35 protein-coding genes, 2 pseudogenes and 1 riboswitch are annotated in these 43,849 nt (G+C 40.6%); of the genes and pseudogenes, 26 read left to right on the top strand and 11 right to left on the bottom strand.

Annotated elements, in window-relative coordinates; all coding sequences use genetic code 11:
* Positions 1-181 (bottom strand): annotated as a pseudogene (locus BMX21_RS17465) (IS21 family transposase); the annotation flags it as partial.
* A 474-nt stretch (positions 182-655) separates the two neighbouring features.
* On the opposite strand from BMX21_RS17465, the gene BMX21_RS19475 reads away from it, so the two are divergent.
* The 4 genes from BMX21_RS19475 (at position 656) to BMX21_RS17445 (ending at position 3,383) form a co-directional block, all read left to right on the top strand.
* Positions 656-1,192: a hypothetical protein gene (locus BMX21_RS19475; RefSeq protein ID WP_177174103.1), complete on the top strand. Its 537-nt coding sequence runs from the start codon at positions 656-658 to the stop codon at positions 1,190-1,192.
* Between the two features lie 142 nt (positions 1,193-1,334).
* Complete coding sequence (locus BMX21_RS17455; protein WP_092046344.1) at positions 1,335-1,859, top strand: GNAT family N-acetyltransferase; 525 nt, start codon at positions 1,335-1,337, stop codon at positions 1,857-1,859.
* A gap of 470 nt (positions 1,860-2,329) precedes the next feature.
* Complete coding sequence (locus BMX21_RS17450) at positions 2,330-2,812, top strand: RNA polymerase sigma factor (protein WP_092046341.1); 483 nt, start codon at positions 2,330-2,332, stop codon at positions 2,810-2,812.
* On the top strand, positions 2,802-3,383 hold the full coding sequence (locus BMX21_RS17445) for a DUF4179 domain-containing protein (RefSeq protein WP_092046338.1): 582 nt from the start codon (positions 2,802-2,804) through the stop codon (positions 3,381-3,383). The genes BMX21_RS17450 and BMX21_RS17445 overlap by 11 nt, the downstream gene beginning before the upstream one ends.
* Positions 3,384-3,547: 164 nt before the next feature.
* On the opposite strand, the gene BMX21_RS17440 is transcribed toward BMX21_RS17445, so the two are convergent.
* Complete coding sequence (locus BMX21_RS17440; protein WP_092046335.1) at positions 3,548-5,272, bottom strand: methyl-accepting chemotaxis protein; 1,725 nt, start codon at positions 5,270-5,272, stop codon at positions 3,548-3,550.
* A gap of 88 nt (positions 5,273-5,360) precedes the next feature.
* Positions 5,361-5,436, bottom strand: a riboswitch (cyclic di-GMP riboswitch).
* A 276-nt stretch (positions 5,437-5,712) separates the two neighbouring features.
* Between BMX21_RS17440 and nspC the strand changes: the two genes are divergently transcribed.
* Both nspC and BMX21_RS17430 read left to right on the top strand, forming a co-directional pair.
* Positions 5,713-6,936: a carboxynorspermidine decarboxylase gene (gene nspC, locus BMX21_RS17435; RefSeq protein WP_092046332.1), complete on the top strand. Its 1,224-nt coding sequence runs from the start codon at positions 5,713-5,715 to the stop codon at positions 6,934-6,936.
* A 102-nt stretch (positions 6,937-7,038) separates the two neighbouring features.
* Positions 7,039-7,899, top strand: a complete 861-nt coding sequence (locus BMX21_RS17430) for a DNA-3-methyladenine glycosylase family protein (RefSeq protein WP_092046329.1) — start codon at positions 7,039-7,041, stop codon at positions 7,897-7,899.
* Between the two features lie 190 nt (positions 7,900-8,089).
* Here BMX21_RS17430 and aguB read toward each other — a convergent pair whose 3' ends face one another.
* The 3 genes from aguB to BMX21_RS17415 form a co-directional block, all read right to left on the bottom strand.
* Positions 8,090-8,953: an N-carbamoylputrescine amidase gene (gene aguB / locus BMX21_RS17425; protein WP_092046326.1), complete on the bottom strand. Its 864-nt coding sequence runs from the start codon at positions 8,951-8,953 to the stop codon at positions 8,090-8,092.
* 66 nt (positions 8,954-9,019) lie between these two features.
* Positions 9,020-10,180 (bottom strand): agmatine deiminase, encoded by a 1,161-nt coding sequence (gene aguA, locus BMX21_RS17420; RefSeq protein ID WP_092046323.1) that lies wholly within the window; start codon positions 10,178-10,180, stop codon positions 9,020-9,022.
* Between the two features lie 173 nt (positions 10,181-10,353).
* Complete coding sequence (locus BMX21_RS17415; protein ID WP_092046320.1) at positions 10,354-11,676, bottom strand: InlB B-repeat-containing protein; 1,323 nt, start codon at positions 11,674-11,676, stop codon at positions 10,354-10,356.
* 236 nt (positions 11,677-11,912) lie between these two features.
* Between BMX21_RS17415 and BMX21_RS17410 the strand changes: the two genes are divergently transcribed.
* Together BMX21_RS17410 and rpe are read left to right on the top strand one after the other, a co-directional pair.
* Positions 11,913-12,599: a YkgJ family cysteine cluster protein gene (locus tag BMX21_RS17410; protein WP_177174102.1), complete on the top strand. Its 687-nt coding sequence runs from the start codon at positions 11,913-11,915 to the stop codon at positions 12,597-12,599.
* A gap of 66 nt (positions 12,600-12,665) precedes the next feature.
* The gene (rpe, locus tag BMX21_RS17405; RefSeq protein WP_022754799.1) at positions 12,666-13,319 is read left to right on the top strand and encodes a ribulose-phosphate 3-epimerase; all 654 of its coding nucleotides are present in this window, start codon (positions 12,666-12,668) and stop codon (positions 13,317-13,319) included.
* A gap of 86 nt (positions 13,320-13,405) precedes the next feature.
* On the opposite strand, the gene BMX21_RS17400 is transcribed toward rpe, so the two are convergent.
* Positions 13,406-14,188 (bottom strand): SDR family NAD(P)-dependent oxidoreductase, encoded by a 783-nt coding sequence (locus tag BMX21_RS17400; protein WP_092046355.1) that lies wholly within the window; start codon positions 14,186-14,188, stop codon positions 13,406-13,408.
* Between the two features lie 200 nt (positions 14,189-14,388).
* Here BMX21_RS17400 and BMX21_RS17395 point away from each other — a divergent pair, with 200 nt between their 5' ends.
* Together BMX21_RS17395 and BMX21_RS17390 are read left to right on the top strand one after the other, a co-directional pair.
* Entirely contained in the window at positions 14,389-15,177 is a 789-nt protein-coding gene (locus BMX21_RS17395) for a DUF7402 domain-containing protein (protein WP_092046316.1), read from the top strand.
* A 165-nt stretch (positions 15,178-15,342) separates the two neighbouring features.
* Positions 15,343-16,461, top strand: a complete 1,119-nt coding sequence (locus BMX21_RS17390; protein ID WP_092046313.1) for a DUF4317 family protein — start codon at positions 15,343-15,345, stop codon at positions 16,459-16,461.
* Between the two features lie 44 nt (positions 16,462-16,505).
* Here BMX21_RS17390 and BMX21_RS17385 read toward each other — a convergent pair whose 3' ends face one another.
* Positions 16,506-17,474, bottom strand: a complete 969-nt coding sequence (locus BMX21_RS17385) for an AraC family transcriptional regulator (protein WP_022754795.1) — start codon at positions 17,472-17,474, stop codon at positions 16,506-16,508.
* A gap of 429 nt (positions 17,475-17,903) precedes the next feature.
* On the opposite strand from BMX21_RS17385, the gene BMX21_RS17380 reads away from it, so the two are divergent.
* The 4 genes from BMX21_RS17380 (at position 17,904) to BMX21_RS17365 (ending at position 23,157) form a co-directional block, all read left to right on the top strand.
* The gene (locus BMX21_RS17380; protein ID WP_022754794.1) at positions 17,904-18,818 is read left to right on the top strand and encodes an ABC transporter permease subunit; all 915 of its coding nucleotides are present in this window, start codon (positions 17,904-17,906) and stop codon (positions 18,816-18,818) included.
* A gap of 175 nt (positions 18,819-18,993) precedes the next feature.
* Positions 18,994-19,920, top strand: a complete 927-nt coding sequence (locus BMX21_RS17375) for a carbohydrate ABC transporter permease (protein WP_027203610.1) — start codon at positions 18,994-18,996, stop codon at positions 19,918-19,920.
* A 152-nt stretch (positions 19,921-20,072) separates the two neighbouring features.
* Positions 20,073-21,818: a type 2 periplasmic-binding domain-containing protein gene (locus tag BMX21_RS17370; RefSeq protein ID WP_022754792.1), complete on the top strand. Its 1,746-nt coding sequence runs from the start codon at positions 20,073-20,075 to the stop codon at positions 21,816-21,818.
* Between the two features lie 238 nt (positions 21,819-22,056).
* On the top strand, positions 22,057-23,157 hold the full coding sequence (locus tag BMX21_RS17365) for an SGNH/GDSL hydrolase family protein (protein WP_143057286.1): 1,101 nt from the start codon (positions 22,057-22,059) through the stop codon (positions 23,155-23,157).
* A gap of 214 nt (positions 23,158-23,371) precedes the next feature.
* On the opposite strand, the gene BMX21_RS17360 is transcribed toward BMX21_RS17365, so the two are convergent.
* Both BMX21_RS17360 and BMX21_RS17355 read right to left on the bottom strand, forming a co-directional pair.
* Positions 23,372-25,015 carry a hypothetical protein gene (locus BMX21_RS17360; RefSeq protein ID WP_092046310.1) on the bottom strand — a complete coding sequence of 548 codons (1,644 nt, stop codon included), beginning with the start codon at positions 25,013-25,015 and terminating at the stop codon, positions 23,372-23,374.
* 599 nt (positions 25,016-25,614) lie between these two features.
* Positions 25,615-26,466: an AraC family transcriptional regulator gene (locus BMX21_RS17355; RefSeq protein ID WP_177174101.1), complete on the bottom strand. Its 852-nt coding sequence runs from the start codon at positions 26,464-26,466 to the stop codon at positions 25,615-25,617.
* A gap of 128 nt (positions 26,467-26,594) precedes the next feature.
* Here BMX21_RS17355 and BMX21_RS17350 point away from each other — a divergent pair, with 128 nt between their 5' ends.
* The 8 genes from BMX21_RS17350 to BMX21_RS17315 all read left to right on the top strand — a co-directional run bounded on the left by BMX21_RS17350 (position 26,595) and on the right by BMX21_RS17315 (position 36,584).
* Positions 26,595-27,944, top strand: a complete 1,350-nt coding sequence (locus BMX21_RS17350) for an ABC transporter substrate-binding protein (protein ID WP_092046305.1) — start codon at positions 26,595-26,597, stop codon at positions 27,942-27,944.
* Between the two features lie 315 nt (positions 27,945-28,259).
* Positions 28,260-29,150, top strand: a complete 891-nt coding sequence (locus BMX21_RS17345; protein ID WP_022754788.1) for a carbohydrate ABC transporter permease — start codon at positions 28,260-28,262, stop codon at positions 29,148-29,150.
* A 148-nt stretch (positions 29,151-29,298) separates the two neighbouring features.
* Positions 29,299-30,141 (top strand): carbohydrate ABC transporter permease, encoded by an 843-nt coding sequence (locus BMX21_RS17340; RefSeq protein ID WP_022757765.1) that lies wholly within the window; start codon positions 29,299-29,301, stop codon positions 30,139-30,141.
* Between the two features lie 98 nt (positions 30,142-30,239).
* Positions 30,240-32,546 (top strand): alpha-galactosidase, encoded by a 2,307-nt coding sequence (locus tag BMX21_RS17335; protein ID WP_092046302.1) that lies wholly within the window; start codon positions 30,240-30,242, stop codon positions 32,544-32,546.
* Between the two features lie 216 nt (positions 32,547-32,762).
* Complete coding sequence (locus BMX21_RS17330) at positions 32,763-33,260, top strand: pyridoxamine 5'-phosphate oxidase family protein (protein ID WP_022754785.1); 498 nt, start codon at positions 32,763-32,765, stop codon at positions 33,258-33,260.
* Between the two features lie 105 nt (positions 33,261-33,365).
* Entirely contained in the window at positions 33,366-34,562 is a 1,197-nt protein-coding gene (nagA, locus tag BMX21_RS17325) for an N-acetylglucosamine-6-phosphate deacetylase (RefSeq protein ID WP_092046300.1), read from the top strand.
* A 44-nt stretch (positions 34,563-34,606) separates the two neighbouring features.
* A complete protein-coding gene (locus tag BMX21_RS17320; protein ID WP_092046297.1) occupies positions 34,607-35,635 on the top strand; it encodes an SDR family oxidoreductase in 1,029 nt (342 codons plus the stop codon).
* Positions 35,636-35,951: 316 nt separating this feature from the next.
* A complete protein-coding gene (locus BMX21_RS17315) occupies positions 35,952-36,584 on the top strand; it encodes a TFIIB-type zinc ribbon-containing protein (RefSeq protein WP_092046294.1) in 633 nt (210 codons plus the stop codon).
* Positions 36,585-36,734: 150 nt separating this feature from the next.
* On the opposite strand, the gene BMX21_RS17310 is transcribed toward BMX21_RS17315, so the two are convergent.
* A complete protein-coding gene (locus BMX21_RS17310; RefSeq protein WP_027203602.1) occupies positions 36,735-37,952 on the bottom strand; it encodes an iron-containing alcohol dehydrogenase in 1,218 nt (405 codons plus the stop codon).
* Positions 37,953-38,175: 223 nt separating this feature from the next.
* Between BMX21_RS17310 and BMX21_RS17305 the strand changes: the two genes are divergently transcribed.
* From BMX21_RS17305 to BMX21_RS17290, 4 genes are all read left to right on the top strand, one after another.
* The gene (locus BMX21_RS17305; protein WP_092046291.1) at positions 38,176-39,075 is read left to right on the top strand and encodes a hypothetical protein; all 900 of its coding nucleotides are present in this window, start codon (positions 38,176-38,178) and stop codon (positions 39,073-39,075) included.
* Between the two features lie 433 nt (positions 39,076-39,508).
* Positions 39,509-40,669, top strand: coding sequence for a substrate-binding domain-containing protein (locus BMX21_RS17300; protein ID WP_092046288.1), 1,161 nt, complete (start codon positions 39,509-39,511; stop codon positions 40,667-40,669).
* Positions 40,670-40,809: 140 nt separating this feature from the next.
* Positions 40,810-42,354, top strand: coding sequence for a multiple monosaccharide ABC transporter ATP-binding protein (gene mmsA / locus BMX21_RS17295; protein ID WP_242952956.1), 1,545 nt, complete (start codon positions 40,810-40,812; stop codon positions 42,352-42,354).
* Positions 42,351-43,544 (top strand): ABC transporter permease subunit, encoded by a 1,194-nt coding sequence (locus tag BMX21_RS17290; protein ID WP_092046285.1) that lies wholly within the window; start codon positions 42,351-42,353, stop codon positions 43,542-43,544. Before mmsA ends, BMX21_RS17290 begins: the two co-directional genes overlap by 4 nt.
* Before the next feature lie 129 nt (positions 43,545-43,673).
* On the opposite strand, the pseudogene BMX21_RS20100 reads toward BMX21_RS17290, so the two are convergent.
* Positions 43,674-43,849: pseudogene (locus BMX21_RS20100) on the bottom strand (ISNCY family transposase); the annotation flags it as partial.

Here is a 43,849-nt window from a genome sequence, read left to right as displayed (position 1 = left end):
AAAGCTGCTTCTCCAGATCTGCATCAGTTGTGCCTTCAGGTAGTGGCCAGGAGATTCCTTTTTCTTCTGCGCTTTTTACAACCTTGGACACAGTGTTTCGCGAACATGGAACTGATAGAGCAATGTTCCGTTCGCTGAATCCCAGACTTTTAAGTCTTAGGATTTCTCGATATTTGGTCATAAACTTGACCCTCCTTAAAATGAATTTACGCAATAACGCGCATATATTCATTTTAGTTAGATCAAGATAGTGGCTCAATGACACCGGTAGAGCGGCTCACACCAAAACGGAATGGTGGCTCATTTTCACCGGACAGGCGGCTCAAATAGCCCCAGATTATTCATACCTTGCGCTGAAAAAACAAGAAGAAAATAATAACTGAGTATTAAATAATGTGAAAAGCGGAGTCTGTAATACAGGCTCCTTTTTTTTTACGATAAAGTGAGTAACACTAAATAGGTATAATTCAGTTATAACGATTCTCTCTATTTGAATACGGCGCTACTGCTGATATTATCATAATTGTAAAAGCGCTGATACAAAACCTCATGTCGCGAGCAAAGCGAGTGACTAATGGTTCGAATTGATGAAGCTTGCTACATCAATTCAGGAAACTACAAACATTACACAAAGCAAATAGATGAGGACAATAACATGAATAGAGACATTTTTATAAGAAACCTTACTAAAGAAAAAATAGAGATGAGTCCCAAGGGCAGAAAAGCTGGTGAGCTTTCACCTGAAGAATTTGAGAAGTGCTATGAGAACTTTTTTGATATGATCTTCGAGATCGCTGCTACTGATGTATCTGCAGTGGAAGGTTACGGAGAATTTGATGAGAATAACAAGGCTCCTTACAAAACACTGGAAGATTTTATCCGTGCAGATATGGTAGAAGAACCTGAAGATGTTCCTGATTATTCAGAATACTTCATGTCAGAACTTGTCAGGATTCCACTGCGGCTCATCAGTAAAAATAATGATGAGCCGGTGGATTCCGGTGCTGAGGATTTTTCGGATCTCCCACTGATAGTCATTTATGAGAATCATACATTTTCTGTGCCTTATCAGCAGGAATATTTGAAATTTCTAAAGCAAGAAAAAAGAAACTCCCATTACGCCTTTGTTTTTGCAAGAAATGAAGAGTACAGGTTCTTCTGGAATAATTTTGGGAAAAACTTCCAGAGATAGAACTGTTTAACTCAAAAGATAAGAAGTTACACATAAGTTGAAAAAATCTAAAAATGCTATGTTTTATTCAGGAGAGTTTTATTCAAAATGATTTTATTAAAATTGATTTGAATAAAAATAATTTGAATAAATTGGAGGATTTATGAGTAATATTTTATTAGAAACAGACAGATTAAAAATAACAGAGATGACAATGGACATGGCGATGGATGTCCACAAGAACTCTCTGGATGAGGATATCAGAAGATTCGTTCCGGATGAAGTTTTTGAAACACTGGAAGATGCGCAGGAAACCATAGAGTTTATAATGTCTCAGTATGGCTCTACTGAAGGACCACTTATCTACGCGCTCATCACCAAAGAAGATGACAAGAACATAGGTTATGTTCAGCTTGTTCCGATTGGTGATGGAAAGTGGGAGATCGGTTACCATGTAGCAAAGCAGTATACTAAAAATGGCTATGCTACCGAGGCGGTAAGTGCCTTCCTTCCTGTGATGGCAGAAAAAGTTGGCATTTCAGAAATTTATGGTATCCGTCTTCTTGAAAACAAAGCATCAGGCCGCGTATTGGAAAAGTGCGGATTTGAAACCTTTTTCACAGGAGAAGGTCCATATCACGATGGCGTATTTGAAATAAGTAAGAGTGTTTGGAAAAAAGTGAATTGACACTTTTTAGTATGTAATGTATATTGTTTTCATTACAAAAATTAAGGAAATATACGTATGAATTTATTATTACTGACAAACAGCTTAAGACGCAGAGCAAGGAGACATAAGTTCTTGTAACTATCGCATTTATCCGCATGGTTACAGGAACGTATGTCTTGTTGCCGTGCGGTGCTGTTAATAAGTAATATGAGCAGAACCGTAATTGATTTAGCAGATTGCTTTAAATCTATTGCGGTTCTTTTTTTATCAAAAAACCATAGGAAAGGAATTAGGGCATGAAGGAAAAAATCAGTGAAGCAGTAGTAGAGATACTGGGATTAAAAGATGGGGAGGATGCATTATCATCAAGTAGTATGCAAAATTAATCGTTCAAACTTGTAACCTTTTGGACTCCACAACTGTAATAATAATATAAGGCCTTATTTGAAGTACTTAAAACCTAAAAATACTCAGAAATGAGGGACAACATGAGACTACCTGTACAGGAACTAATGAATATGTACAAGAATAATGTCTATGCCGCGGCATTTAGTATATGCAAGAATGCCAGCGATGCAGAAGACGTTGTTCAGGATACATTTCTAAAGTACTACATGACACGCAAAAACTTTGACAGTGAGCAGCATATTCGCGCATGGCTACTCAGAGTGGCAATCAATAAAGCAAAAAATATTCAGGCATCCTTCTGGCACAGAAATGGAGTACGGTTAGAAGATTATATAGAAACTCTATCTTTTGAAACGCCGGAAAGTAGGGACCTATTCGAAGAAGTTATGAAGTTGCCCGAAAAATATCGCGTTGTAGTTCACCTTTTTTACTACGAAGACTACAGCGTCAAAGAGATAGCCAATATCTTAAAGATTTCAGAAAGCAATATAAAGGTAAGATTATCGCGCGGTCGTGCAATGCTTAAAGACGCACTTAAGGAGGAATGGGAAGATGAGCAATAGAGATAATTATAAAAAAGCTTTCTCTGCATTACAGACCTCCTGCGACTTTTCATTGGAGGATGAAAAAATGGCTATATTAAAGAGGAAAGCAGTAATAAAGAACGTAGTGGCAGCAGCTGCAATATGTCTTGCAGTTATTGCATTATCAGGAACAGCATATGCAGCTAATGTTGGAGGTATCCAGAGAATCATCCAGCTTTGGATCCATGGTGATCAGACAACAGCTACCATAGAATTTGACGGTGCTGGTAATTACACAATGGAATATACAGATGAAGATGGTAATATAAGAGAATCCGGAGGCGGAGGAATAGCGATAGAGCCTGATGGAACAGAAAGACCTCTTACAGAGGAAGAGTTACTGGCAGACCTTGTTAATGATGTTGACGTGGAATACTATGATGACGGTAGAGTTATCCTGTATTTCATGGATCAGGTAGTGGATATCACTGACAAATTTGAAGATGGTCGCTGTTATGTTTTTCTTGATGGAGAGGATGAAGATCTGTACGTAACAGTCAGGTATCAGAACGGCTGGGCCATAAGCTCTGATAAGTATCCGGAATACTGATCATGCACAGCCCAAAACAATTGTGACTATCAGTGCAAGCGTTAGAAGCTGCACAACAAAAGGCGAAATGAGAACATTAAACTCATTCCGCCTTTTGACATTTTATATGCGCCATATAATCGCGCGTTTATTTATATATGATAAGACTTCAGCAAACAATAGAATTATTCAGCTGCCAGCTGGAAGAAATTCATCTTCTGGTTAAGCGAATCTGCAAGATCCTTAAGATCTGATGCTGAGTTACTGATAAGTGCAAATGTAGCATTGAGTTCTTCCATAGAAGCATTGGTCTCTTCTGTAGAGGCTGCGTTCTGCTGAGATATAGCAGAAAGCTCTGCAATAAGGTCGATAAGCTGAGCCTTGGAAGAGTTGAGCATATTAACCTTATCAGATATTGTCTGGGTGTTCTGCTCTACGCTATTAACTCCAGTTACGACGCCGTCCATATCAGACTTTGTGCTTGTAAGCTGGGAGCTTTGCTCATTGAAAGCAGCATTTAGTTCTTCTATTATTTCCATACTCTTAGTAGAGTCTGTTACGAGATCTTCTACTATCTCATTGATAGTTGTAGCAGCTGTACTTGACTGCTGTGCAAGAAGACCTATCTCATTAGCAACTACGCCGAATCCCTTACCATAGTCACCGGCTCTTGCAGCTTCGATAGAAGCGTTAAGTGACAGAAGGTTGGTCTGGCTTGATATCTCAGTGATAGAGTGAGATGCATCAGCAATCTTCTTAACAGCGTTGTTGGTAGCTTTGATCTGAGCGTCGATATCCAGCATTGAAGCCATAACAGTCTTGTTCTGTTCCATAAGGCCGTCGAGAGCTTCGACAGTTCTCTTGGCAGCAGTGAGCATCTGGGTTGTAGCACTTGAAAGGTCTTCTACGCTTACTCCGATCTCATCAATGCTATCACCCATTTCGTTAGTATTAGAAGCAGAAGTCTCTACGCTTTCAGCCTGAGATACAGCACCTTTACTGATATCACCTACAGCTTCTGCAACCTGAGTTGATACATGTGAAGCTGTTTGAGCTGATGTAGAGAGGCTATCACCTGACTTTGTAACTTCACCTGAAAGTGCAAGTGTTGCAGAGATAACTTCGTTTAGCTTGTTCTTAAGACCGTCAGCACTTCTTACAATGTCACCAAACTCATCTTTACGACTAATATTCTTACTATCAAATGATGCAGAAAGGTCTCCATTGCCAAGCTTTTCAAGACCACTTACAACGTCTTTTACAATTTTCTTTGATACAAGAAGCATTGTTAAACCGATGATGAAGCTTATTAATAGTACAACTGCGCTCACAGCATTCATTTTCATTGCAGCAGAAGAAAGACTGGATTCCACATCTTCTGTAGATCTTCCTGCAAAAATCATTCCAACTACTGATCCGTCAGAGTTTCTGATAGGGAGATAATATGCATACCAGCTGTTGCCACCAATCTCAAGATCTGTAGAAAGGTATTCACTGCCACCGCTGATAACGGTACTGGTAACTGCTTCGGAGGCGGTTGTTCCTTCCATACGAAGGCCGGTATCTGCGTCAGTCAGAGTTGTTATCTTTCTAACATTTTGGAAGAATACTGTATAAGATATTCCGGTTTTTTCACTAAGTGAATCTAGCTGACTCTGAAATATGTCATGAATAGCTATGTCACCCTTCATAAGTTCATTATCACTGTTAAGTGACCAGTCGCCTGACCATTGACTTGCCATCTCGGATACTTGTAGTGCAGATATATGAAGTTCTTCGGCAAAAGAGTCATAGTAAGCTTTTTTGACCATAGACACGCCTACAGCCGTTACAATAATAGACATAGCTATAAGCATAAGAAGAGCAGTACCGCACAATTTTCCAATAAAAGAGAATTTAGATTTCTTCATTTGTAACCTCATTCATAAAAATAAGCACGAAGGACTCCATGTCTACGTGCTTAAATGTCTGAAAGTGATCACGATTTCAGATTCATATAAATGCAACTGGCTGACATTTCAAAGTCCCTGTAGTTTTGCGTCACAGACTTTCGTCTGCTTTGCCTTTGTTTTTGTTTTCGTTAACACACAAAACGAAATTATACATATTCGCTATTTCATTGACAATATAAATAATCGACAAAATAAGTAATAGTATTTGGTAAAACGTTTGGAAAAAATATATAATCGCATAGAAATCTTTTTTGTTGTAGATCAGCCCTATCAACGATTTTACCCACATGCCGACATGTTGTATTATAAATCGTAGGCATTGCAGTGTTTTTGTGCCTAAAAACCTTATATAAATTTTGTAGATATATGAAGACATTAGAAAGAAAACGAGGTTAGCCATGGAATTTAATAATGTACCAACACCATCTTATATAATTGATGAGAAGAAGTTGAAAGAAAACCTTGAGATATTAAAAGATGTAAGCAAAAGGGCTGGTTGTAAGATACTTCTTGCCCAGAAAGCATTCTCTGCATTCTGCGAATATCCCCTTATTGGGAAGTATCTTGCAGGAGCAACTGCAAGTGGCCTTTTTGAGGCAAAACTTGGTCAAGAAGAAATGGGACTTGAAAATCATGTCTTCTCTCCAGCATATAAGGAAGACGAGATAGAAGAGATTGCAAGAATATGCGATCACGTGATTTTCAACTCTTTTGCCCAGCTAAGTAAATATGGAAAGATCGTAGCTGATATTCATCAAGATCAGAATGATAAATCTGGAAGAATCGAAGGAGCAACTTATAGTAAAGAAAGCACTAATGAGACTTCGAATCTAGGAATCGGCCTTCGCATAAATCCGGAGTGTTCCACGCAGGAAGATGCTATTTACGATCCCTGCGCACCCGGATCAAGACTGGGGATAACCTTATCTTCATTTGAAAAAGGCTTATCAGAATATGGCGATGCATTTAACTATGTTGATGGTCTCCACTTCCATACCCTTTGTGAACAAAATAGTGATGATCTTGAAAAAACTTTAAAAGCTGTGGAAGAAAAGTTTGGTAAATATCTATCACTGCCCCAGATCAAATGGCTCAATATGGGCGGTGGTCACCATATCACCCGTGCAGACTATGATAGAGAAAAGCTTATCAGTTGTATCAAAAATATAAAAGAAAAATACAATGTAGAAGTATATCTCGAACCCGGCGAAGCCATCGCCCTGAATGCCGGATATCTTGTAACACAGGTTCTTGATATTGTAGACAACGATCTTAAGATACTGGTACTTGATGCATCAGCAGCATGTCATATGCCTGATGTTTTGGAGATGCCATATCGTCCGCCGCTTAGAGATTCAGGGGAGGCTTCTGAAAAGAAGTACACCTACAGGCTCTCTTCCTGCACCTGCCTTGCAGGGGATATTATAGGCGATTATTCTTTTGACAAGGAGATACAGATAGGAGACAGGCTGGTATTTGAAGATATGGCTATATACTCCATGGTCAAGAATAACACCTTCAATGGAATGTGCCTTCCATCAATATATGCCATGGATGAAACAGGTGACGTAAGACTTATTAAGAAGTTCGGATACGAAGATTTTAAGATGAGATTGTCCTGATAACATAATAACTTACTATATGTTTGAGGATTGCTGGAGTTTTGTATAAATGTATCAATCTTCAAACACATATTTTAAAACTTATAATACTTGGAGTTTGCTATGAAGAAATTAGAGCTTAAACAGTTCGACCTTGAGCAGATTGCAGACAGCGGTCAGTGCTTTAGATGGACCAGAATTTTGGAAGATAAGGCAGGTAGTGCCACATCTGATATAGAATCCGGAAAGATTAAATATAGGATAATAGCATTTGGCAAGATCCTAAATATAGAGCAGGATATGACATCTGGCATCGTTACCATGGATTGCAGTGATACAGACTTTGATAATATCTGGAAAGATTATTTTGACCTTGATACAGATTACGGCAAGATAATAGATTGTATTCCGGAGGATGACAGTTATTTAAAACGTGCTGCCAGTGCCTGCGATGGAATCCGTATTATAAGACAGGATCCCTGGGAGACTCTTATTACCTTTATTATCTCTCAGAGGAAAAATATACCTGCCATAAAAGCATCTGTAGAGAAAATCTGTAAGGCAGCAGGAAGTGTAATAGGAGAAGCTGATGGAGAGAAGCTATATGCTTTCCCTACACCGGAGCAGCTTTCATCTTTATCTATGGATGACTTAAATGCCTGCAGCCTTGGCTACCGCGCCCAGTATATATATAAAGCAGCTCGCGCCGCTGTTGACGGAGCAGTTGATCTTGATAAGTGGAAGAGCCTTGGCGATGAAGAGCTTTTTGACAAACTGTGCTCATTGTATGGAGTCGGCAAGAAGGTTGCAAACTGCACCATGCTCTTTGGCTTCTACAGACTTGATTCATTCCCAATTGATGTGTGGATGAACAAGATACAGGATAAATATTATCCGGAAGGCTTCCCTATAGAAGCATACCGCCCTTACGGAGGAGTCATGCAGCAGTATATGTTTGCATACGAAAGAAGCATTGATTCCTGAATCAAAATGTAATTGCAGGATTTATGGAGAATAATAATGATCACTCGTTATAAATATTACGAGTGATCATTATACATTTTATTCATATGTACTTGCGACAACTTCAAATCGTGGAAGCAGTAAGGAAACATAACACTATAAATCGCCAACTGTGTGCGCCTTGCGGCGCAAGTTTTAAAAAAATAGCCTTCTACTTGTAGCATTCAGGTCGTCTATCCCTAAATACTCCCCAGCTCATACGCATATCTCTAAGTTCATCGAGATCAAAGGTCGCTGTAAGAACTTCTTCCTTGTCTCTTGATCCGTCTGCTACTATGGCACCTGTTCCGTCTGTGATAAAGGATGAACCATAGAACTTAAGGGACGAAGACTGATTATTGTTCTCTATGCATGGTGTTACGGACTCTGTTCCGATTCTATTAGCAGCTGCAACAGGCATAAGATTACAACCTGAATGCCCCTGCATACAGCGGCGCCAGTGAGGCATGGAATCTGTATCAAGAACCGGCTCTGATCCTATAGCTGTTGGATATAAAAGGATCTCAGCACCCATAAGAGCCATATATCTGGCTGTCTCCGGGAACCACTGATCCCAGCAGATACCAACACCGACCTTGCCGAATCTGGTATCCCATACTTTGAAGCCGGTATTACCCGGTGTGAAGTAGAATTTCTCCTGATAGAAATGATCATCCGGGATATGGGTCTTCCTGTATACTCCAAGTATACTGCCATCAGCATCTATCATAGCGATAGTGTTATACAGGACAGTTTCATCCTTTTCATAAAAGCTTATTGGAATGACTATTCCAAGCTCGACCGCAACCTTTTTAAAATGGTTAACGGCAGGATTGTCTGAAAGAGGAGTTGCATACTCATAGTAATCGTATCTTCTCTCCTGACAGAAATACGGGCGCTCGAAAAGCTCAGGAAGAAGGACTACGTTCGCGCCCTTTCTGGCTGCTTCACGAACAAGCTTATCTGCTTTTGCAATATTCTCATTAACGTCAGATGTCATCTGCATCTGGCATGTTGCGATAGTAACTTTTCTCATTATCGTATTATTATCCTTTTAATTATCCTTGATCGTCACTTCTATTTTTAATAAGTGGGGCTATCGTTAATTTGCCGGTATCTGCTGCGTTATACAGTGGATATTGCCGCCACCTACGATGATCTGTCTTGCAGGTATCCCTATAACTTCTCTGTCAGGGAACAGGGCTTTTAGTTTTTTGATTGCAGCCTTGTCATTAACATCTCCAAACTGGGGAACAAGGACTGCTTCGTTACAGATATAGAAATTTACATAGCTTGCTGCAAGCCTTTCGCCTACCTGCCTTGTATCTTCGCCTTCTGCAAACTCGTAACCCTCAAGTTCTTCTTCCTTGATACATACAGGCTTTTTGGGGATTAGCAGCTTGTGAACTTTGAGCTTACGGCCCTTGGCGTCCTTGGTACTTATAAGTACCTGTAGGTCAGCTGCGCTCATCTTGTACTGTGGATCATCTGTATCATCTGTCCATGCCAGGACTATTTCGCCGGGCTTTGTGAAGGCGCAGACGTTGTCAACATGTTCGTTGGTTTCATCATTATATATGCCGTAAGGGATCCAGATAACTTTCTTTGCTCCCAGCATGTTGCAGAGCTTGTCTGTGATCTTGGCTTTTGACATCTTGGGGTTACGGCCTTTGCTAAGAAGACAGCTCTCCGTAACTATAACTGTTCCTTCGCCGTCAGAATGGATAGCACCTCCTTCAAGGACGAAATCCTGAGCATCATATACATCTGTATCAAGAGCCTTACATATCTTAGATGCTGCCGCGTTATCATTCTCATAATCCGGATACAGACCGTCTATGTCTCCGCCCCAGGCATTGAACTTCCAGTCGATACCTCTTATACTGCCTCTTTTGTTAGTAACAAAAGTTGGCCCCACGTCTCTTGCCCAGCTGTCATCAGTAGGTATCACAAGGATATGTATATTGGAAGAGCCTTCTTTGAAAGATGTATCAGGTACTGCCTCTCCATTTTGTACATCGATGATATCTGCATCAAGAGATTTGGCAGCATCCTTGGCATGCTCCTTATCTGCCAGCATATACATTACTTCATGCTTGGCAATCTTTTTAGCGATCTGTGTGAAAATCTTCTGAGCTTCTATTCCTCCATAGGGCCAGGAACCGGGTCTTACAGGCCAGATCATTATTGTTCCAATATGCTTTTCGAATTCGCCAGGCATATGGAAACCGTCAGCCTTGGGCGATGTAATTAGTTTTTTCATATTTAACCTCATGTCACGAGCAAAGCGAGTGACTAATGGTTCAAATTGGTGGAGCTCGCGACACCAATTTGGGTTTGAAAATGGAACATTTTCAAACTTTCTCCGGAATCTATATATTTTGCCATAAACAATCAAACAGGAAATCTATATATGCAGATTTCCTGTTTTATCAATCAATTCTTAACCCATGATGCATGCAGTGTTACATTAGGGAATACCGTCTCATAAACAGTTGTCTTACTTCCTTCGTTGGTAGATACGTAGATTTTGCCGGTGGACGGGTCTATACTGATGTCTTCTACCTCTTTGGAGATGTCGATAGACCAGGTTCCTGCGTAATCTCCAGACATTGTGAATACGTTGACCTTCTGGTTGCCCTTCCAGTTATAGGCATCAAAACATGCTGTAAGAGCATATATAAAGTTGCCGTCTACAGTCATGCCCTGTATGCAGTAACCTTGCTGGTAGTTGGCACTTACATCTTTCCAGCCTGCTATCTCAAAATTGTAATTTACAAGGAAGAAGCATGCTTTGCCGTTATCATTTTTGCCCATTACATAATAGGCACCATTATAATAGGCAATAGCATATACATTTTTGACACCTTCTATATGGTGGGTTGTGACATAGTTAAGGTTCGAATCAACCTCCATGATATCGGATGCATATCCGGGGCGTGTGCCGCCTTCTGCGATATAGATATGTCCGTTATCTGTGTTATAGCATAGAGCATTGCCATGATCGAACCACAGGTTATGAACCTGAGCGACAGTTTTGCCTGCAGTAAGGTCGTACTTGACGAGATTGGTCTCGTAGTGGGACAGGTCGCCGGCATAGTAGCTTGCATCATTGATAGATGCTGCAAATACTACGTATCTATGGGAGTTCTGTGTGAAAACAGTTGATCCCTGAACACTCTTAAATGAATAGTTTGTATATACACTGGGCTTACCGGCGCTTATAGTCTTAAGCTTGGTAGAGCGCATATTGCATTTGCGAAGGTTGGAAACTGCCTGGCCGTTGGCATATACGTTGCCGCTGTTATCAACCCATCCTGCAAAAGTATAGCCATCTTTGGTATATGCATTAGCCCGAAGCGATGTAGTCTGATCATAGCTTATAAGCTGATCATTCATACTGCCGGATGTAGCACCATTGCCGTCAAAAGAGATCTTGAATACCTGCGGTTCCCAGGATGCATATAACTTTAAATTATCAACGCCTGTGTACATAACAGAGCCCTGATCCGCATATCCTACCCCGGTGCCGTCACTACTTGTATTCCATCCGCGGAAGCGGTAGCCGGTTCTTGTATATTTGTTGGCAGGAAGAGTAGAAACTGATGTGGTACTAAAGGCAGCAGTGCCCATCTCGCCTGTTCCACCGTTAGCATTAAATGTTACCTTGTAACTACCGGCTGCATAGACGTTTGTACTGTTACTTGAGAAAAAAACAATAACGATTATTACTGATAAGAATGCAAAGAATCTTCTCATATTTTCACCTCGTAAGTCATGTTGCTAATTGGATGAATCGATATGAGACGAGACAGGCGAAAAATCAGTAAGCCATGTCTCTAACACCAAATTCAAACAAAAAACAAGAAATTCTAGTAATATGGACGAAACGTAGTTATATTATATCATATAAGGGATAGTCATTCTTTTGTGCATATAGTAGAAATTTGCCCCTTAGAATGAACATTATTGATTTGTATAAGAGGTTCCTGGTGATGTTAAGAGATGTGAATTTTGAAGATATATCTGATGGATTTGTATATAAGCCTGATGATCTTGTAAATGTAGGTTGTAACGAGTGCATGGGCTGTAGCGACTGCTGCAGGATAACAGGAGACTCCATAATCCTTGATCCATATGACATCTACAACCTGTGCAAGGGTCTTGGCCGAAGTTTTGCAGATATGATTGAGAAGGAGATAGAGATAAGACTTGTTGATAACTTAATCCTACCCAATCTTATAACCTATGATGAAGATCATCCTGACAAAGAAGAAAAATGCGCATTTTTAAATGATGAAAACCGCTGCACGGTACATGCATTCAGACCGGGCTTTTGTCGCCTTTTCCCAATGGGAAGATTGTATGATGAGAATGGCATGCACTACTTCTTGCAGGTTAATGAATGCACAAGGCCCGGGTCTCAAAGATATCCGGTAAAACTTAGAGACTGGATAGGGATTGAAAACCTTGCCCAGTACGAGAAGTTCGTAGTAAGCTGGCATGACTTTTGTAAGAAGATGGGAGAAGCACTTACTAAAGTGCCTGAGCCAAAGAGGACTAATACTGCCAGATATATATTGCAGGTATTCTATGTAGAGCCTTACAAAGTGGGGATGTCCTTCTGGGATCAGTTTGATAGGAGGCTGGCGGAAGTGTCTGCACGCCTTGGCATAAGGTAATCTTGAATTTTAAATTCAAGATTGTATAATGAGACGTATGGTATATGGCAAAAGAAAGGATTATATATGAACATTCTTGCACCATCTATTTTATCAGCAGATTTCAAAAATCTGGGGAGGCAGCTTATCGACTGCCAGAGCGCCGGAGCGCAGTATATTCACATTGACATTATGGACGGAGTGTTCGTCCCTTCTATTTCTTTTGGACTTCCAGTTATTAAGAGCATCAGAGATGCGTCAGACGCAGTATTTGATGTTCATCTCATGATCACCAATCCCATAAGATATATCAAAGAGTTTGCAGCAGTTGGCGCAGACATCATTACTTTCCATCAGGAAGCAGCACCTGATCCATGGGCTGTTATAGAGCTGATCCATTCTTATGGCAAGAAAGCAGGCATATCCATAAAGCCCGGAACTCCTATAGATGTTCTTGAACCTTATCTTAAGAATGTGGATATGGTGCTTATCATGAGTGTAGAGCCGGGATTTGGTGGTCAGAAATATATTCCTTCATCTACAGACAAGATTCGTGATCTTAGAAATCACCTCAATACTCTTGGCCTTAAAGATCTTGATATAGAAGTTGATGGCGGCATCAAGACAGACAATGTTGAGATGGTTGTAAATGCCGGCGCCAACGTAATAGTAGCAGGCTCAGCCATCTTCAATGGCAACGTCCAGGCCAATGTCAAAGAGTTTCTGACTAAGATTGGATGATGTGGTGAACTTCCCACCTAGGCGAAGAGGCGACCCAAATGCTCTTCGAGGGTGTGGGAAGTTTGATGTATTGATAGATATGTAAATTACCCCATTTTTTTGTGCTGCTGGTGGGCAACCATGGGGATTACAAGGCTTCCTGGGAGGAGTCTTGATAATGAACATGCAAGTTTCATGCGAAGGGTAGGGACTATTACTACCTTTCTTTTTTTCATCATTTTAAGTGCGTATGATACGCAGGATGATGCAGACATGCCTTTAAGGGCGAAGACTACATTCGCAACAGCATTGAACTGTGTGTCTACAGGGCCGGGGCATAGTACTCCTATATAGGTCTTGGAGGCGCTTTTTTTTAGTTCATAAGCTATGGCTCTTGTAAGGCTTACAACGTAGGCTTTGGTTGCATAATAAGTTGCCATGTATGGACCTGCAGGGAAGAGACCTGCGGAGGAACCTATATTAAGGATATATCCGCCATCTTCCTTATCCATAAGAGGGAGCATCCTCTTAGTAAGGCGGTGAAGGGCTTTGATATTGACATCCACCATTTCTATTTCGCGCTTTTCATCGCAGTCTTCAAATCTTCCGGATAGACCAAAGCCTGCATTATTGATAAATACAGACAGCTTATTCCCCGAATCTTTGCCAAGTTCATCTTCGATAGATTCGCATAGCTTATTTATCTCTTTTTTCTTAGAAAGGTCTGCGGTATAGATACTGCTTGTACCTGCAAGTTCGCTTTGAATGGCTAGGAGTCTGTCCTTCCTTCTTGCGACCATGATTACGTGGTAGCCTTCTTTAGAAAGCTGTCTTGAAAACTCCTCGCCAAGGCCTGAGCTTGCCCCTGTTACAACTGCTATATTTCTCATATCAACCTCATTTTTATCTGTTTTTATAATTATAATATAGATCAGTGTCATGGTCTTACTCGATTTATAAAAGTCATGAATAAAAATGTTACTAATACTCAAATATCTATGGGTGAGAACATTGTGTAAATAAATGTTATAATAACAAAGTTGTTAAGTTGCAGTTAGAAAAGACTAATTCTTGTGGGGAGGATAGACATTTGAAAATTGAAGTACACGGCGCATGGGGCGATGTTATAAAGGCGCAGGATGAAGGTGATGACAGCGTGGTACTTGCATGGGAAGGCGAGTACAGGAAAGATGACTACATAGAATTTAAGGGGCTTGAGAAGGGGGCATTTTATGAACTAAAGGTAGATCCCACGATTGAGGAATCCCTTATATTTGTAACTACAGATTCCTTCAGATACACAATCCCTTTCTATGAAAAGAAGACAAGCTATAATCCCATGTCTTTTGTAGGTAACAGGCATCTTGTCAGCATCAGGAAGGCTTATGATCATGAGATCAAAGCTTACAGGAATCTATGCCTTAATCCTTGCGATCAGCATGAAGTTACAGGCGTATACCCTCATGCATCTGCCAATGTTGAGACAAGAGGTGAAGCTGTTTTTGCCGCAAGAAACGCAATAGACGGCGTCATCGAGACAAGGTCACACGGCGAGTGGCCCTATGAATCATGGGGCATCAACAGACAGGATGATGCAACTATCAAGATTGAGTTTGGTTATCCCGTTGATATTGAAGAGATCCGCCTATATACAAGAGCAGATTTTCCTCACGATAACTGGTGGATTAGGGGAACATTTAAATTCTCTGATGGAAGCACAGAAACTGTAGATATGGACAAAAAAGTCCAAAAGCCTCATATCTTCAATATAAACAAAAAGAACATAGAGTGGCTAACACTAGGAGACCTTATTAAAGCAGACGATCCAAGCCCATTCCCTGCTCTTACACAGATCGAGGTGTACGGTACCCCAGAATAAAAAGCACCAGATATCATGCCATGAATTTATAAAACAATTATAAGTATGACAATGATTTATACTCTGCTCGGGTGTAGGTGTTCCTGCAAACCCTTCAAGGACACTACTATGCCTAAGTGGGGCATCTGAAGCGATACATAACAATTCAAGGAGGATTATTTTTACGTGAACAGATCAGAACTTTTAGAGATTAAGAAGAGATTTAAATTTAAGGATTGCTCATTTAGTGGCATGGCATATGTTGTTTTTGATAATGAGGGCAAGGAGATAGAAGGCGCTGACTCTACCCGCTTTCTAACACTTGATGACGATGAACAGAAGAAGTATATATCACTTATAAGCAAAGCCTATTCATCCGCAGGCGGAGCCTTTGCAGAGGATGTAACAGTAATAGGCGATGATGCAAGACTCCTTACAGCACTTGCTCAGTCTGATATCCCTGATGCAGGACTTGTTAGAGCTTGGGCACAGCAGATCATAGACAACTATGACGCAGACGGCGAATTCGCCCTTTTGGTATTTTCGGATGCCTATGACGTACCCGCTAAGGATACAGGCAAGAACAAGACCGGAGAGTCTGAAGAAGTCTATAACTATATAGCTGCTTGCATATGTCCCTTTAAGCCTGCCAAGGGAGGCATCATGAAAACAGTTGACAATAAGCTCCATGCATCCGATGTTATCAAGGTTCTTGGTAATCCTGTTGCAGGATTTATGTATCCTTCATTTAATGACAGATCATCTGACTATGACAATATGCTCTGCGTAGTCAAGAATGACCCTGAGCGAAATATGATACGCGGTATATATGCAGCAGATGTCCCTGATTATGTCAAACCGCAGCCTAAGAAAAAAGATAAAGGAAACACTGAAGATGACGGCCTTACAACTCTGGCAGGAGAGCAGTCAGAAGATGCCTTTGCTACAGCAGATGGATACGGACTATATCAGGAGCAGGGCATAAGCCAGTCTGAAGGCGTTGATACATCGATTCGTCAGAACAGTGACGTAGAGATTCAAACAAGACCGGAGGGCTTTGGAGAGAATATCGAAACTCTCACAGAGAAGGCTATGCAGGAAAAGCTTCGCGAAGAAGCAATGATGGAAGAAGAAAGTGAACAGGTATTTGAAGGACTGAATAACTTCCACAAAGATCAGGTAGTCCTTCCTGAAGATAAGATCATAGAGCGTGATGTTAATGGACGCAAGTTCTTCCTTGTGCCGGAATCACTTATTCCGTACGACAAGCTTAAAGAGCTTCTTGATTCACTTATGAACGAGTAATTACACTAAGAATGAAGGCTGCCAATAAAAATGAAGACAGCCGCTCAGACTGTCTTCATTTTGTATAGTTTGCGATATCCTGATGGTGTGTTGCCTGTCTTTTTAAGGAACACTCTGTTAAAAGACTGGGCTGTTTCAAATCCTACCTTTGCAGAAATTTCATTTATACTAAGATCGGTTTTGGTTAGAAGCTCTTTTGAATGTTTGATCCGACAAGTATGTACATATTCTTTAAAACCGGTATTGGTATACTCTTTGAATATTCTTGAAAAATAACATGTCGAGAATCCGAACTTCTCGGACACTTCCTCAAGACTTAGATGCTCACTGTAATGCGATGACAGGTACTCACATACTTCGTTTAGCGCCTTGTTGTATTTTACAAGTTCTTTGGCGCTGTTTTGATAATCTTTCTGATCAGGCAGAGCTCCTGCCAAGAGGCTGTTGCCTACTTTCTCAAGTATCTGCAGGAGGTATGAGTACACAATAAGCTCTCTAAGTGAATTGGATCCAAAGTATGCATCATGCATCATATACAATATGGATCCTATATTCTCTGCAAGAACAGGGTCAGTCTCTGACTTTATATGTATAGGCTTGTCCAGGATGTCCTTGATAAGGGCAGTACTTCTGATATCATTGATGATCGACGGATCCAGAAGATGTACATAACCTCTGCAATCATTCATAGGAAAGAGAGTATGGATCATCTTGCTGGGGATTATCAGGATATCCCCCGGACATATTTTGTATTCAACACCCTGTATAGTGCTGATATAATATCCCCTTTCGCACTGGACGATCTCAAGGGGCTGATGATAGTGAAGTCCGAAGCATTCCTGCTTGGAGGTGTACCATATGCGAACCATGGTCCCCGGAAGATAGTCTACATATTCATATGTTCCATCATAACTTGTCCCTGTTCCGCCTATATACGGCTGCGGACGGATGGGATTCATATATCTTTCTTCTTCAGTTATGGCATTTGCGCCGGAAAAAGTTCTATTAGACATCTAATATAGCCCTCCCCTGAATATTAAACTATATTGAAAGCATATTTAATATATAAAAAGATGACTATTCCTTGACATGAATGTCAGATAAAAACATTCCTTCATTACATCCTGTAATGTAAGGAACAGTTTGCACAAATAATAATATAAAAGCCTTCGAATATCAATCCTGTTTTGCATTTATTACACAAAAAATCAGCAAAAAAGCACGTATCATTCGGAAACTTAACCACAAATTAGTAAAACGTGCGCAAGAATTGATAATGATATGACAAAAACTGAGCGATTTAAGACAAAAAATGAGAAAATCTGACGAATGCCGGATGATATATTTTTGGCATAAGAGGAATAGCTGTTAGATTTGGTAAGGCATAAAGCGATTAAGCTTATGCGATCCCATGAAAACAGCAGATATGGGGAGGTCAAAAAATGTTCAAAAATAAACGTGATAAAAGAGCGTTTATAAACTTTCTACTTATAGCGCCCTTTATAGTGCTTACTTTGATTTTTTGCTATTACCCTCTGTACGGCTGGGTATATGCATTCTTTGATTACAGACCGCCAAGGCCTATGACAATCGAGAGCTTTGTCGGACTTAAGTGGTTCAAATCCATGGTAGAGTCTCCGGTCAAGGTTCAGCAGATCCTGGGAGTACTTAGAAATACCTTCGTAATGAGTGGAATCACTCTTTCTACATCATGGATCCCTATGCTCTTTGCAGTATTTCTCAATGAGATCAGAAATACAAGATTCAGAAAGTTCGTTCAGACAGCAACGACTCTTCCTAACTTCATAAGCTGGGTTCTTGTATATTCAATAGCTTTTTCACTTTTTAACAGCACAGGTATGATGAACTCATTCCTTCAGGGACTTGGGATCATCAAGGAGCCGATCCTCTTCCTTCAGTCATCAAATCATGTATGGCTGACTCAGTGGTTATGGCTTACCTGGAAGAATCTTGGATGGGCAGCCATCATGTATATATCTGCAATCTCAAGCATAGATGAAGAGATGTATGAAGCTGCCAGAGTAGACGGTGCCAACAGATGGAAGATCATCTGGACTATAACTATCCCGAACCTGCTTCCAACATTCTTCGTACTACTTATGATCAATATCGGTAATTTCCTTTCAAACGGTATGGAGCAGTTCTACGTATTCCAGAACGCTTTCAACAAAGAATATATTCAGGTGCTTGACCTTTATGTATTCAACCTTGCGATGGGAAGCGGAAGTTACTCTATCTCAGTTGCCATCAGTATGCTCAAGAGTATCATAAGCCTTGCACTTTTGTTCTTTGCTAATGGTGTATCCAAGATGGTCAGAGGCGAAAGCATACTATAATACATAACTTTTAGACAGCGTTTTTGCAAATGTGATGCATGAGCTTATACAAGAGCTCGTACAAGAGCAGTAACAGTAGCTTTTTAAAAGGAGAAACAGAGTAATGGAAAGTATAATTCAGGAAAATGGTGATAAGCCATCAAACATGACAATAAAAAAGTCCGGAGTAAAGAAAATGGAAAAAACCGGTAAGAGCACCAAAAACAAAATGCACAGAACAACAGGCGATATAGTTCTTGAAGTGTGCTGCTACATCTTCTTCATATTCGCAGTTATTGTGTGTATATACCCTTTTTATTACATCATTATAAATACTATAAGTGCCAATGATTTAAGCCAAAGAGGTGTGATTCTCTTTTGGCCACAGCAGATACACCTGCACAACTATGCAAGTGTACTTAGGGTTGACGGACTCTTCCAGGCAACTAAGATATCAGTTTTAAGAACAGCCATAGGAGCGCTTCTCACAGTATCTGCTTCATCATATCTTGGTTATATGTTCGCTCAGAGATACATGTGGGCCAAGAAGTTCTGGTACAGACTTGTTGTAGCAACCATGTATTTCAATGCAGGTATCATCCCATGGTTTCTTACAATGAAGAACCTTCACCTTACCAATAACTTCCTGGGATACATACTTCCTGTTATTGTATCTCCCTTCTTCATCATTCTTACCAAGACCTTCGTAGAAGGAATTCCGGGAGAGCTTTCAGAAGCGGCAGAGCTTGACGGAGCAGGCGTACTTAAGACATTCTTCCATGTAATGCTTCCTGTTATGAAACCTATCATGGCTACTATCGCCATATTCGCGGCAGTTAACCAGTGGAATGCATTCCAGGATACACTCCTTCTTGTCACTGAGACAAGACTTTACAGCTTGCAGTTCCTTCTGTATCAGTATCTGAATCAGGCAAGTTCACTGTCATCACTTGCCAACAACTCAAGCTCAAATTCACTTGCCGCAGCTGCAGCTACAATGCAGACAGCAACCAGTATCCGTATGACAATTACAGTTATTGTAGTAATTCCTATCATGTTGGTATACCCGATATTCCAGAGATATTTTGTAAAGGGTATCATGATCGGTGCTGTTAAGGGCTGATATCACTGGATTTGATAAGAAAGTGATTTTATAAAAAATGTGATCGATGAGTTTTATAAGAACAGTTTTTAAAGACTATAGATAACGATGATTAAATGTAACTTAGTTAATAACTGTGCGAAACTTGCGCAGAATTTATAAAGGAGGGTTATATGAAAAACAGCTTTAAGAAAAAAGTACTTGCTACAGGTCTGACAGCCGCAATGACAGTTGCTGCTATTACCGGATGCAGTAAGGGAGCAGAAGGCGGGGCAGGCAGCCAGCAGCAGGGAGCAGGTGCCGGCGCCGGAGATCACTCTGAAGAGATGACATTTGAAGTCTACGATGTTGCAGCTAACTACCAGGGAGAGCAGACAGGATGGTTTGGATGGGTATTAAAAGACCGTCTTAACATCAAACTCAACATCATCGCTCCTCAGGTATCAGGTGATGCTTCTCAGCTCTATCAGACAAGAGCAGCATCAGGTAACCTTGGTGATATCGTCCTTTTGGACAATGCCGACATGCAGGATTGTATCAACTCAGGTCTTGTAATGGATATAGGTGATGAGATCTGGAACTATCCAAACCTTTCCAAGTACAAAGAGCAGATTGAGGCATTCAATGCTAATCTTGAAGGCGCAAGTGATGGAAGCGTATTCGCAATTCCGCTTGAGATGAACTCCAATGGACCTACAGATTATGTAGAGAATTCAGTAAGCTCTATGCCTCGTGTAAGATGGGACTACTATGTAGAAGCAGGCTCACCTGAGCTAAAGACAACAGATGATCTTATCGATCTTCTTAAGACTATCCAGGAGAACCACCCTACTAACGATGATGGCGACAAGGCATACGCTATCACAATGTGGCCTGACTGGGACGGAACAAGTATTGAGAACGTTAATCAGCTCACAAAGTGGTATGGCGAAGAAGTTAACGGATCAGTTCTTATCTCCGGAGATAATACAATAAGACCTCTTACAGATAAGGAAGGTGCTTATTATAAGATGCTCAAGTTCTTCTATAAGGCTCAGGCTGCAGGTATCGTAGATCCTGACTCAGCTACACAGGACTGGAATTCAGCTTGTGACAAGATGCGTGCATCAAGAGTTTACCTTACATGGAACAACTGGATGCAGGGATTCACAAACACACCTGCTAACGGCGAAGCAAGAAAGAACTTCACACCTATTCCGATCTCTGATATGAATGTATTCCAGACATCAGATTCTTACTATGGTGATGGTCGTGTAATCGGTATCGGATCGGGCGTAACACCTGAAGAGAAGACAAGAATTCTTGAGTTCCTTGACTGGTACTGCTCACCTGATGGACTTCAGACACAGCACGTTGGTATCAAGGACGTTATGTACACAGTTAATGCTGATGGCAAGTATGAGCTTACAGAAGATGGTCTTAACAGATTCACAGCTGATGTTCAGATTCCTGAAGAGTACGGCGGCGGAACATTCACAGATGGTAACAACAACATCAACCAGTGGATCGTTGCAGGTATCGAGACCAACCCTGAAACAGGCGAGACATACTCATCTGATTACTGGGCAAGCTATGTTGAGCTTAATACAACAGCTACAACTAAGGAATGGGAAGAAAGATTTGGAGCTAAAGACGAAGTTGACTACTTAAAGACTAATGATAAGGCAGATTTCGTTCCATGGATCAACATGTCACTTCCTTCTGATGATACAGATGTTGCACTTGCAAGAAGCCAGTGCGGCAAAGAGATCTGTGATGCATCCTGGAGAATGGTATGGGCTACAAGCGAAGAAGAGTTCGACCAGATGTGGGATGAGATGGTTACAACACTTAATGGTCTTGGATGGGAGTCAGTAGTTGCATTTGATACAGAGAAATATCAGGCAGTTGTAGATGCTCGTATCGCAGCTATGAAATAATCAAAAAAGAACTTTGGGGAGTATTAGTATACCAATAGTATGATCGTAAGGACTATAACTTTATAATCTTGTGATCATAATAAAAGCGGGTACCAAGAAATTGGTATCCGCTTATTTAAAAAATGACTATTTAAGATAGATGCTGAAATGTATATAGATCACAATGAAGTGATCAAGTCTTTGCACATAATAACACTATCAGTATCTATCTTAAGTAATCAGTAAACGAGGTTATGACATGTATAATATCGGAACTCTTCTAACACCAATATGGGATACCAGTATTGTATACAGAGAGACCTTTGCAATGCTGGGTGACGGAGATGTCTGCAAAGCTCCATTTCTATATAAGCCTGACAGGATCTTGAAGATAGAAAGTTATGATGGTCAGAATGTGTACGAACTTGGCAGAGACTGTTACCTTGACGCAGGTGAGATTCATATTACACCAGGCTCAAGTATTAATGCCATCGATAGCTCTTTTGCCATATTTAAGACAAGGCAGGAAGCGGACGAAGCCATGGAAGCTCAGGACAACAAATTCGAGTGCAGCCCTGTCATGACCAATGATGGAAGGTACCTAAACCTCGGAGCTATAGGAAGACCATCATATGTGACAGATCATCAGATAGCTATAACCTACAGAACAACAGCTCTTTGGGAAGGATATGTTCCAACCAATCAGATAGATGACCTTCCATATCTGAAAAAGAAGATCGAAAATAAAGAAAAGATAAACATAGTATTGTACGGAGACAGCATCTGCTGCGGATTTGATGCAAGCTCTATGTATGGTGAAAATCCCAATCAGCCCATATGGCCCAAGGTCCTTATAGACGGGCTTCGTGACAGCTATGACTATGACAATGACAAGGACGTAAGCCTTATCAATGTATCAGAAAGCGGCATGGATTCTGACTGGGCATATGACAATGTAAAAGAAAGAGTACTAGATCATAAACCTGATCTTGTGATCCTGGGATTTGGCATGAATGACAGAGTAGACGGACCTGAATATGCATCCAAGACCCTTAAGATCATAGACAAAATAAGAGACAGATTCCCAAAGTGCGAATTTGTCCTGATATCAACATCTCTTCCCAATCCTAATGTACATACTGCGCCTTATTATTTTGACTGCTATCATGATAGGTATGCAGATGCGCTTAGGAGTATAACATCAAGAGGTATAGTACTTGCTGACGTGCAGAGCGTTCACAAGGAGATACTAAAACATAAGCGCTTCATGGATGTTACAGGCAATATGCTCAATCACCCCAATGACTTCATATCTGCAATATATGCACAGGTTCTGTATGAGACGCTAAGGTTTAATTAGGCTTAACTTCACACCCTCCAAACATACGCCACCCATTACCAGTGCCTGCTCATTTATTTTCAATAAAAATGAGTAAGCACTAAATTTTCTCTAACACGTGTAAAGACCGGAGCTTTTCGCCCCGGTCTTTTGCGGCTTTTACTTTAGTATTTCAAGCTTTCCTGGTGATCATGCACCATACAAGTGGTAGTTTGAGTTGTTTCCTTTATGATTGTTATTCTACATATTGCTGCACGATGCAGGACAGCTCATTATCTACAACACTAATAGATACCAGCATATCTGATGAGAGATAATACTCTGTAGCATCTTCTGACCAGCCCGGGTAACTTTCAGGATCAAACTCTCTACCAATTATATAGTCTTCTTTGAGCTCGCCTGACTCATCGTTTAATACGAATTTAAGAAGGACTATAACGCAGTCTTCTTTGATACTGAAGGTTACATCCTTTGCGATCAGCTTTTTGACAGTGCCTTCTGTCATCAGTGATACTACCTTGTAGGATGACTCATAGTCTTCTTTTTGCAGAGCATAATAGAAGTCATCATCGCTTGATCGTACCAGGAATTTGTCAAAACGTGTTGTGCCAACAACGTCTTTTTTGAACTCATCATCTGTTCCGTATTCCAGCTCTTTGTTAACATCTTCAAAAGATACAACTGTAAATGCTGTACCATTGACAGAAGAAAGGATATCGCCTTCTACCGCGCCGTCTACAAACTCTTCTTTGATCTTCTCTTCGCGGTACAGATCACCAGTTAGAGAAGTCTTGTCATAGCTTGAAACCTGCATTAAAAGAGTGTTGTCTCCTTCGTAGTAGGTTGAAGCCTCAAAAGTTTCAGGATCAGCATTGTCAAGGAATGTAAGTGTAACTTCAGGATTTTCAAAAGGACTCTCACCTGAAAAAGTAAGAACCGGGAATGAAGCATTATCAAAACTAAAGGATGCAGCAGTATTATCATCAGCGGATGCTATATGGAATACAATATCAGAGCCTTTAAGCTCATAATCAAAAGGTGCTCCTGATAATCCGTCCGGAGTCTGCATGAAACCTGTAGTGTCAGATTCAAAGCCTATATAACAGGAGATGTTATATAAGTCATCACCTTCATAAGCAGCGTACACAGCTCCTTCAAGATTTGGAGTGTTATCTGAACTTACACCGGCACTTTCAAAACTAATAACTTCCGAATCCCAGTACAAACTGTCTAGTTCATCGTAAAGAGTAGAATCTGTTCCGATAGAGACATCTTCCCCCTCTATATAGTCATGATAAGCACCCTCTTCATCAGTTGTAAATTCTACATCTGATTCCCTGGTTATCACATACTTACCTGAAGCTTTGTCAATATGTGCGACCTGAACAGAATTCCTGTTACCTACAATAAGCTCATTATCTGCAGTTACAGCAATAGGATAAGCAGTACCCCCGCTCTGAACAGTAGTAACCTTCTTAACAGAGCCACCTTCTTCTATATATATAGAAGCATCATAAGTAGCTATATGACCGTTAAGATCATCAAATGTATAACTCGTGACAAGAAGAGCATCCTCTCCCTCACATATAGGAGCATAAGCATATGACTGCCCTGCATGTAGCGAAGCTATAAACTCATCGAAAGATGCCGGAAGAGATGCGTCATTAGCTGATGCATCAGCATCTGTACTTGTATTACCATTTGCAGAGTTATCTGCAGAATTGGTGTTATTGGTGCTGCTATCAGTTCCTTCGCTTGATTCTGAGATAGCACTGTTTTGATCTGTTGTGGACTCATTTGCGGAATTGTTGCTACAGCCAGTAAGAACGCCTGTAGCTATAACTGTAGCCAAGAAGAAAGATATGACCTTAGATTTCATGTTTCCTCCTAATTAGATATTTTATATTCTGTAAATATACACAAAATCATACCATAGAAATTGTCTAAAAGCTACAAGTAATTAACGGAATATAGTCAACAGGAACAATATACAAAATATATACTTTTAATGAAATCCAAAATAATGCAGATGCTTATAGTAAAAAGACCATTCCACCTATTTGACTTAATATTGCTAATCTAAGATTTTGATCATTCACACTCCTATAGCGAAATTAAATACGATGTGCTCGCTAGAGCACATATACGAGAACTTACAATTCGGGGCTTTGACAAATATGCATAGCCCAGTGCGAGGACCCAGTTGGAGATGGTTTATAAAGTATTTTCGCGTTTTTTGAAGGAGTTATAAAATTCAGGAGCGTGATAGATGTAACTTTATATTCCGCATAGGGGCCGCATGTCTGAGCGAAGCGAGTTTCGGCCCCTGGAATATAAAGTTACAGATATCATGCCCTGAATTATAACTCCTTCAATAACGCGAAAATACTTTATAAACCATCTCCGACTGGGCCCTCGCACTAGGCTATGCATATTTGTCAAAGCCCCGAAGGCAAAGCCTACCTATATGAACAACTGTTACCCCGCATTCTCACGATATGCCGTGGGCGTAAGACCCATCTTTTTCTTGAAGGCCTTGGAGAAAGTGTAGATGTCAGAGTATCCGACAGCGAATGCGATATAGGACACCGTATTATCCGAGTTTCTTAGCATATTTGCAGCCTCCTTGATACGATAAGTCATAAGGAAGTCCTGGATCGTCGACCCCGTAGCATCATGGAACAGCCTTGACAGATAGCTCCTGTTAAGACCGCATGCCCTTGATATATCCTCAACCCGAAGCTGCTCAGAGTATTTTAGATGTATATATTTGATAACTGTATGCACATATTGAAGCTGCAGACTCTCAGAACTCTCATCATCTTTTAAAGAAAATTCACTAAAGTAATCCAATAATTCGTATAGTTTTGATATACATATAAATTCCCTTGTAAAATTTGCAAAAATGTTATTAAATATATTATAGAAGTTCTCTTTTGTACTATTTCCACGATCGCAGAGAGTAAATACAGGGTTATTTTCGTCGATACCCGCATCTTTTAATACTTCTATAACCCTCGATCCCCCGATATGCAGCCATTTGTAAGTCCATGGATCTTCCTTGTCAGCTATATAATAGGCGCTGACACCGGCAGGAATGAAGAATATCTGGTCCTTGTGAACATTGTAGGTAGTATTATCAATTGTAAGTTTTCCTCTACCGGAAGTAACCAGATGGATGATTCCACGCGGCCTTATAATAGGTCCGTAAGAGTATTCCGGTTCACATACATAGTCACCGATTTCGTATAGACGTACGTCCGAACTTGAATCAAAATCAACGAATGCACAGAAATCAAAACCGACACCTTCTGACTTATTTCTTATCATGTCCACCTCACAAAATGACAAACTTAAATAACAAAATAACATTTTTGTTATTTTGATATAAGTCTAAACTTAAAATATCAAAGGCACAAGATACTAAAGTAAAGGGTTCAAAAAACGGAGGGAAGAAAATGAAAAAGAAAGTATTGTCACTACTTATGTGCACTGTATTGGCAGCTGGTGTTGTAGGCTGCAGTTCAGGCGGTTCAGGTACAACAGATGGCGGTAATGCTACGCAGACTTCTAATGACGGCTCTAAGACATATTCAACTGACAAAATCACAATAAACATATGGGATAGCAATCAGCAGCCGGGACTCCAGGAGATCGCTGATGACTGGACAGCTAAGTCCGGAGTTGCAGTATCTATAGAAGTTATCGACTGGGATAACTACTGGACACTTCTTGAAGCAGGTGCTTCAGGCGGAGATATGCCGGATGTATTCTGGATGCACTCCAATACAGCACAGATGTATATGGAGAATGGAATCCTTCTTGATCTTACAGACTATATAGCAGCAGACAGCGCTATAGTTAAAGACAATTATTATGAAGGTGTATGGGATCTTTATAATAGCGATGGCAAGCAGTATGCGCTTCCTAAGGATCATGACACTATAGCTCTTTTGTACAACAAGGCAATCTTTGAAGAGTATGGCGTAGATGTTCCTACAGATGACTGGACATGGGAAGATATGTATGAAGCAGCTAAGACTATCACAGAGAAGTCTAATGGTGACATCTATGGTCTTGCTCTTAACACATCCAACAACCAGGACGGCTGGTACAATCTTGTATATGATTACGGCGCACAGGTTATCACAGAAGATCACAAAGGCACAACAATCGGATCTGATCAGGGCAAAGAGGCTATGGAGATGGTCAGAAAGCTCCTTACAGTTGGCGCTCCTCAGTCAGTAGTTGCTGAGACAGGTACAGATTCACTCTTCCAGTCAGGTAAGGTTGGTATGATCACTCAGGGTTCATGGATGATCAACTCTTTCTACACAGCTGAGAATCACGCAGATTATGCATGGGCTATGCTTCCATATGCTGATACTAACGGCAACGGATCCTGCGATTCAGGTGAGAGATATTCCTGCTACAACGGACTTGGATGGGCTGCTAATGCTGGTGTGTCAGATCCTCAGGCTTGCTACGATCTTATCTCTTATTTCTGTTCAGAAGAAGGCCAGATCAAGCAGGCTAAGCTTGGCGTAACAATGGGCGGTATGAAGGGCGTATCAGAAGATTTTGCTAACGCTTTCGAAGGAATGGACGTATCTGCATTCACAAGAGCAGAGGAAGAGGGAGACCTTTACTTCCGTCCTTACACAAGAAAGACTCCTGTATGGGAAGATGCACTTCAGCAGGCTGGCGGATTCCTTGATGCATGGCAGAATCCTGAAGATCCGGCTCTTATGTCTACAGCTTGTGATAACGCACAGAAGATAATCGAAGATGCTATCGCAGCAGAATAATGAATTATAAGCTATGTGCTTTGGCGAAGGGTACTTACTCGGATGCTGCATAGCTATAAGAAATCCTTTCTTATCTAATTTTGATCAAATGGTCTGCACATAGGCCGGGTGCTTTTTGTGCAGACCATTTCTAAAAAAATCCACAGAAAAAAGAATATTATTAGTATTTTGGTTTTACGTTTTCTTTAATGACATCTTTAATTATTATCTTTGTTTTTATATTTATTTTTTGATCATAATCAAAAATGGGAATGAATTTAGATTACGAATCAACCAGTGATTCATGTGTATATGAATTGTGTATAGGAGGGTTATATGGGAAAAAATAAAATGACTCCCTCGCAGAAACGACAGGCAATATGGGGATGGGCCTTTATCACGCCTACAATGCTGGGACTTATAATTCTTAACTTTTATCCGGCGATCAATACAGTATATCAGTCTTTTTGTAAAACAGGAGATTTTGGAAGAGGCAACATATTTGTCGGCATAGAGAACTATAAGAAAGTAATTGCAAATACAGAGACATGGCAGTCATTATGGAACACTGTCAAGTACATGATAGTAGAGGTTCCGCTTGGAATCGTGATCGCACTTGTTCTTGCAGTCCTTCTTCAGAAGAAACTGGCAGGCAAGACCCTGTTTAGAACTTTATATTTCCTTCCTATGGTGTGTGCACCTGCTGCAGTTGCCATGGTTTGGAAGTGGCTTTACAATCAGCAGTTCGGCCTTCTTAACAATGTATTTCATACCAATGTAGCATGGATATCCAATCCTGCGATAGCATGGATCAGTGTAGGTATCATCGGTGTATGGTCCATCATTGGCTACAACATGGTTTTATTTATAGCAGGTCTTCAGGAGATTCCCAAAGACTATTATGAAGCAGCAGAGATTGACGGCGCTTCGGGACTTAGACAGTTCTTCAGTATCACAGTACCGCTCCTTAGTCCTACGACATTTTTTATCGTACAGACCAGGATCATCGGAGCACTTACAGTATTCGATCTTATGTTCATGGTTATGGACAAGACCAATCAGGCTCTTAATAAGACACAGTCCATAGTATATCTTTTCTATACATATGCTTTTACAAACTCTAACAGAGGCTATGGCGCAACACTTGTAGTAGTACTTGTGGTCTTCATCATGATAGTAACTTTCTTCCTTCAGAAACTTGAGAAGAAGATGGTCTTCTATAACTAAGAATAATAGCTTCGGTTATGAAGCATTAGTTTGAAAATGATGACATTTTCAAAGTGGCTAATTCCAAATGACTAGTTTAATTGGTGCTGCGAGCTACGCCAATACAAGACTTTTAGCCACTTGTTTCACTCGCGACATGAGGTTGAATATGGATAGTTTAAGTAGAAATTACAGAATAAACAGATTCTTTACATATTTGGTTCTGACAATAATGGCAATTGTAATGCTTGTTCCCTTTGCATGGATGATCCTTACGGCGGTTAAGACCAATCAGGAAGCTATTTCGGTCAATCCTTTTTATATATTCCCACAGGTTGACTGGCATTGGGAGAATTTTGGAAAAGTATGGAAGAGTTATAACTTCATTACTCTTTATAAAAATACTATACTTTTCATATTTTTCAGAGTTGTGTGTGCATGTCTTACTGCAACAATGGCAGGATATGCATTTGGAAGACTTGAGTTTCCGGGCAAGAAGCTTATGTTCTCTCTGGTACTGATCCAGATGATGATCCCATCTCAGATATTCATCATCCCTCAGTATCTTATGGTTTCAAAGCTCCATTGGATGAACACAACTGCAGGACTTGTATTCCCCGGACTTGTAACAGCTTTTGGTACATACCTTCTTAAGACAAGCTATCAGGGTCTTCCAAGAGATCTTGAAGAGGCAGCGCAGATAGATGGATGCAATATAGGACAGACATTCCTTTTTATAATGCTGCCACTAACAAGGTCAGCAATGATATCTCTTGGTATTTTCACAGCACTTTTTGCTTTCAAGGATCTTATGTGGCCTATGATCGTATGTCCTAGTGCTGAGACTACAACACTTAGCGCAGGACTTGCCAAGATGCAGGGTCAGTATGGCAACGATTATCCTACCATGATGGCATCAGCAGTTCTTGCTATCGTACCTATGATTGTGATCTACATCATCTTCCAGAAGCAGTTTGTAGAAGGAATCGCAACATCAGGCGGTAAGCTGTGATCATTGAAAAATGATAAATATAAAAAGATATCACTTATCTTCGAGAACTGATCACTAATTTTTAATAGAAGTAATATTGTTTTTACGTGAGGGATGGCATGAGCATTATATTAGACAGGAGTAGTAAAGTATTCCATTTAAAAACTAAAAATACAGAGTATCAGATCAAGATAAACGAGTATGGCATGGTACTTCATACCTATTATGGGGCGCCTTTGGGAAATGCTGATATGTCTTATCTTATCAAAGAGATAGACAGAGGATTCTCCGGCAATAGCTATGAATGCAGAGACAGAAGAGGCTTATCGCCTGATACGCTTCCTTTTGAATATTCTACAGAAGGTGCAGGAGACTATAGGATAAATGCACTTGGAATAGAAGATTCTAAGGGCGCAAGGACAAGTGATCTAAGGTATAAATCACATACTATATATGATGGAATATATACAATTGATAATATGCCTTATGTCAGATCCTCATATGAAGGAACTTCAGAATATAAGACCATGAAGGAGGCTTCGCAGGATGATAGCTGCAAAGAGGCCGAATCTACACTTGTAATAGTCCTTGAAGATAAGATTTTAGGTATTGAAGTATCTCTTGTTTACAAAGTCTTTGAAGACAAAGATATTATAGTCAGAAGCACACGTATTACCAATACTTCATCTGATGAAGTGACTCTTACCAAGGCTCAGTCTATGTCCATAGACCTTCTTCACAAAAATATGGACTATATCCACTTCCATGGACGTCATGCCATGGAGAGACAGCCTGAAAGAAAGAGGCTTACTCACGATATTCAATCGATAAGATCAAAGCGCGGTGCCAGCAGTCATCATAACAATCCTTTCGTGATACTATGTGACAAGGATGCAACAGAAGACTACGGCGAATGCTACGGCTTCATGCTCATGTATTCCGGTAACCATCTTGAAGAGATAGAAGTAGATCAGGCAGGAACTGTAAGACTTACTGCAGGAATCGGATCAGATTATTTTAGATGGAAGCTACCTTGTGGTCAGTCGTTCCAGACACCGGAAGTTATCATGGCTTATTCAGACAAGGGACTTAATGATCTTAGCTTTTTGTATCACCAGATCATAAGAGAGAATGTATGCCCCAAAGAGTTTCGTGATATGAAGAGACCTGTCCTTATCAACAACTGGGAAGGTACATATTTTGATTTTGATGAAAAGAAAATCATGGAGATCCAGGATGCTGCAGCAGATCTTGGCTGCGAGATGTTTGTCCTTGACGATGGCTGGTTTGGTGCAAGAAATGATGATAATGCAGGACTTGGTGACTGGTATGTCAATACCAAAAAGCTCCCGGGATCTATCAAAGCTATCGCAGATCATGCCAATAGCCTTAATATGAAATTCGGCCTATGGTTTGAGCCTGAGATGGTCAATGAAGATTCTGATCTTTATAGAAATCATCCTGACTGGGCTATAACAGATGAAGGCAGAGATCCTGTAATGGGTCGCAATCAGCTGGTCCTTGATATGGGGAGGCGAGAAGTCGTAGACTACCTCTATGATATGATCTCGAAGATCCTTGACAGTGCCAATATTGAATATATCAAGTGGGACTTCAACAGATCTGTATGTAATGTATATTCCAGAGTACTTCCTGCTGACAGGCAGGGCGAAGCTTCCCACAGATTCATGCTTGGAACTTATGATCTTATGAACAGACTTCGCTCACATTATCCCAATGTCATGATAGAAGGATGTTCAGGAGGTGGCGGAAGATTTGATGCAGGTATCATGTTCTATTCGCCTCAGATATGGTGCTCTGATAACTCGGAAGCCATAGACAGACTTAGCATCCAGAAGGGCACATCTTACGGATATCCTGTCAGCACTATGGGAGCACATGTATCTGCATCTCCCAATCACCAGAACGGAAGACAGACCTCTATTATTACAAGAGGTATAGTCGCAATGTCAGGAACCTTTGGATATGAGCTGGATCCAAGGAAACTCTCAGAATCAGACAAGGATATCATAAGGCAGCAGATAAGGGATTTTAACAGGTTCTACTTCCTGATCCAGAAAGGCAGATACTTTAGACTGACAGACAATGAGACAGAGGAGTATTTTGTCTCATGGGAGTTTGTATCTGATAGTAAGGATGAAGCTCTTATAAGCCTTGTAATGAAAGATGTGCATGCTAACCCTGTGATCCCTCATATTAAACTAAGAGGTCTTGATGCGGATGCTGTATACAAGGTTGATTATTGCAGATCTTCAGTAGAGGATACACCTGAAGACGTAGGTATCAGGAGATCCAAACTTGAGGATCTGACATTTACAGGAGCAGCACTTATGAATGCAGGATTTGCTTTTGATCCTATGTACGGAGTATATCCATCTGTGCAGTTGCATTTTACCAAAGCTTGAAACAATAATACATAACTTAATATAACTTGTGATTCATTCCCATAATCCTATACACAAGTAAAAGAGTACCCGTGGTTCCCATAGCCCGGGTATTCTTTTTTTCATAATAATAGATAACCAAAAAGAGCGTATAATAAAAAGTGGCAGGATTTTGATAGTTTTAAAGAAGAAAGTGGCTTTTCTTCAATATATTATTAAAAGGGGGATTTACAGACTATGGACTATGATATGGCAGCATCTTTTTGGGAAAGAAAGACATCAGAATTCCCAATGGAAGAATCGGAGCTTAGAGGCGCAGTTGATGCCTTTATAGGAAGGCATAAGATATGCGCATTGGCTACAGGTAGCGGCGATTTTGTTCGCAACACTCCGATAGAATACAACTACACTGGTGGCAAGTTCTGGTTTTTCTCAGAAGGAGGACTTAAATTCAAAGCTCTTAAGGATAACAAGAATGTATGTCTTGCAATATATGAAGAAAGTTCTGATTTTGGAAGTCTTCACGGCATGCAGATATACGGAGTGGCTCAGGTGGTGGAGCACTTTACAAGTGAATACAATAAACTCCTTGAATACAAGAAGATACCACTTGATGCTGTTAAGAAGATGGAGGAGCCTATCAATCTTATCAAGGTAGTGCCCAAAGAGATCGACTTTCTGAATTCAGATTTTAAGAAAAACGGTTTTGACTCAAGGCAGCATCTAAGCCTTTGATAATACCAATGTTCCTAAAAAGGCTATAACAATGGGTATAAGGACTATAATGCAGGCAGGTATCGTATTGCTTATAGCAAGCGGCAAGGACAAGGCTGAGGTCAGATGAAAATTATTAATGGATCTGTATATACAGAAGATTATAGATTTAGTCCAAAGGATATCTGTATCAAAGGAGAATATTTTGACGGAATAACAGATCGGCAAAAAGCGGGTGACAAGACATCGGACACAGATTCTTTAGATGATGATATTATAGTAGATGCCAAGTCAGACTACGTAATCCCGGGACTTATTGATGTTCATGTACATGGATGCCACAACAGCGATTTCTGCGATGCAAGCTATGAATCCATAAGCGATTTCTTAAGCTATGAAGCATCTGTTGGCGTCACATCCATATGTCCTACTACCATGACGGTTCCTGAAGATAAGCTTTTAAATGTAGCAAGAGTAACAGGAGATTATTTTAACAAGATAGTAGAAGATGAAGATGCGATCAAAGCTCATAAGAAGGAAGCTTCTTTTCTGGGTATTAACATGGAAGGGCCTTTTATATCTCCTGAGAAAAAAGGCTCCCAGGAACTATCCGATATAAAGCTTCCGGATGTGTCTCTGGTAAGAAAGATGCAGGATCTGTCCGGCGGTAAGATCTGCATGGTAGATATCGCTCCTGAAAGAGATGGTGCTATGGATTTTATCAAAGAGTTAAAAGATGAAGTAGTCATATCCATAGCTCATACAGCTTCTGACTATGACACAGCAGTTAAAGCCATGGAACTTGGAGCTCTTCATGTAACTCACCTGTACAACGCCATGAGCCCTTATCATCACAGAGATCCGGGAGTTGTGGGCGCTGTAATTGATAATAAAGAGTGCTATGCAGAGCTTATAACAGATGGTATCCATCATCACAGTACAGTTGACCGCTCGACTTTCACACTGCTTGGAGATGAGAGAGTTGTTATTATAAGTGATAGTATGCGTGCTGTCGGCATGCCGGATGGAGAGTATGAGTTTGGAGGCCACAAGGTATATGTTAAGGGCAGAAGAGCAACACTATCTGACGGTACTATAGCTGCCAGCGTTTCTAATCTGTATGAATGCATGATAACCTGTATAAAAGATATCAAGGTTCCTATAGAGAGCGCAGTCAGGGCTGCGACTATCAATGCTGCAAGATCTGTTCGTATGGACAGGATGTATGGAAGTATCACTAAAGGCAAATATGCAGATGCCCTGATCATAGATAAGGATACACTTGAACTTAAAAAAGTAATATTAAGGGGAAATGTACTGTAAAGCTCATAGAGGATCATTCATAAGAATATGATGAAGGAGGCACAATGAAGGCACTTTTTATTGGAGGTACAGGAACTATAAGTACTGCTATAGTCAGAAGACTTGCAGAAGATACAAATTGGGAAGTTTACCTTTTGAATCGAGGTAACAGAAGTGGAGTTGTTCCTGAAGGAGTTCATCAGATAATAGCGGATATTAACGATGAAGAGGCTGTATCTGATGCTATTAAGAATCTGTATTTTGACAGTGTGTGCGAGTTTATTGGTTTTACCAAAAATCAGGTTGAAAGGGATTACCGCCTTTTTAAAGATAAGACAAGGCAGTATATCTATACAAGCTCAGCATCTGCTTATCACAAGCCGGCGGCAAGTTATGTGATAACAGAAGGTACAACTCTTGCTAATCCCCATTGGGAGTATTCGAGGAATAAGATTGCCTGCGAAGAGTTTCTTATGGACAAGTACAGAAATGAGGGATTCCCTGTTACAATAGTGCGTCCGAGCCATACTTATGACGAAAGAAATATCCCTGTTGGTGTTCACGGAAGTAAGGGGTCTTGGCAGGTTATTAAGCGTATGATGGAAGGTAAGCCTGTTATCATACATGGCGACGGTACATCTCTTTGGGCGCTTACTTTCAACAAGGACTTTGCGACTGGGTATACAGCACTTATGGGCAACAGACATGCAATCGGAGAAGCTTTCCAGATAACAGGAGATGAGATTCTTACATGGAATCAGATATACCAGACAATAGCAGATGCTCTTGGGGTTAAGCTAAATGCTTATCACGTATCATCTTATTTCCTGGCACAAGCTGGCGCTAAGAAAGGATACGACTTTGAAGGCGGCCTTATCGGAGACAAGGCTGTATCTGTAGTCTTTGATAACACTAAGCTGAAAAGGCTTGCGCCTACTATGACTACGACGATTCCTTTCCATGAAGGAGTCAGGATAGCTCTTGATTATATACAATCTCATCCTGAAGAGTGTCAAAGAGATGATCCTGAATTCGATGCATGGTGTGATAATGTTATAGCTGCACTTGAAAAAGCAAAGCAAAGCATCGGGTGAATTGTTCATCACCGGAAAATAATGTTCATACTTCGAAACTTGATAGGTGCAATATCCTTAAAGACTCTGCCGGAATGGATGCTGCACCTTTTTTAGTGTAAAGATTTAGTGAGATTCTTATAGTTGTGCAATTATAAGAATGCATTCTGTCGCATATTTAAAACAATCTGTCAGATGGGTATTGCATTTAGGTTAAAATGTATTACTATTTAGTAATGCAAGTGTCAAAAGAACTTTTTGTGACCAATTTGGGTTTGAAAGTGGAACACTTTCAAACTTATGATCAAAAAATAAATTTGTTTAAGAGGTAAACGTGATGGATTATTTTGGAAAGTTTTGCTTATTATTTGGCGGCTTTTGGTTGCTGATTTCTGTGGCAGTATTAGTTCCTTTAGCAATAACCTTAGGTGGATCTGATCCTGATTCAATGTTATTTATAGCGCTTTTTATGCTCCTGTTTTTTACTATAGGAGGAGTCTTTTTTGGAATTGGACTGAAGCAACTGTTTAAAAGAAATAAGATCCTAAAAAATGGAACAGCATATTATGCTAAAATCGTTGCATATGAAGAAGATAGCAGGATATTGGTAAATGGACGTCCACTTACTAATATTGTGGTGAGATATTATGACAAAAGCGGTAGAATGAATAATGCTACTGTAAGCCCTAACGGAAGTGTAAAAGGTGGATTCCCTCTTGGAGGAACAGTTGAGATTGTCGAATACGAGGGAGAAACAATTCTTAAGAGCAAGAAAGCAGTCAATATGAAAATTCAAGGTGAAGAGAACCTTATGATGTCATATAACGGCGGAGCAGTATCTGTTGATCAGATCCGTCCGGAGAGTTATTACTGTCCTCACTGCGGCGCTAATCTTATGATCCCAAGAGGACAGACAGTAAAGTGCCCTTATTGCGACAGCTTCGTAACCAATACAAGGCAGTTTGCATGAGCGATTTATAGCTATCTCGAAGCAAAATGACTTTTGATCAATAGGCCATTTACGTTAGTTATCTTTTTAAAAAGTAATATCTGTAATGAAAATGAACAGCCTCTATACGTTTAATTCCTAACGTATAGAGGCTGTAATTGTTATCGTAAATCAGAAATCAACTTCTGTATCGTAGTAGCAGCACTTAAGGAGCTTCTCCATCTCTTCCTGAGAAGGCTGGCGAGGATTGGATCCTGTGCAGGCATCAAGGATAGCATTAGCTGCTATGTCATGGAGCCTGTCAAGGAATACATCTTCAGGAACAAAGCCTTGCTCTGCATAATAGCTGTCTGCGCCGTAGTTCTTGATGCAGTGAGGGATCTTGAGATCATCATTCATCTTGCGAAGATAAGCGATAAGGAGCTTAACTTTCTCTTCATCGCTTGATCCGCCGAGGTTCATTACATCAGCGATCTTGCCGTATCTCTTTAAAGCTACAGGGTCTTTTGCGTTAAATGCAATAACCTTAGGAAGATACATAGCATTGGCAGCGCCGTGGATGATGTGAGCACCATGATCTGCAAATGCTGCACCTGTCTTGTGAGCCATAGAGTGAACTATACCAAGAAGAGCATTAGAGAATGCCATACCTGCAAGACACTGAGCGTTGTGCATAGCATCACGCTTGTCCATATCTCCATTGTAAGATCCTACAAGATTAGCCTGGATCATCTCTATTGCATGAAGAGCAAGAGGATCTGTATAGTCACAGTTAGCGGTAGATACATAAGCTTCGATAGCATGTGTGATAGCGTCCATACCTGTATGGGCTACGAGCTTCTGAGGCATTGTATGAGCAAGCTCAGGATCTACGATAGCAACATCAGGAGTGATCTCGAAGTCAGCTATAGGATACTTGATACCCTTCTTATAGTCTGTGATGATGGAGAATGCTGTAACCTCTGTAGCAGTACCGGATGTAGATGATATAGCACAGAATTTAGCCTTGGTACGAAGCTTTGGAAGACCGAATACCTTGCACATATCTTCGAAGGTAGTATCAGGATACTCGTACTTGATCCACATAGCTTTGGCAGCATCTATTGGTGAACCGCCGCCTATAGCAACGATCCAGTCAGGACCGAACTTCTGCATAGCTTCAGCACCCTTCATAACAGTATCAACGGACGGATCGGGCTCGATACCTTCAAAAAGTTCTACTTCCATGCCGGCTTCTTTGAGATAGGATACAACCTTATCAAGGAAACCGAACTTCTTCATGGATCCGCCACCTACGCATACGATGGCCTTTTTGCCTTCGAAGGTCTTGAGGGCTTCAAGAGCGCCTTTTCCGTGATATACGTCTCTGGGTAAAGTAAAACGTGCCATAAAATCTCCTCCTAGTTATTTTTATAGTTTTTGTTATTGAATTAACAATGTAACACATATATTTTATCATAAAATAATAATATATGATGTTAATTTATTGTAAATTATGTATAAAAGACAGACTTTGTCAGATAATTGTTTTTTGACGTAATATCGAATATGCCTTATGATTAATATACGGTCTTCGTAGTTGGCAACATGTACAGGCACGAGGAGGTTATATATGATAAGAATAACTGAAACTATCAAAAAGAGTATCGTAATTTTAGTATCATCGGCGATCATATTATTAGCTCTGTGGAGCGGGTCTTATATTACATCTTATGCTAATGGCACTGCTGAAAATGTCCTTGGCTCTCTAACAACTTATGCTGCGAACAAAGATTATGGCAAGGCAGCAGAATACCTACATGATATTTATAAAGATAAAAGTATATACAGTCTTGGAGTATCATCCGGCCTTCCTGTAATTAAAGATAACGGAGACGGAACAGGATGCGGACTGTATCAGGGAGTTGACTCATTCCCTGATGGCAATCCCTCCATATATTTCTATTACGGAGGTATGGCTGGAGGCTTAAGGACAGGAGAAGGAGTTATATTATGCTGGTCCTGGAATGATGAAGGAGAAGCTACCGGATATTACACCTTCGAAGGAACCTTTGCAGATGATCTTCCAAACGGATCCGGAACAGCAACTGAAGTAGTATATGGATTGTATACTAATATTACAACAGGTACATATACAAACGGCCTTGAAAATGGCATCATGGTAGAATCTCAGATCAAAGAAGTACTTGAAGAGTTCGAATACAGAGACCTGGCCTATACTTCTATAGAAGGTGTGAGGCAGGACAATACCGGAGATGTTGCTGCGCATATATACGAGCAGATAACAGCCTATGGCCTTCAGGACTACATAACCGTAGAAGAGATAGAGACTGATATCAGGAATTGGGCATATCTTCAGGGTGGTTATGTATATATGTACGATCCCAATTATACCAATGTATGTAATCATGGATTTGGTTTTGATGAAGATGACGGACCCTTCTGTAATTATGAGTGGTGCGTATGGACTACGGATGGGTCTTTAAACGGCGTAAGGCATCTGGCATCATGATTGGTTTAGTCCTACTTGAATAGTGCAGTATAATCAAAGGATTTTCAGGAACGGGTAGTATATAGGTCAGTGCCATGATTTTTGATTGTTTTATCAAGTTCATGGTACGATATCCGGACATTTTCATTTATGTTTGCAACATGCAATATGACGTCATAGGAGGATTTTTATATAAAAATCCTATTCATAATAACGAAAAACATTCTGGAATCAATGATTTTGGAATGTTTTTTATTGCATCTTAACTATGTTTTCCCATATTAATCTAAAAATTGTATCCAAATTGTAAAAGAATTTTGAAGAAAGATAGAAGAATTTTCAATTTTTTTTAGATTAACGGTTTATTATAATTCATTTATCACAAAGAGGGAGGGTCACCCCGGCCAATCGGCAGGTGATCATCTGAAATTTATTTTTAAATGGAGGGTAAATTATGAAGAAACAGTTACTCAAACAGGCACTGAGCCTTGGTATGGCTGCAGCACTTCTTGTTGGTTGCTCAGGTGGATCAACCGGTGGGGATACAACAGGATCCGGAACTGATACAGGTACTGAGAATCAGACACAGCAGACTGATGGCGGATCAGATACTGGTGCAGCAGATGCCGGCGATATCACTGTTGGCGTATCAATGCCTACTAAGGATCTCCAGAGATGGAATCAGGATGGCGCTAACATGCAGGCAGAACTTGAAGCTGCAGGCTACAAGGTAGACCTTCAGTATGCTTCAAACGATGTTCAGCAGCAGCTTTCTCAGGTTGAGAACATGATCAACAATCAGGTTGACGTTCTCGTTATCGCTGCTATTGAAGGCTCTTCACTTGGTGAAGCTCTTGATATGGCTAAGACAGCAGGTATTCCTGTTATCGCTTATGACCGTCTTCTTATGAACTCAGATGCAGTATCTTACTATGCTACATTCGATAACTACATGGTAGGAACAGTTCAGGGTCAGTACATCATCGATGAGCTTGATCTTGACAATGCTGAAGGACCATTCAACCTTGAGATTACAGCAGGTGATCCTGGTGATAACAACGCTATGTTCTTCTATAACGGTGCTATGGATCTTCTCAAACCTTACATTGAGTCCGGCAAGCTTGTAATTCAGTCCGGCCAGCAGGAATTCGAAGATGTTGCTACAGCAGTATGGGCTACAGAGACAGCTCAGTCAAGAGCAGAGAACATTCTTTCATCCTACTATGCAGATGGAACCAATGTTGATGTATGGCTTTGCTCTAACGACTCTACAGCACTTGGTGTTGAGAACGCTCTTGCAGCTAACTACAACGGCGAATATCCTATCGTAACAGGTCAGGACTGTGATATTGAGAATACCAAGAACATGATTGCAGATCCGCCAAAGCAGTCAATGTCAGTATTCAAGGATACATGTACACTTGCTTCTCGGGTTGTTAAGATGGTTACTCAGATCGTTAACGGCGAGACAGTTGATGTTAATGATACAGATACATACAACAATGGTGTGATCACAGTTCCTTCATACCTTTGCGAGCCTGTATTTGCAGATGCATCTAACTACAAAGAGCTTCTTATTGATTCCGGATATTACACAGAGGATCAGCTTAAGTAATTAAGTCATAATCTCGGAGTGAGCGGTTTCTGAGAGATCGTTCACTCCGTTTTTTGAATAATGGATTTTTACAGATTCATTATGTTGTTGGTGCCCCGGGCACGTTTCAGAGTAGGTAAAAAGGGAGAGTAAAAAGTGCTATGACATTATTGGAAATGAAAAACATAACCAAGACCTTCCCCGGAGTCAAGGCGCTTGATAATGTAAATTTCAAGGTCGAAGAGGGCGAGATACATGCTCTTGTAGGCGAGAATGGTGCCGGCAAGTCCACACTTATGAATGTACTAAGTGGAGTATATCCATATGGCTCCTATGAAGGGGATATCATTTATGATGGTGAGGTCTGCCAGTTTGCAAAGATCAAGGATTCAGAGAAAAAAGGTATAGTTATAATACACCAGGAACTTGCTCTTGTGCCGGAGATGTCTATCGGTGAGAACATGTATCTTGGTAATGAAAAGGGTAGCAAATCAAGAATCAACTGGAATGAGACATATTCCGAAGCAGATAAATATCTTAAGATGGTAGGACTGTCAGAGTCTTCAAGAACACCTGTAAGAGCCCTTGGAACAGGTAAGCAGCAGCTCGTAGAGATTGCCAAAGCTCTTGCCAAGAAAGTAAGACTCCTTATTCTGGATGAGCCTACATCTTCACTAAATGAGACAGATTCTAAGGCACTTCTTGATCTTATGCTTGAGTTTAAGAAGCAGGGTATGACTATGATCATCATAACCCATAAGCTCAATGAAGTATCTTATGTTGCAGATAATATTACGGTCCTGAGAGATGGTGGAACAGTAGAGACAATCAGTAACCAAGGGAAGGAGCCTATCTCTGAAGACCGTATTATAAAGGGAATGGTAGGTCGTGAGATCACAGACAGATTCCCTAAGCGTCCCGATGTTAAGGTTGGTGACATAGAGCTTGAGGTTGATAACTGGAATGTATATCATCCTCTTTATCCTGAAAGAAAAGTTGTTGATAACGTATCACTGTATGCAAGAAAAGGCGAAGTTGTAGGCCTCTACGGACTTATGGGAGCCGGAAGAACAGAGCTTGCCATGAGTATCTTCGGTCAGTCCTACGGTATCAATATATCAGGACAGCTCAAGATTGATGGCAAGGAAGTACACATGAAGAAGAGTACAAGTGATGCCATCAAGCACAAAATCGCATATGTAACAGAAGACAGAAAGGGCAACGGACTTGTTCTGTCACAGTCTATCAAGGTTAATACAACTCTTGCGAATCTTGATAGCATATCAAGTAAATATGTTATTGATAAAGATAAGGAATATAACATAGCTGTTGATTACAAAGAAAGACTTAAGACCAAATGTCCTTCTGTAGAACAGAACGTTGGTAATCTTTCTGGTGGTAACCAGCAGAAGGTCCTTCTTGCAAAGTGGCTTTTTGCAGATCCTGATATCCTGATCCTTGATGAGCCTACAAGAGGTATCGACGTTGGTGCCAAGTATGAGATCTACTGCATCATCAACGATATGGTAAGAGAAGGTAAGACTGTCATTATGATTTCTTCAGAGCTTCCTGAAGTGCTGGGTATGAGTGACAGAATATATATTATGAATGAAGCAAAGATTGTCGGAGAGATGCCGGCAGCTGAGGCTACACAGGAGAACATAATGGCTGCAATTCTTAGGTCAGGGAAGGAGGCAACAGCATGAAAACAGGTGTCGTTTCTTCCTTTTTCCAGAAATATACAATGATCCTTGCGCTCATTGTAGTAGTTATATTCTTTGCAATTACAACAGACGGCAAGATCCTGTATGCACAGAATATCAATAACCTTATATCACAGAATGCATATGTATTCGTTCTTGCAACGGGTATGCTCATGTGTATCCTTACAGGTGGTAACATCGATCTTGCGGTTGGATCTGTAGTCTGCTTTGCAGGCGGCGTAGGTGCGGTAATGCTTAAGAGTGGCCTTAATGTATGGATCGCAGTACTTGCAATGCTTGTTATAGGTCTTCTTATCGGGTACTTCCAGGGATTTTGGATTGCCTGGATCAGTGTACCTCCCTTTATAGCAACACTTGCAGGAATGTACGCTTTCAGAGGTCTTTCCAATGTAGTACTTAACGGATATGCAGTTGCTATCAATGATAAGGTTTTCCTTAATGTATTCGGTGGCGGTGCTGATTGCTATGTTCCTGATTTTTTCAAGGTAGAGAGCGTATCACTTAATGTGACCTGTCTTATAGCAGGCGCTATTGTAGCACTTATTTATCTGGCTACAACAATAAGCGGAGTTATCAAGGAAAAGAAACTTGCTATCGCTTCAGAGAGCCCTGCGATCAAGCTTGTAAAGGCAGTTGTTATCTGTATTATCATTATGGTATTTGCATATATCCTTGCAAGCTATAAGGGTATTCCTTCAGGTCTTGTATGGATAGCTGCAGTAATGCTTATATACAACTATATACTTAACAACACTGCTATAGGTCGTTATCTGTATGCAGTAGGTGGTAATGAGAAGGCTACTGCACTTTCCGGTGTTAATACCAAGCTCGTATATTTTATTGCATATGCGAACATGGGATTCCTTGCAGGTCTTGCCGGTATCCTTACAGTAGCAAGAGCTTCATCAGCTCAGCCTACATATGGTCAGGGATATGAGATGGATGCTATTGCTGCCTGCTTCATAGGTGGCGCATCTGCTTATGGCGGAACAGGTAAGATATCCGGAGTATTCATAGGTGCGGCTCTTCTTGGCGTAATCAACCAGGGCATGAGTATCATGGGTGTAGACTCTAACTATCAGAGAGTAGTAAAGGGTATAGTACTCCTTCTGGCAGTTATGTTTGATATCATGTCCAAGAGAGAGAAGCTAGGTATTTGCGAAACTCATTAAAAGTTTAGATGTAACCTTAACAAAAGCATTCTGGAACGCTTTTGTTGAGGGCAAAGACGTGAACTGGGCTGATAAATCTTATCTTAGGCGCACTTGAATAAGGCTGATGCCTTATTAAGTTGGTAAGCCCTATGCTATGAGGGGCTTGAGGCTTCTGATGTATTCATGGTGATGAATTTTGTCAGCAAGTACTACAGATATAAGCTGAGTGATTCCTGCAAGTATCAGATCAGCATGCAGAGTCTTCTCATTTTGAGTGCGGCGTCCAGCCAAACAAAGATTATCCTTCATATGGTTGATATCGC

This window comes from Butyrivibrio sp. TB (genome assembly GCF_900110805.1).
In the GTDB taxonomy this organism is placed as follows: domain Bacteria; phylum Bacillota; class Clostridia; order Lachnospirales; family Lachnospiraceae; genus Butyrivibrio; species Butyrivibrio fibrisolvens_C.
Note: the sequence above shows the minus strand (reverse complement) of the source record. Positions and strands in the feature narration are given on the sequence as shown.

Excerpts from the sequence above, each read along its gene's own strand:
- BMX21_RS19475 (WP_177174103.1), top strand. The coding sequence starts at position 656 with ATGAATAGAGACATTTTTATAAGAAACCTTACTAAAGAAAAAATAGAG.
- BMX21_RS17455 (WP_092046344.1), top strand. The coding sequence starts at position 1,335 with ATGAGTAATATTTTATTAGAAACAGACAGATTAAAAATAACAGAGATG.
- BMX21_RS17450 (WP_092046341.1), top strand. The coding sequence starts at position 2,330 with ATGAGACTACCTGTACAGGAACTAATGAATATGTACAAGAATAATGTC.
- BMX21_RS17445 (WP_092046338.1), top strand. The coding sequence starts at position 2,802 with ATGAGCAATAGAGATAATTATAAAAAAGCTTTCTCTGCATTACAGACC.
- BMX21_RS17440 (WP_092046335.1), bottom strand. The coding sequence starts at position 5,272 with ATGAAGAAATCTAAATTCTCTTTTATTGGAAAATTGTGCGGTACTGCT.
- nspC (WP_092046332.1), top strand. The coding sequence starts at position 5,713 with ATGGAATTTAATAATGTACCAACACCATCTTATATAATTGATGAGAAG.
- BMX21_RS17430 (WP_092046329.1), top strand. The coding sequence starts at position 7,039 with ATGAAGAAATTAGAGCTTAAACAGTTCGACCTTGAGCAGATTGCAGAC.
- aguB (WP_092046326.1), bottom strand. The coding sequence starts at position 8,953 with ATGAGAAAAGTTACTATCGCAACATGCCAGATGCAGATGACATCTGAC.
- aguA (WP_092046323.1), bottom strand. The coding sequence starts at position 10,180 with ATGAAAAAACTAATTACATCGCCCAAGGCTGACGGTTTCCATATGCCT.
- BMX21_RS17415 (WP_092046320.1), bottom strand. The coding sequence starts at position 11,676 with ATGAGAAGATTCTTTGCATTCTTATCAGTAATAATCGTTATTGTTTTT.
- BMX21_RS17410 (WP_177174102.1), top strand. The coding sequence starts at position 11,913 with ATGTTAAGAGATGTGAATTTTGAAGATATATCTGATGGATTTGTATAT.
- rpe (WP_022754799.1), top strand. The coding sequence starts at position 12,666 with ATGAACATTCTTGCACCATCTATTTTATCAGCAGATTTCAAAAATCTG.
- BMX21_RS17400 (WP_092046355.1), bottom strand. The coding sequence starts at position 14,188 with ATGAGAAATATAGCAGTTGTAACAGGGGCAAGCTCAGGCCTTGGCGAG.
- BMX21_RS17385 (WP_022754795.1), bottom strand. The coding sequence starts at position 17,474 with ATGTCTAATAGAACTTTTTCCGGCGCAAATGCCATAACTGAAGAAGAA.
- BMX21_RS17380 (WP_022754794.1), top strand. The coding sequence starts at position 17,904 with ATGTTCAAAAATAAACGTGATAAAAGAGCGTTTATAAACTTTCTACTT.
- BMX21_RS17375 (WP_027203610.1), top strand. The coding sequence starts at position 18,994 with ATGGAAAAAACCGGTAAGAGCACCAAAAACAAAATGCACAGAACAACA.
- BMX21_RS17370 (WP_022754792.1), top strand. The coding sequence starts at position 20,073 with ATGAAAAACAGCTTTAAGAAAAAAGTACTTGCTACAGGTCTGACAGCC.
- BMX21_RS17365 (WP_143057286.1), top strand. The coding sequence starts at position 22,057 with ATGTATAATATCGGAACTCTTCTAACACCAATATGGGATACCAGTATT.
- BMX21_RS17360 (WP_092046310.1), bottom strand. The coding sequence starts at position 25,015 with ATGAAATCTAAGGTCATATCTTTCTTCTTGGCTACAGTTATAGCTACA.
- BMX21_RS17355 (WP_177174101.1), bottom strand. The coding sequence starts at position 26,466 with ATGATAAGAAATAAGTCAGAAGGTGTCGGTTTTGATTTCTGTGCATTC.
- BMX21_RS17350 (WP_092046305.1), top strand. The coding sequence starts at position 26,595 with ATGAAAAAGAAAGTATTGTCACTACTTATGTGCACTGTATTGGCAGCT.
- BMX21_RS17345 (WP_022754788.1), top strand. The coding sequence starts at position 28,260 with ATGGGAAAAAATAAAATGACTCCCTCGCAGAAACGACAGGCAATATGG.
- BMX21_RS17340 (WP_022757765.1), top strand. The coding sequence starts at position 29,299 with ATGGATAGTTTAAGTAGAAATTACAGAATAAACAGATTCTTTACATAT.
- BMX21_RS17335 (WP_092046302.1), top strand. The coding sequence starts at position 30,240 with ATGAGCATTATATTAGACAGGAGTAGTAAAGTATTCCATTTAAAAACT.
- BMX21_RS17330 (WP_022754785.1), top strand. The coding sequence starts at position 32,763 with ATGGACTATGATATGGCAGCATCTTTTTGGGAAAGAAAGACATCAGAA.
- nagA (WP_092046300.1), top strand. The coding sequence starts at position 33,366 with ATGAAAATTATTAATGGATCTGTATATACAGAAGATTATAGATTTAGT.
- BMX21_RS17320 (WP_092046297.1), top strand. The coding sequence starts at position 34,607 with ATGAAGGCACTTTTTATTGGAGGTACAGGAACTATAAGTACTGCTATA.
- BMX21_RS17315 (WP_092046294.1), top strand. The coding sequence starts at position 35,952 with ATGGATTATTTTGGAAAGTTTTGCTTATTATTTGGCGGCTTTTGGTTG.
- BMX21_RS17310 (WP_027203602.1), bottom strand. The coding sequence starts at position 37,952 with ATGGCACGTTTTACTTTACCCAGAGACGTATATCACGGAAAAGGCGCT.
- BMX21_RS17305 (WP_092046291.1), top strand. The coding sequence starts at position 38,176 with ATGATAAGAATAACTGAAACTATCAAAAAGAGTATCGTAATTTTAGTA.
- BMX21_RS17300 (WP_092046288.1), top strand. The coding sequence starts at position 39,509 with ATGAAGAAACAGTTACTCAAACAGGCACTGAGCCTTGGTATGGCTGCA.
- mmsA (WP_242952956.1), top strand. The coding sequence starts at position 40,810 with ATGACATTATTGGAAATGAAAAACATAACCAAGACCTTCCCCGGAGTC.
- BMX21_RS17290 (WP_092046285.1), top strand. The coding sequence starts at position 42,351 with ATGAAAACAGGTGTCGTTTCTTCCTTTTTCCAGAAATATACAATGATC.